The organism is Gemmatimonadaceae bacterium, assembly GCA_036273715.1.
GTDB lineage: Bacteria > Gemmatimonadota > Gemmatimonadetes > Gemmatimonadales > Gemmatimonadaceae > JADGGM01.
This window is the reverse complement of sequence record DASUHB010000050.1, coordinates 1-57671: the sequence shown is the minus strand read 5'-3', so window position 1 is coordinate 57671 and position 57671 is coordinate 1. Positions and strand designations below refer to the sequence as shown.

The window sequence follows — 57671 nt, the reverse complement described above, 5'->3', positions numbered from 1 at the left end:
TCGTGTGTGATGAGCAGGATCGACATGCCGACCCGCGACTGTAACTCGGCGAGCAGCTCGAGAATCTGCGCCTGGATCGTCACGTCGAGCGCCGTCGTCGGTTCATCGGCGATGAGCAGCGCTGGGTGCATCATGAGCGCCATCGCGATCATCGCGCGCTGGCGCAACCCGCCCGACAACTGGTGCGGGTACTCGCGCGCGCGCTCGGCCGGTGCGGGAACTCCTACTTGCTGCAGCATGTCGACGGCGCGGTCCCAGGCCTCGCGTCGCGATACGTTGGCGTGCACGCGCGCGACCTCGGCGATCTGGTCGCCTACCGTGAACACCGGGTTGAGCGACGTCATCGGCTCCTGGAAGATCATCGAAATGCGATTGCCGCGAATGGCGCGAATCGCGCGATCGTCGAGGGACAGCAGGTCGCGTCCCTCGAACTCGATGCGGCTTCCGGGCTCGATGCGGCCGGGGCGCTCGATGAGCCGGAGTATCGAGAGCGACGTCACAGACTTGCCGCAGCCTGATTCGCCGACGAGGCCAACGGTCTCGTGCGGCATCACGTCGAACGACACACCGTCCACGGCGCGGGCCACGATGTGCGCACCGGTGTGAAACCAGGTGGACAGATCGCGCACGGACAGCAGGGGCGCCGGGGCGGGGCTCGTCATCACCCGTCAACCTGACGCGGGTCCAGCGCGTCGCGCAAGCCGTCGCCGAGCAGATTGAATGCCATCACGGTAATCACGATGGCCAATCCCGGAAACGTCGAGATCCACCACAACGATGCGATTTCGTCGGCGCCGTCGAGAATCATGTTGCCCCAGCTCGCCGATGGCGGGCGCACGCCGACACCGAGGTACGAGAGTCCCGCCTCGACGATCAACACGTTGGCGATGCCGAGCGTGATCGAGACGATGACCGGCGACATGACGTTGGGCAGAATGTGGCGCCAGAGGATCTCGCGGTCGCTCGCGCCCAACGCGCGCGCGGCGACGACCATGTCGCGTTCGCGGAGAGAGAGCACCTGCGCGCGCACGACGCGGCTGACCCCGAACCAGCCCGTGAGGCCTAACAGAAGGATGAGCACGGGAAGCGGCACCGGCGCCCACAACGCCAGCACGGCGATGAGCAGCAGAATGCGCGGCACGGAAAGCGCGGCGTCGATGAGCCGCATCATGATGGTGTCGACGCGGCCGCCAAGGTAGCCGGCGATGGCGCCGTAAGCGGTGCCGACCGACGCCGAAACGACAATGGCGAGCAGCGCGACGCTCAACGAAACGCGCGCTCCGTACAATGCCCGACTGAACACATCGCGGCTCGCGAAGTCGGTGCCGAAAGGATGCGCGAGAGAGGGCGGCAGATCCTTGAGGCGCACGATGTCGGGCTGCGCGATCGGCGAATACGGCGCGAGCCACGGCGCCAGCACGGCGACCACGAGCAGCGCGACGATCACGCAGAGCGCGGCGAACGCGGCGCGGTTGTCGCACAACCGTGTGACCGCGATGCGCCAGGGCGAGCCGCTCTCGCCGTCTCCAGCGCGTGCGACGGCGCCGCACACGAGCGTCGTGAGCACCGCGGCCGCGATCCAGACGAGCGTGTGCACGCTACTCGAGACGAACTCGGGGGTCCACGATCGCGTACAGCGCGTCGGCAATGACACTGCCGGCGATCACGAGCACGCTGGCGATGACGACGGCCGCCGTGAGCAGCGGATAGTCGCGCGTCCCGATCGCCTCCACCGTAAGTAGCCCCATCCCGGGCCATGAGAAAATTTTCTCCACGAACACCGATCCGCCGAGCAGGACGGGCAGCGCGAGGCCGAACAGCGTGATCACGGGGAGGAGCGCATTGCGCAGGATGTGGTGCAGGAGCACGCGTCGTTCGCTCACACCTTTGGCGCGCGCCGTTAGGACGAAGTCTTCGCCGGCGACGTCGAGCAGCGCCGCGCGCTGAAAGCGGGCGATCGCGGCGGCGCTCAGGAGCGCGAGCGTCGACGCCGGCAGCACGAGGTGCCAGAGGCGGTCCCCGATACGCTGCCAGAATCCGTAGTACGGATACATGATCGGGTCGAACATGCCGGTCACGGGAAACACGCGCCACACGAAGGCGAAGAGGAAGAGCAGCATGAGGGCGAGCCAGAAATCCGGCATCGAATAGAAGAAGAGCGATCCGATGCCCAGCCCCCAATCCAGCGGTCGCCCGCGGTGGCGCGCCTGGATCAGGCCTAACGCAATGCCGGCCGCGAACGCGAGCACGAGTGCGACGCCCATGAGCAGCAGCGTGTTGGGCAGGGCCGATCCGATCACTGCGCTCACCGGACGCCGGTGCGGGAACGAGAAGCCGAAATCGCCGTGCGCCACCATCACCAGCCAGTGTCCGTACTGCGCCGACAACGGCTGATCGAGGCCGTAGAGATGCCGGTAGTGCGCGCGAACGGCGGGCGGTGTGAGGGGGCTGTCGAGCGATGCCGCGATCGGATCGCCCGGCGCCAGGTGCAGCAGAAAGAAGGTAGCGGTCGCGACGAGCCAGACGATCAGGACGCCGTGGCCGGCGCGTCGCAGCAGCAGCCGAAGCACGTCAGCGTCCGGCGCGCGCGCGCCGCCGGACGCGGCTCACCGCGACCTGCGCAGCGCTAGCGTTGGGCTTCCGCGAGACGGACCTGGTCGCGCGCGATTCGCTCGTCGGATGGGATGTACCATTGCGAGATGTTAGCAAACCACTCGTCGGCGCGCATGTCCACCGGGTGAATGCGTTTCTGCACCGCGGCCACCGTCGCCGGCTCCCAGAGCCAGATCGCCGGCGCGTCCTCGTTGAGCATGCTGTACGCGCGAAAAAAATACGCCTTGGCGCGCGTTTCATCGAATTGGGCAATCGCCGTGTCGACCAGCGCGTCGAACTGCGGATTCTCGTACGATCCGGCGTTGCCGCCATCCTTGGCCTTTGCGGCAGCGACGCTCCAGCCCTGCACGATCGAGCTCGGATTGCCGTCTGACTGCATGGCCTCGATCAACGTTTGGAATTGACGCGACTCGCTGCGCTGGCGGAAGGTGCCGATGTCCACGGTCTCGATGTCGGCGCGCACCCCGACATCGTGAAACATCGCCTGGAGCAGCACCGCCGTCTGCATCCGCACGGCGCTCGACGTCGGGACGAGCATGCTGAACCGGAGCGGCACGCCGTTCCTGGTCCGAATGCCATTCGCCCCGGGTCGCCAGCCGAGCGCGTCGAAAATGCGGCGGGCGCTGTCCGGGCTGTAGGGCAGCTCGGCCACGGTGCTGTCGAAGTAGGGCAGCGCGCGCGTGTAGGGACCATACGCCACCGTGCCTAACGAATCGAACACGCTCCTGGCGATGCTGCGCCGATCGATCGCCATCGTCAGCGCCCGCCGCAGCGACCGATCCGAGAAGAGCGCGTTGGGCCGCGATCGATCGTCCGGGTCGCGCTCGTTGAACAGCAGATAGCCGTACGCCATGGATGGGTACGGCACCAGCTTGACGTTAGGCGTGCGGCCGACCCGCGGGATGTCGGGCGGTTGGACGAACTCCAGGAAGTCCGCGTCGCCCGACATGAGGCGCACGACGGTCGCGCTGTACTCGGGCGCGACACTCCAGATGAGCCGCTCGAGACGCGGCCGACCGCGGTGGTACGAGCTGTCGGCGCGCAGCTCGATCGTCTGGCGCGGCACCCAGTTCACGAACTCGTATGGACCGCTGCCGATCGGATGGCGCGAAAACGACGCGGACTGGAGCTGCGACGGATCCGTTCCGGCCAGCGCGTGCCTGGGCAGGATGCGCATCTGGTAGGCGGCATCGTAGAACTGTCCCGGATAGCGCTTCTTGAACCAGAACACGGCGATCGAGGAATCCGGTGTGCTCACGGAGTCGATGTTGGCGAGCAGCGGCGCGACGAACGAGCCGGTCTTCGGATTCGTATAGAGTTGGAACGTGAACTTCACGTCGCTCGAGCGAACGGGTACGCCGTCGTGCCAACGAGCGGCGGAGTCGATGTGGAATCCGAGCGTGGTCGAATCGCGGCCCCATTGCCACGAGTCGGCGAGCTCGCCCGTCCAGCCTTTGTCGCCGATCGGGTCTAACGTTGGTCCTGGCTTCGCGAGGTTCTCGAAGACCAGACCGTCCACCTCGTAGCTCGTCGCGTTGACCGTGATCGGCGGCATGAGCGCGTCGGCATCGATGCCCACCGCGATCACCATGGTGCCGCCGTATTCGCTGTTCCCGGTCCGCGCCCGATCGCCACGCTGGCACGCGAGGACCGCGATCAGAGGAAGCAGGGACGAGGCAGCGTGGGGCGTTCGCATGAATGGGGATCGGGCGAGAGAGGGAGGATTCCGCATCGGCGCCCAGGGGCGCGCGGCAACGGAAAGACGATCAGTTCAAGGAGATGATTCGCTTTCGCCCTCCTTCTGACGACGTCGAGGCGGCCCGGCGAGCCCAGCCGTACACCCGCCTCATGACACGGTGGCAACAATGGGGACAAGACGCCGGTGGGGCAAGGAAAAGTTGTGCAGCCGGATCGAACGGAGAACGGCCCGGATCGCTCGGCTGCTCCGCGCTGGGTCCATCGAGCCTGGTGAGCATCACTTCGTTGTTTGTTGAAAAACAACAAAGAGCAGCGAGATACGACGAGGCTGCCCGGGTCGCCGAACGGGCGAGATGGAATTTCCCCTGACGGTATGCCAGATTTGGGTGCTGCGACGCGGGCCGACGGTGACCCGCGCCCTATTCACGTGACCGACACGACCGAGCGCCCGCAGGCGCCGAGGCATTCATGACCACGACGATCGCACCGGTATCGCTGACCGATGCCGACAGCTTCATCCCTCGCCACATCGGACCGACGGACGACGACGTCCGCGCCATGCTCGAGGTCCTGGGCTACGAGTCGCTCGATGACTTGATGGACGCGACAGTGCCGGAGGCGATCCGCCTGCGCCGGCCGCTGGCGTTAGGCGAGGGCAAGAGCGAGACGGCGGCGCTCCGAGGATTCCGCTCGGTGGCGTCGCGCAATCACGTCTTTCGATCGTTCATCGGACTGGGCTACTACAGCTGTCTGGTGCCGCCGGTGATCCAGCGCAACATCCTCGAGAACCCGGCCTGGTACACGGCCTACACGCCGTACCAGGCCGAAGTGGCGCAAGGCCGGCTCGAGGCGCTGCTCAACTATCAAACGATGATCATCGACCTTACCGGTCTGCCGATCGCCAATGCGTCGCTGCTCGACGAGGCAACGGCGGCGGCCGAGGCGATGATGATGTCGCATGCGATCAAGGGAGCGGCGGGCAAGAACACGTACGTCGTGTCCGAGGAGTGTTTTCCGCAGACGATCGAAGTGGTGCGCACGCGGGCGCGGGCGCGCGGGATCACCGTCATCGTGGGGAACCACCGCACGGCGACGTTAGGCAGCGACGTGTTCGGCGCGCTGGTGCAGTATCCGACCGCGGACGGCGCGGTGGTCGACTACCACGCGTTCGCCGAGCGCGTCCACGCGGCAGGCGGGCTGCTCACCGCCGCCGCCGATCCGCTCGCGCTCACACTGCTGGCGCCGCCGGGCGACTGGGGCGCAGACGTGGCCGTCGGGTGTACGCAGCGGTTCGGCGTTCCGTTAGGCTTTGGCGGACCGCACGCGGCGTACTTCGCGACGCGCGACGAGTTCAAGCGCCAGATTCCGGGCCGCATCATCGGCGTCTCGCGCGACAGCGAGGGCCGGCCGGCGCTGCGCATGGCGCTGCAGACCCGCGAGCAGCACATCCGCCGCGAGAAGGCGACGAGCAACGTCTGCACCGCGCAGGTGCTGCTCGCGGTGATGGCCAGCATGTACGCGGTGTGGCACGGGCCGGCGGGTCTCGAGCGCATCGCGGCACGCGCCCACCGCTTCGCCGAGACGGTCGCCGAAGGGTTGCGGCGTCTGGGCTACGGCGTCCGGCACGACGTGTTCTTCGACACGGTCTGCGTCGAGTTGCGCGACCACCGCCTCGCCGACGTGCTGCGCGAGGCGCGCGCCAAGCAGCTCAACATGCGCGTGATCGACGAGCACACCGTGGGCGTCGCCATCGGCGAGAGCACCCTCCTCGAGGACGTGAACGATCTCTTCGCCGTATTCAACTGCGGCCTGCGGCCGGAGTTCACCGCATCCGACGTCGCCGAGAGCGTGGATGACCGGTTCGACGAACGCTTCGCGCGCACCACGGCGTACCTCACGCATCCGGTGTTCAACAAGTACCACTCGGAAACCGAGATGCTGCGCTACATGCGCAAGCTCGAGTCGCGCGACCTGTCGCTCACCCATTCGATGATTCCGTTAGGCTCGTGCACCATGAAGCTTAACGCGACCGCCGAGATGCTGCCGATCTCGTGGCGCGAGATCAACCGGCTGCACCCGTTCGCCCCCCGCGAGCAGACCGACGGCTACTCGGTGCTGTTCGAGCGGCTGGAGCACGCGTTGGCGGAGATCACCGGATTCCCGGCCGTGTCGCTGCAGCCTAACGCTGGGTCGCAGGGCGAGTACGCGGGCCTGCTCGTCATCCGCGCCTACCACGAATCGCGCGGCGACGGGCACCGCGACGTGTGCCTCATCCCGCAGTCGGCGCACGGCACCAACCCGGCGAGCGCGGTGATGGCCGGCATGTCGGTCGTGGTCGTGCGGACCGACGAGCGCGGCAACATCGATCTCGCCGACCTCCGGGAGAAAGCGGCCGCCAATGCGCCGCGCCTCGCCGCGCTCATGGTGACGTATCCGTCCACGCACGGCGTGTTCGAGGAAGGCATTCGCGACCTCTGCCAGATCGTGCACACGAACGGCGGGCAGGTCTATATGGACGGCGCGAACATGAACGCCATGGTCGGCCTGTGCCGGCCCGCCGACATCGGCGCTGATGTCTGCCACCTGAACCTGCACAAGACCTTCTGCATCCCGCACGGCGGCGGCGGTCCCGGCATGGGGCCCATCGCGTGCGCCGCGCATCTCGCGCCGTTCCTCCCGGGCCATCCGCTCGTGCGCGTCGGCGGCACCGAAGCGATCGGCCCGGTGTCGGCGGCGCCGTGGGGCAGCGCGAGCATCCTGCCGATCTCGTACATGTACATCGAGCTGATGGGCGGCGAAGGGCTAACGCGGGCGTCGAAGGTCGCGATCCTCAACGCCAACTACATCGCCAAGCGTCTCGACGAATATTATCCGGTGCTCTATCGCGGCAGCCATGGCACCGTCGCACACGAGTGCATCATCGATCCGCGCGCATTCAAGCAGAGCGCTGGGGTGGACGTGGAAGACATCGCCAAGCGGCTTATGGACTACGGCTTCCATGCGCCCACGGTCTCGTTCCCTGTCGCAGGTACGCTCATGATCGAGCCGACCGAGAGCGAATCCAAGGAGGAGTTGGATCGCTTCTGTGATGCGCTCATCTCGATTCGTGAAGAGATTCGCGACATCGAAGAGGGCCGGGCGGATCGCGCGGACAACCCGCTCAAGAACGCGCCCCACACGCTCGAGCGGGTATTGTCGTCGGATTGGTCGCGGCCGTACACGCGCGAGCAGGCGGCGTTCCCGGCGCCGTGGACCCGGGAGTGGAAGTTCTGGCCGTCCGTTGGGCGCGTGGAGAGCGCGTTCGGGGACCGGAATCTCGTGTGTTCGTGCCCGCCGATCGAGGAGTACGCCTCGGAAACGGCGTAGCGATCTAACGCGGAAACACCACGGGCCCGCGGCTCAGCCGTGGGCCCGTGCGCATCGGCTCCCGCTTATTCGCCGATGTGCTTCTTGTATTCTTCGGGACCGAGCAGCTGGTCTTGCTCGCCCGCATCCTTCACGCGCAGCCGAATCATCCAGCCTTCACCGTAGGGATCGGTGTTCACCAGCGCCGGTTCCTTGTCGAGCCGCGCATTCACTGCTTCGACCGTGCCGGCAAGCGGGGAGAACAACTCCGAAACGGCTTTCACCGCTTCGATCGTGCCGAAGACATCCATCCGGCCGAACGATTCGCCGACCTTGGGCAGCTCGACGTACACCACGTCGCCCAACTCACCCTGCGCATAGTCGGTGATCCCGATCTGCACGACATCGGAGTCGGCGAGCTTCTTCACGAATTCGTGTTCTTCGGTATAGAGCAGGTCGTTTGGAATGTTCGACACGAGCGCGCTGCCCAAAGCTGAAGTCGCGCGAAGTCTACCGGCGAGGCCGGAAGGCGTCAAGCACGGTGCTCCATCCGAGACGGGCATGCCGCTCTGTTTCCACTGGCATAGCGCGCCCGGTTCGGCTCGCCTCACTGTTCGTACGCAGGGTTGCTACCATGGTCTGCGATGCAGCGTTATGAGCGTCACACTCGTGGAGACAGTGTGAGGTGACGTCGCGATGTCCTCGCCGATGCTCCGCTGCGGCGCTTCGGTTATCAAACGTCCAGGCATGGCTAACGGGATGGGCGCCGTCAGTCGCCGCGGATATCCGCGGGCTCGAAAGGGACCGATCGATCGGCACGTCTAGCTGGATAACAGGAGTCTTTTTCTTGTTGCTCTGCCCGTCGTGTCCGTGCTTTGTCCGCGTCTTCATGAGCGTAGATGCTTCCGTTGGGCCGTCCACCGACGACCGATGTGGCCGACTGATTCGAGTCCCGTAGAGCGCGCGGTCTGCCGAGCCAAAGCCGGCATCTACGCTCATGAAGACGCGGACAAGGCACGGACACGATGGACACCGCACGGACCGCTTGGCTGCACACGACCAACGCGTTGACAGGCGGTCGGTCGAGCCGCGCGCCTAGTTGGTGAACGAGAGCGCCGTTTTGGGTGTCGCGCAGCATGTGTGTGCGCTGCAGCCGAGCGTTCCGCGCGGCTGACCGATTCCAACGGCTGGTTGGGGAGCGCAACTGGCAGCGGTGCGTCGGCTTGTTGCTTCGTTACGCCTACCTCAGTTAGGCATACGCGTACGATGTCCATTCCCGGGCGCGATCGCCGCTAACGCAATCTGATGAGGTCGCCGCGGCAACGCTGGCTCCAACGCGCCGTTGGCGATCAGGCCAGAGCGGTCTCCTGAGCGCTCGGGTCACGCGCGATCTCCTCCCACACTTCGCCCACACGCTCGGCCAACTGTTCGCGCGTCCCCGCATTCTCGATCACGAAGTCCGCGCGCGCCCGCTTGAGCTCGGCCGGCATCTGCGCAGCAATCATCTGCACCGCTTCTTCGTGCGACAACGCACGATCGCGCATGAGCCGCTCCAGTCGAATGGGACGCGGTGCGTCGACCAGGATGATGCGCGCGAACGATTCCGCGAGGCGGCGCTCGAACAGCAGCGGAATGTCGCACACCACCACGCGATCGCCGCGCGCCGCGGCGGCCGCGATTTCCACGTCGCGCAGTCGCCCAACTTCGGGATGCACGATCGCATTGAGCGCCTCGAGCTCGTCGGGCCGGTCGAATACCACGTGACGCAGCGCCGCGCGATCCAGCGAGCCGTCGGGCGACAACACGCCCGTCCCCCACCGCGCAACGATCGAGCGCAATGCAGACGTGCCCGGTTCGACTGCGCGACGCGCCAGAACATCCGCGTCAATCACCGTCGCACCACGCGCGGCAAACAGTTTCGCGACCGACGACTTGCCGCTCGCGATGTTCCCGGTGAGACCGATGAGCATCATCGATGCACCCTCGGACGCGTCCTCGTCGCCTGAATGTGCGGCGCCGACGTGCGCCGATCAGCTGCCGGCAGCGGAACACACGACGCCGTCGGCACGGAGCACCGAACACCGTTCCCCGGATTGCCGACGAAGTCTACCGGCACCGCGACAACCATCGTGCTGCTGAATGCAGCCGGCCTCTTGCACGCGAAGTGCGCCGTCGTCAAACCCGGCGGTCCGGCACTGCCGCAGGTGAACGCCCATGTCTCCCCGGACGATGTCTCGTTGAGGAAGACGAGCTCGAGACTATCCACCTGTGGATTCACGTTGACCAGAATCGAATCGGCGGTGGTGTCGACACTCAAACTGTCGAGGAACACGTCGCCGTTCGGGCCAAGCGCCGGCACCGAGTCCAGCGCGCTCGAGTTGAACTTCGAGTCGGACAAACTCACTGCGATCTCGTTCGCGCCGGCGAATGTCGTCTGAAACGCATAGAAGATTCCGTCGACCGTCGCCAGCGGCGGGAAGAACGTGTACGGCGACTCCATGTCCGGATTGCCGTTCACGAAATCCGTTGCCTCGAGCGATGTGAGATCGCCATCGCGGTCGCTCCCGATCAGATGGTAGCGAATCAGTCTCGACTCGACGACGCGTGCGGTGTCGAGTGTCGTGATCACCGGTGAATTATTACCCGCGGTGAGCACGACTGGTTGGGCAGCGACGACCTGACCGGGCCGAACCACCATGGTGCCAAGGAACTGCTGGTCCTGCACCGCGCCGTTGTTCAGCAACTCGAGGCTGACTTCGATCTCGCAGAACGGTCCCAGATCATCGGGTGGGAATCGATTGATGCACGATGACAGATCGAACTGAACCGTGAGATTCTGCGTTGCCGACGTGACAGGGAACGTGCCGTTGAACAGCGAGTCGAGCGCTTCCTCCGAGTCCGAGACGAACGATGCGATCGACACACGGATCGCTTCGCCGGGCGTGCCGTTCTGGAATTGGACGCTCAGCGAGACGCTGCCGGCATGCGGCTCCACGGGTGCGTCTTTCATGCATGCGGACGCGAGCAGCGCCACGGCGGCCACCCCGGATCGGGCGATTCGGTTCATGTCGAGCGTGTGTTGGTCATAGGTCGAGACGAGCGGCCAAGGTAGGGCAGGTCGCGTCTCGCTGTCAACCGGCCGCAACCAGAACGTATGAGTGTTCTAACGTTCGCGCAGCTACAGCAGCGGCACCTGTTCTTCGTCGCGACGGGGAACCTGATGACAGTGTCTGCAGCGCGCCTCGTACGACTCGTGTCCGCCGACCATGATGGTGGGCGAATCGTAGCGGGCCGGTTTGCCCCCCAGGAGTCGCTGATTTCGACTCGCTGCTCCGCCGCAGATAACGCAGATCGCGTGCAGTTTGTCGACGACCTCGGCAACCGCCATGAGCTGCGGCATGGCGCCAAATGGTTCGCCGCGGAAATCCGTGTCGGTACCGGCGACTATGACGCGAATGCCGCGCGCGGCGAGCACGGTTGCGAGCTCGACGATACCCGCATCGAGAAACTGCGCTTCATCGATCGCAACGACATCGACGAGCGGACTGATGCGCTGCGCGATCTGCAGGGATGCATCGACGGGCTCCGCGTCGACACTCCGGCCGTCGTGACTGACCACAGTGAGCGCGCCGTTGTATCGATCATCCAGGTGCGACTTGAACACTTGCACTTTCTTCCTGGCGATGATCGCGCGACGCACGCGCCGAATGAGCTCTTCGCTCTTGCCGCTGAACATCACGCCCGCGATGACTTCGATCCATCCCGAGCGCATCTGTCCGGGAAGAGCGCCCAGGTCGCTCACTCGTCGCGGCGTCGCGAGGGTCCGCGATCGCGCGTGCCGGGGCGTCGCGGGAAACTGCCGCGGGGACGCCCAACGGAGCCGCCGGCTGCGCCTCGTGCCGGACGTTCGCGGCGTTCCCCCCGGTCGCGCCGTTCGCCGCGCGCCGCGCCGTCGCGCGGCGGGCGCTCGCGGTCGAGTCGCGCGTTCACGCGGCGACCGCGGATGTTGACGCCGGCCAGCGCTTCGATCGCGCGTGCGGCGTCGGCGGCATCCAGCTCGACGATCGAGTGGTTCTCCCGGATTTCGATGCGGCCGATGCGCGATCCGGCCAGACCCGACTCGTTGGCGATCGCGCCGACGAGATCCCGGGCCGACACGCCGTCGCGTTCGCCGACGTTGATGAAGACGCGCGCCGGGCCGCCGGTCGGGGCGCTCCGCCGCGTCGGCGCCTCGCTGCCCGGCGCTGCGTTAGGAACGGCGTTGGGCACAGCGTTAGGCGCCAGGTTGGGCGCAGCGTTGGGCACGGCCGGCGGACGACGCCGCTCGCGCTCCAGCACCACCAGCGCCGCCGCCGCCACCGACGCGGCATCGAAGTCGCCGAACAATGGCTCGATCGCCAGGAGCTCCCGCACCGGCAGCCCCGCCGCCAGCACCGCCCGCAGCTCGTCCCGCACCCGCTCGTCGCTCGACCGCGCCGCCACAATCGACACATCGAGCGAAAATGGCGACAACTGCGCGCCGCCGGCCAGCGATACCAGCGCCGGCAACTGCCGCGGCTCCACCATCGCCACCACCTGGTTCGGCGCCGATGCAGCAAGCGCCTCCAACTCCGACCGGGACGGCGGCAGATCGTATAAAACTACGAGCGCCGCCGATGACGGCGCCTCCCGCACCACCCGCACCGCGTCGTCCTCGCCGTAGCCCAAGGTGCGCAGCACGTCCCGCACCTCGCGCGCACTCTCCGCAGATCGGATGAAAATCGCCGCGCTCGGTGCATCGAGTGCATCCAGTACGCCGCGCAGCGCAACGCCGCGCACATCGGCGCCCCGACCCGTCACCACGTACCGGACCGCGAGCGATACCGGCGCCTCGGACATCTCCACCGCTGCCACCCGGCGCGGACGACGAGCATAACGCTCGACCAGCGCTTCGACCTCCGGCGTGACCCGCGTCGCCACCACCGTGCGCGCCGAATCCTTCGGCATCTCGCCCATGAGCGCCTCGAGCGCCGGCGTTCCACCCAAGTCCACCAGAAGATCAGCCCACGCAATCACCACCGCCCGCACATCGTCGAGCTTGAGCGCCGCACGCCTCACCAACCCCAACAGCTGATCGCTCGGGCCAACCACAATTGGCGCCTGTCGCGCCGCAAGCAATCGCGCCGCTCGCGCCGCACTCGTCGCGACCACGGCGCGCGGGGCGTCCACATCTGCACCCGATTCCAGGATGGCCCGGCCAATCGCCACCGCACTCTCGCCGTCGGACGTAATCACAACGGCGCGCGGCCCACGTATCACCTGATCCGCTGTCTCGAGAGCACCAATCTGCTCGAGCACCGGGCCCATGAACTCGCCAATGGCCGCCGAATCGCCCGGCAGCACGTACATGACATTCTGATTGCGCGAGACATTCACTCGCTCGCGCGCCGGTTCCGCGTTCCCATGCTCCAAGACGTCGCTCCTCGAATTTTCAATGGCGTCACGAGTGCGACGCAACTAAAGTATAGCAGACGAGCCATCCGCCCTCCAACACAGGAAGTCGCAGTGCCCGAGATGACCGTTCGCCGCGCGTTCGTGCCGTCGCCGAACATCGCCCAGCTCAAAGAATCCGCCACCATCGCCGTCTCCGCTCGCGCGAAAGCGCTGCGCGCGGCAGGACGCCGCGTCATCGACCTGGGCGCCGGCGAACCGGATTTCGACACGCCCGAATTCATTCGTCGAGCAGCGCAGCGAGCCATAGATGCCGGCGCCACCCACTACACAGCCACCGAAGGAATCTTGCCCCTGCGCGAAGCTATCGCCGCGCAAGCCAACGCCGACTATCGCGGTGACGATCGTGTGACGCCTGGTGATATCGTCGTCTCAACCGGCTCCAAGCAATCACTGTTCAACGCGTGCTTCGTACTGTTCGGACCCGGCGACGAAGTGCTCATCCCCACGCCAAGCTGGACGAGCTACTACGAAATGGTCACGCTCGCACGCGCAGACGCAGTGCCGGTCATGGGCGACCCGGACAACGGCCTCAAAGTGAACGCGGAATCCCTCGCCCAAGCGGCAACACCGGCAACCAAGGGAGTCATGCTCAACTCCCCGTGCAATCCGACCGGCGCCGTGTACGATCGCGCTGAGCTCGAATCCATCCTCGCCCTCGCCGATGAACGCGGCTGGTGGGTCATTAGCGACGAAATCTATCGGCGCATCGCGTACGCCGGTGTCGCAACGTCCATCCTCGAAGTGGCGGGCGCGCGAGACCGAGTCGTCCTCGTCGACGGCGTCGCCAAAGCATACGCAATGACCGGATGGCGAATCGGCTGGGCCATCGCTCCCCGACCCGTCGCCCAAGCGATGGGCGCACTACAGTCGCACACCACGTCTAACGCAGCGGCGGTCTCACAGCACGCCGCCCTCGCGGCGCTCTCCGATCGCGCCCGGGCCGACGAAACCATTGCGCACATGGTCGGCGAGTTCGAGCGACGCCGCGATGCAGCGCTCGCCATGCTCGCCGGCGAGCCGGGCATCGGCGTCATTCCGCCCGACGGCGCATTCTACCTGTACCTCGATGTCAGCGCGACGCGCGGTGACTCACGCACAGGCGCAGGCAGCGCCTTCGCACAGCACCTGCTCGAACATCACGACGTCGCAGTCGTCCCCGGCACGGCATTCTACACGCCCGACTGGGTGCGCCTCTCCTACGCCGCGCCACTCGACCAAGTGGTCACAGGCGTGCAACGCACCGTCTCGGCCTTCCGCGAAATGATTTCATAACGACTCGCAATCGAATGATCCTCTAGTCACGGCGCGAGGAGACGATATCTTAGCGCGAGAGACGCGCCCTCCGCAGCAATTCGGTGAAGCATAAGCGGGCCGTCGCTAACGCCTGCGCAGGAGGCCCGAGTGAACGTCACCGTGCAGATCGAACCAGCCACCGACATTCCCTCGGCCGTCGAGTATCGCTGGGATACGGACACCGCGATTCTGACCGCGAGTCTCGCAGATTCAACGTTCGCTCACGGCGCCTCAGGCTCCGTCGAGCTCGCCGGATCCGATGGCTCGTGGGTCATCCTCGATGTGCGCGGCGGTCGAATCCACGGCGTCGAAGTCGCGGTGTGGCCCGACGTGAAGAAGCTATCGTCGCTGCGCGTGCCCGCCGACACATCCCGCGGCCGGTTGCTTGTTCCATCCGCTGGATCCAAAGGCGGCGTCGCAATGATGCAGATGGACACGACACTGATCGCCGAATCCGATCAGTCCGAACAAACCATCCACTTCAGACTCGGCGCCGGCCGCCTCGCACGCACCGTGTGCATCGCGCGCGATATCCTGGTCGATCTCGACGACAACGACACCATCCGCGGCATCTGGCTGCTCAACGTACCACCATTCCCCGGCGACGAATGATCACCACGATCGTGCTCATCAAGTGCGATCCCAAAGAGATCCCACACTGCGCCACACGATTGGCGGGAATCGACGGGGTCTCCGAGGTCTATTCGGTTTCGGGCGAGTGGGACCTCGTCGCCATCGTCCGCGTCCCAGAATACGAACGCATCGCGCAGGTCGTGACCGAGGAATTCGCAAAGGTCCCCGGCATCGATCGCACACAGACGCTCACCGCGTTCCGCGCGTACTCGAAAAGAGATGTGGAAAGCGCGTTCGGAGAGTGACAGCAAAACGGCCGGAAACACTCGGCCGTTAGATCAATCCAGGCACCACTTGGTGCGCGTCCGATACGTCTCGTCCCACTTCCCATCTTTCCACGAAAGCACGGACAGGAACGTATCACCGCCGAACATCCAGCCTTCGAGGAAGATCTCGTCAACACCATCGCCGTTGACATCGAGATGGTCGAAGTAACGGCGGAAACTCGAGGACGCCAACGGACCCTGCACGCGATGCGTGTACGTCGGATGATACTCGGTTGCGTTCGAATCGCGGTCCGCGATCAAGATGAGATGCGTCGTCGTCTCCTGCGTCGACGCAGGATTCTCAGCCGCCGGATCGATGAACGCCGCCACGATCGTCGGCCACGGACCGTTCCCACTCGGGAACGCTACCGCGCGAAAGTCGAGGGAATCGAGCGTCACCTTCGAGATGCCAACCGTTTGGGCAACCTGCTCCCCAATCGCTCGCGCTATACGCTCCACATCCGCACTCGGCATCGCCTTCACGGCCCGAGCGTGGCCAAGCGCGGCACTCGATGCGAGATATTCTACCGTGAACGTCGACTTCGATCCCTGACCGGTCATGCGCACCGCAGCCATCGGCGTCAACAACTGACACCCAGGCAGCGAGTACAGCGCATCGTCCTTCTCCCACATTCCCCGACGTATGTCGACCGTCCCCGTCGCGCGACCATCCTCATACAAGGAGTACGACTTCGAGCTCCGCAGATACTCCGCATCTAATTGATGCCAGCCGACCGAATCGAGCACGATCTGCTGTAACTGGCCGCTTCTGATCGCCGCGATGGGAATGATGCGCGGATCCGTCGCGTCGCCGAACACCTCGAATAAGAGGTCGGGATGCGAACGCACATCCAGCTCGGGACCCGACGGCGTGCTGTGCCGCGCGGCGCCAGAGCGCCGGGATGCATGCGCCTTGGAGCAAGCCGACACGACCAGACCGACAGTCGCGATCCGAGCCAGTTGTCTCACCACACACACGATGGAGTTGTTCACTGGGCGGGAATCCCGCGGTTGGGCGCGCGGGTCTCGGTTGTGCAGACGCAGTAGCTATCTGGAAGTGCCGGCGCACGACCAGCCACCGGCTATGCAGATGGACGCGGAGCCGAGGCGCAATGCAACCGATGGCGCCGCGGCGCTTCGTAGGGCGGCGCCGCGAAGGCACACGGAGCAAACCAGCGTCCAACGGTGTACCTATCGCCTGTCATCAACAGGTCTTTACATGTCCTTTGCGAGGCGCGGCTGGCCGCGTGTTCCATCAGTTGGGCAGGCCACCGCGCGCCTCCGAATCGTTGCGCTCGGGCTCGCGTGCGCCCTCACACCCGGCGTCGCACGCGGCCAAACGTCCAACATCGTGCTCCGCATCAAACCCAAGGTCGGCGACACCCTGTACACCCGATTCGAGCAGGACGTGTCGATGAAAGGCACCGTCCACATCCACGGCGCGGACACCACGATGACCATGCACACGTCGCTGCTCCTCCTGTCACGGGTGTTAGTCCAGGGCAGCGACGAGACCGGCACTACCATCACCACCATCACGGATTCCGTCTCACTCATATCCGACGGGCAACCCGCGGAGCCCGAAGAAATTCGACGCGCAATGGAAGGCCAACGCGTGCGGCTGCACATCGCTCCCGATGGCTCAGCAGCGGTACTCGAAGTGCCACCGCAACTCTCCGCCGACATCCGCGCAGTCGTCTCAGGCATGCCGGCCACGCTGCCCGATCGCCCAGTGAGCGTGAATCAAACCTGGCAGCGCCAGACGTCACTCCCCGTCGTCGGTGACTCCAAGGGCTACGCCGCCGTGCTGCGCGCCACCTACCGCCTCGATTCGCTCTCGAGCGACGGCACACTCGCGTTCGTGTCTATGGAAGGCACCATCACACGCGACCCCGGCGCTCGACCGCGCTCGAATGGTCTCCGCGTCAGCTCTTCGGGTAAAGTGAAGGGCGTGCTGTGCGTCGACCGACGGCGCGGCTGGTGGATCGACGCCCGCGCGACGATTGGTCTCGTGTCCACGCTGGTCCCCGCCGCAGGAGCGAGCGCCACCCCCGTGCGAATGCAGACCGATATCACACAGCACATGCACACCGCGAGCGTGCACTGAGCACGCACCTCGGCTAGTCCCCTCTCTGCTGTAGCGGTAGCTTTCGGCGTGCGCCTCGTACACCTGGCCGACTTGCACCTCGGTTTCCGGCAGTATCACCGGCTCACGCCCGAGGGAATCAACCAGCGCGAGGCCGACGTCGCGTTCGTCTTCTGTCGCGCGATGGACCGCGTGATCGCGCTCAGACCCGATGTAGTGCTCATCGTGGGCGACGTGTTTCACTCCGTGCGCCCGATGAACGCCGCCATCATCGAGGCCTTCTTCCAGCTCCAACGCGTACGACTCGCCTTGCCCGAAACCGAGGTCGTCATCGTGGCCGGCAACCACGATCGGCCGCGCGCCAGCGAAACGGGAAGTATCCTCGAGCTGTTCCGGCGCATCGACGACTACGTCCACGTCGCGACCACGAACCTCGAGCCGATTCCGCTCAGGCTGCACGACCTCTCGGTGCTCCCGGTCCCGGACCTGCCGGCTGGGGCACCGCTGCCGGAGTTCCAGCCGGACTCGAGCAGGCGGTACAACGTCGTCGCGATGCACGGCGAAGTGGAAGGCATGCTTCCGCCTAACTTGGCCTATCCGGACAAACCGTCCCGGCCGGTGCCGATCGAAACGATCGGTCCCGAGCGGTGGAACTACGTGGCCCTGGGGCACTACCACGTACATAAGAAAATGGCCCCGAATATGTACTACTGCGGCTCGCTCGAATATCTCCCGCCTAACATGTGGAGCGAGATGTACGAGGAGCGCGCAGCCGGCGTGCCGGGGAAGGGATTTATCGAGTACGACCTCGACGCCGGCACGCATCGGTTTCACCCCATCGCCGGTGCCCGCCGGTTGGCCGAATTGCCGTCGATCCTGGCGCGTGGGCTGTCGGCGGCGGATGTGGACGCCGCGATTCGCGAGCGCGTGGACGCGTGCGAGGGCGGTATCGACGACCGCGTCGTGCGGCTCGTGCTCCGGGAGGTGCCGCGCCACGTGGTGCGCGAGCTCGACCACCGCGCGCTGCGCGAGTACAAGCGCCGAGCATTGCACTTTCATCTCGACGCACGGAAGCCGGACACCGTCCGGCTGACGCTGAACGCCGCCGGCGGCCGCCGGGCCACGCTGCGCGAGATGGTGGAGACCTACCTGGGCCGCCGGCCGATCGAGTCCGATCTCGACCGCGCCGCGCTGGTTGCGTTAGGCCTGGAGTATCTCGACGCCGCCGACGGGGCGTCCGAGCAGGCGTGGGGCCCGGCGGCCGCCGGCCCGGCGGCGGACGGACCGCGGTAGTGCGCCTCAACCGGATCGCCCTCGCGAACTTCCGCCAGCACGCGGACACCCGGATCGACTTCGACGCCGGCCTGACGGGCATCATCGGGCCTAACGGATCGGGCAAGACGACGATCCTCGAGGCGCTCGCGTGGGCGATCTACGGCAATACCGCGGCGCGCGGTACGCGCGAGTCCATCCGCTTCAACCGCGCCGCGCCCCGCGCCACCGTGCGCGTCGAGCTCGACTTCGAGATGGCCGGCCACCGCTACCGCGTGGTCCGCGGTCTCACCAACGCCGAGCTCTATCTGGACGGCGCGGCGACGCCGATTGCGAACTCGATCAGCGGCGTGACCGAGATCCTCACGCGCAAGTTGGGCATGACGCGCGACGAGTTCTTCAACACGTACTTCACCGGACAGAAGGATCTGAGCGTGATGGCGGCGATGAAGCCGACGGAGCGCGGACAGTTCCTCTCACACGTGCTGGGGTACGAGCGGCTGCGCGATGCCCAGAAATTGGCGCGCCTGCATCTCACCGAGCTCCGCTCCCAGATCACCGGCATCCAGCAGGGCATGCCGGACGCGGAGCAGGTGGCGAAGCAGCTCGACGACGCGCGCCGGCGTTTGGCGTCCACGCTTCGCGCCGCGCAGGCGGCGCGGGAGGTGCGAACGCGGGCGCAGGCGGCGTTCGACCGTGTACGGCCGCGGTGGGAGCTCGTGCAGCGCGAGCGCGACGCGCTCCAGGCCCTGCTCGCCGAGCTGCGAGGTGCGGAGGGCGAGGAAGCGGGTCTCGCCCGTGACGCCGAGCGTCTGGCCCGGGAGTTAGGCGGAATCGCGTCGGCGAAAGCCGAGCGTGAGGCGTTGGCCGCCGAGCTCATTCCGTATGCCGCGCTGCACGCCGAATTCCAGCACCTCGAACTGCTGGCGCGCGAGGATGGCAAGCGGCAGTCGCTCGTCGCATCGCGCGCGCTGCTCGAGGACGAGTTGGCGAAGCTGCACGAGCGTCGGGCGCGCCTCGACACCGCACCGCGTCTCGAGGAGGAGGCAACGGTCGCGCTCGAGGAGAAGCGCGCATCGCTCGAGCAGTTGGATGGCCGCGTGGAGGCGCGCCGCACCGAGTGGGTGCGGGACCGTCAGGAAGCGGAGACCAAGCGCCAGGCGTTGCGCGACCAGTACGCTGAGCTCAAGCAACAGCGCGACCGGCTTGCCGCCGCCGGAGAAGATGGAGCCTGTCCCACGTGCGCACGCCCGCTCAAGGGCACGCTGCGTCTGGTGCTGGAGTTGCTCGACGGTCAGCTCGAAACGGTGATGGTCGACGGCAATTACTACAAGGGCCGGATGGAGCAGTTGCTCGAGATGCCCGCCGATCTTCGGGAGATGGACGAGCAGCGCCGCGCGGCAGCCGATGAGGTGAAGGCGCTCGAGCGGCGGCTGTTCAAGGTGCAGCACGCGGTGCAGGAGTTGGCACAGTTAGGCGGGGAGACCTCGGCCAAGAGCGATCGCATCGCCGCGCTCCGCAGCGAGCTCGAGACCATTCCCGCCGGATACGATGCCGAGCGTCATGGCGTCGTGCGCCGCGAGCTCGATCGGTTGATGCCGCTCGATGCCAAGGCGACGCGGCTCGGCGCGCAGATCGAGCGGGAGCCGGCGTTGCTGCGCGAGCGCGCGCAGCTGCATGACGCCGAAGCGGCCTTGCGCGCGCGCATCTCGGATCTCCGGGCGCGGCAGGCGGCGCTCACGGTGTCCGAGCACCAGTACGCGGCGCTGCGTGACGAGCATGCCAAGGCCGCCGCCGACGTGCACGCGTCCGAGCTCGCCGCCGCGACGGCCGAGAGCGAGCTCGCGTCGGCGGAGGCCGCGGAGGCGCAGGCCAGGCACGCGGCGGCCGAGCTCGAGGAGCGGAAGCGATTGTTAGGCGAGCTCAACGTGCGTCGACGCCTGCACGAGGAGCTCGACCGCGCGTACACCGATCTCCGCAATTCCCTCAACTTCCAACTGCGCCCCGAGTTGTCCGAGTTGGCGAGCGGGTTCCTCGATGACCTCACGGCCGGCCGGTACACGGAGCTCGAGCTGGACGACCAGTACAACATCGTCGTGCTCGAGGATGGCGTTGCCAAGCCGGTGATCTCGGGCGGCGAGGAGGACCTTGCCAACCTGGTGCTGCGGCTGGCGATCTCGCAGATGATCGCCGAGCGTTCGGGGCAGCCGTTCTCGCTGCTCGTGCTCGACGAGATTTTCGGATCGCTCGACGACGCGCACCGCACGAGCGTCCTGGAACTGCTGCGCGGGCTGCACGACCGGTTCGAGCAGGTGATTCTCATCACGCATATCGAGTCGGTGCGCGACATGCTCGACCAGGTGGTGACGGTGCGCTACGACGCGGCGACGGGCGCGTCGGTGGCGAAGCGCGACGACCGGCAGTTGCCTAACGGCGGCGGCCCGGCGGGCGCGCCGGAGCTCGCGGCCGCGGGAGCGGCAGACTGATGGCCGTGGCGCGGTCGTGGCGGACGGGCCACCATCCCGAGGGGCCGCATCGGGCGCGCGTCGAGGACATTCCGGCGCTCAACCAGGTGTTCAGCGACAGCTTCACGGAACGGTATCGCCGGGACGGCATGGTCGGCGTGCGCGTGCCGTACTTGAATCCGCTCATCTGGCGCTACGCGATCGAGGACGCAGGCGCGGGTGCGCTCCTGTGGCGCGACGAGCGCGGCGAGATCGTGGCGTTCAACGTGGTGCACTGTTCGGGCAGCGAGGGGTGGATGGGTCCGCTGGCCGTGCGGCCCGAGAGCCAGGCGGCTGGAGTGGGGAAGGAGATCGTGCGGTCGGGCATCGCGTGGCTCGAGCGGGCGCGCGCGTCCACGGTGGGTCTCGAGACGATGCCGCGGACGATGGACAACATCGGCTTCTATTCCTCGCTGGGCTTCGTGCCGGGCCGGTTGACGATCACGGTAACGCTGGATGGCGCGCACGCGGAGCACGCGCCGCTTCTGTTAGGCAGAATGGCCACGCGCGACCAGCACGAGGCGTTGGACGAATGCCGCGCGCTCGTCGACGGGTTGCTCGCCGGCTACGATTTCACGCGCGAGCTGGTGCTGACGGAAGAGCTGGGGCTGGGCGACACGGTGCTGTTCCGCACCGGCAGCCGCCTGACGGGGTTCGCGCTGTGCCATACCGCTCCGTTAGTCGAGGGCCGGTCGCGTGAGGAGACGCGCGTGCTCAAGCTCGTGCTTGCCCCGGGCGCCGATCTGGGCGGCGCCGTGATCGCGCTCGCCGATTACGCGCGGCGCAGCGGCACGCGCCGCGTGGCCTTCCGGTCGCAGACCGACTATCTGCATGCCTACCGCACGCTGATATCGTTAGGCGGACGGGTGCGCTGGACCGACCTGCGCATGACGCTGGCCGAGCATCCGGAGCCGGTGGCGGCGGAAGGCGTGGTGTGGAGCAACTGGGAGATTTGAGCGGCCGGGACCGTCCGCCCGAGTCGGCCTAACGGACGAGCGATCAGCCTCGGCGCGGCCTGTCCAACGACAGCATGATGCCTGAGATGATCTCCCGACCCGGGACGAGACGCCACGGGCCGTTGCGACATCGTGCCTGCAGGACATCGACCTGGATCGACCCGCGATACCGACCGGCTTGGGCGCGATAAATCACGTGCGTCAGATCGTCGCGCTCCAGTACGCATCCGAACACCCGGTACGGGCCAACGGGCCGTCCAATCGCTTCCAGGAACAGAGCGCAAAACTGCACCGGTGCAAGCGCGACGAGCTCGGCGAGCGTTGGCGAGTCGCGAAATGCCTCCAAGCGCTCATCTGCAAAGCGCTCGATCTTCGCCGGATCGAGGCCGCCCTTCGTGCTCACCCATACGCCATGCCCTGTTCCTGCGCGAGTCGCATGGCATCGCGATGTTCGATCCACGCGACCACGGACGTGAGTTTGCTCGAACGCAGTTCGCCGGCGGCCTCGTCGTCAATGAGTTCGGCGGCCGCCCTCCAATCATATTTGTGGAGCGCATCAAAAAACTGGCGGGCGACGGCTGTAGGGTCGGACGGGTCGTCAGTCACAAGCACAGCGGTTGTTGGACGGCCCACGCGCTCGTGGGAACGGACACCGTAGCGCGGTCATACAGGCCTTCGAGTCCGAAACTGCGAAACAGCCTGTCGCCAGTATGTCCCGGATCGTTTCAGAAGTACATAGCGGGGCGGGACGGCGATGACGTTGGGCGCACGTGCGGCCAATGAATCCGGCCGGTATCGAACCCCGCGGGCACGGGGCCGCGGTCGCCGCGAATGGCCGCACAGGTGCGAGCGCGGTACATTACCGGCGAATGCTCCAGACCGCGGAAGTCGCGTCCGTTAGGCGCGCGCCCATGCGCCCTCACCACAGCGCGTGCCACGCCTCGCTCGCCGTGATGCTCCGCAAGTATGTCAGCTCCTCCGGCGCGAACGGCGTCGGCGCCAAGCCAAACGTGATCCACACACGCATGTCGCCCACCGTATTGTCGATCGCCAGCAGCTCGAGCAGGCTCGTGGTTACCGGCGGGTGCGGCAGCACCCGTTGCGCGGCGGCGATCACCGGGTGAAGCAGCGCCACCGGGACAGGAATCAACACCCGCTGCGCGTGCATCGCGAGCAGCACCCGCTCGATCATCTGCTTGAGCGTCAACGCCGCCGGACCGCCCACCGGATACGTCTGCCTAACGCTGTCCTCTCGCTCCAGCGCCACCCCGATCACCCGCGCCACGTCGTCCACCGCCACCGGTTGAAACCTCGCTGCGCCGCCGCCCGGCACCGGATACACCACCGGCGACAGCCGGACCAGCCGCGCGAGCACCGTCACGAACTCGTCTTCCGGCCCGAAGATCACCGACGGCCGCAGCACCGTCCAATCGAGCCCGCTCGCCACCACCGCGTCCTGCGCCGCGCCCTTGCTGCGCAGGAATCGGTACGGCGATGCGCTCGACGCACCATTCTGCGACATGTGCAGGAATCGCCGTACGCCCGCTCGGCGCGACGCGTCGAGCAGTGCAATCGTCGCGGCGGCATTCACATCTTCGTAAGACTCGCCGCGCTTCTCGATCGCGATCGCCGCCAGATGCACCACCGCATCCACACCATCCACAGCGGCGCGCACCGTGTCCGAGCTGCGCAGATCGCCCAACGCGAGATCGACGGCAATGCCGGCCAATCGCCGGTCGGCCTTGGTGGGGCTGCGCACGAGCGCGCGCACCTTCCATCCGCGGCGCGCGAGCTCGCGACATGTGTGGGAGCCGACGAGACCCGCTGCGCCCGTCACGAGCACGACACCTTTGCGCGGCTCCTCCGCGGTTACCGCCTGAGGCGCGGGTTGCGCTGCTGGACCGCCGGCCGTCGCCATGGGAACGTCCTCCATTGGTCCACCTCCTTCGAATCGTGACCAGCGTTCGACTCGCGATCTTCGTCGTCACGTACGTCCTGATTGCTGCACAGCAAGTCCCGGGCGTGCGCTTGAACCGGCCGGCGGCATCGCTCCTCGGCGCGGTCGCCATGGTGGTCCTGGGCGGCCTGTCGCCGAGTGCCGCCTACGCAGCAATCGACATCGATGTGATCGTGTTCCTGCTCGGCGTCCTCCTGCTGGTCGCTTATCTCGAGCTCGGCGGATTTTTCGAGTGGGCGGCAGTGTGGATTGCGCGGCGCTTTCGATCGCCGCACGCGTTGCTCGCGGGCATCATCGTGGCCAGCGGGCTCCTGTCCGCCGTTTTTCTCAACGACACGGTCTGTCTGGTGTTCGTGCCGCTCGTTCTGGCCGCGCTGGAGCCCCTCGGCACGCGTCCGCTGCCCTACCTGTTGGGCATCGCGTTCGCCGCCAACGTGGGAAGCGCGATGACCATCACGGGCAATCCGCAGAACATGCTGATCGGGATCTCGAGCGGCATCGCCTACCGCGATTTCCTGGCGCTGCTCGTCCTGCCGTCGTTAGGCGGGCTGGCCATCGTCTACGGCGTCCTGGCGGTGCTCTTTCGTCGCGATCTGGCGCGCCCCTTCCCATCCGTTGCCGCGCCGCCGGCCGGCCGGCCGATGGATCGCGGGCTCGTCGCCCGCGCGCTCGTGTTGTTCGCCGGCGCGCTCGCGGCATGGCTCGCGGGACTGTCGCTGCCCGTGGTGGCGATCACGGCGGGCGCGCTCATGATCGCGGTCGGCAACCGCGACCCGGCGGCCGCGTTCGCCAACGTCGAATGGTCGCTGTTGTTGTTCTTCGCGGCGTTGTTCGTGGTGATGCGCGGGGTGGAGTCGGCGCCGGTGTTCGTGGATCTCACGTCGCGCGCCGCGTCGACGCTGCACGGCGCGCCGTGGCACGACGCCGCGGTGACGAGCGCCGCGATGACGGCGCTCTCGAACCTCGTGTCCAACGTGCCGGCGGTGATTCTCTGGCGTCCGGTGGTGCCGCAGCTGCCTAACGCACGGTTCATCTGGCTCGTCATGGCGATGAGCTCGACGTTCGCCGGGAACCTCACGCTGCTGGGATCGATGGCCACGCTGATCGTGGCCGAGCGCGCCGCGGCGCGCGGGGTGGCGCTGCGATTCGGCGACGTGCTCAAGGCCGGCGTGCCGGTGACGCTCCTAACGCTGGCCTGGGGCGTCGTGATGCTGGTCTGGCTCGCGCGCTGATCGCCCGCGGCGCCCGCGCGCGCTACGACTTGCGTTGTCGCTCCTCGGCGTCGCGCTTGGCCACGTAGCGTTCCCACGCATCCCAGGTGCCGCCGGCCACGATGCGCCAGATGAGAATGAACAGACCGAGCGAGAGGAAGAGATGCACCCAGCCCGGTCCGGAAAATGCGAACACCATCACAGCCCAGAACCCGAGCATTGCGATCGCGACGGGATATGCCGCGACGTACAGCAATCGTTTCTTCTCGACGGTCGTCATCTGAATTGACTCGCTTCTGAGTGAACGCTACATTCCGATCGGCAATGGGACGAAGAGCTCACATTTTTGAGCCAACAAGTCTCTCGGGTGGGTTCGATAAGCTTTGTTTGACGTCATGCCCCAGTGCGGGGAAGGCGAAAGGCAGGGTGAGGACCTCATACATTCGACGGGGCTTCAAAAAACCTCTTCGTTCCAACTTCTCGAGCCCCACTCCGGTGGGGCTCTTTTTTGTGCTCGACGCACCCGCTGTGTCGCAGCGTTTCTCGTGTTACGACGCGACGCCTTCCACCCGCCGCCTCCCGCGAATGAGCTCCCAGAAGATGCGCGGCGCCGTCGGACGCTTCCAGATCCAGGAGCCGAGCATCGCGAGCGCCCACAGGGCATACACCAGAGCCACCTCTTCGCGCCATTCGGCAACCAGGAACTGGACCAGCCACAGCACGAAGAGTCCCGTCGCGTCCCACCAGTGCAGACGCATGCGCGACAACAGGAGCGCTGCCACCACGCTCTGAACCACGGTGAGCAGAATTTCCATCCGCTGCGTCGGATCGAGCGGCAGTGCGTGCGGCCCGCCGCGCGCGAACGAGAACACGATGGGAATCGTCGCCGCGAGCACGGTCCACTGATTGACGTTGCTCGACACCATGTTCATGAGCGCCATGGGCGCCGTGCGCACGCGCTTCGCCCAGTGGAATGCCGACACCTTCTCGGGGAACTCGCTGAGGAATGGCGCCACCCACTGCACGAAGACGAACTCGCTCACGCCGAACGTCGTCGCCACCGCCAGCATCGAATTGAGGAACGGATGCGCGGTAAAATAGATGAGGGCGCCGCCTAACAGAAACAGCGCGCCGATGGTGATCGGCTGCCACACGCCCGGCCGCGAGTATGCCCAACGCGATACGGCCGAAGCCTGATCGAGCGACTCTTCACTCTTGGGAGGAAACCGCCACAGGATCGCCAGGTACGCCACGTACATCGCGAGGAGCACGACCGCGTCGACGATGCCGATCGACGCTTTGTGCCAGATCCAGAGGAAGTACACGAGCGGCGGACCCGTCGCGATGACTTCCACCGAGTGCTCGTCGTGCAGATGGATCGGCTGGAACGCGCGCCCGTGTTTCCGCCGGCCCAACGCGGCCACGAAATAGATGAGCGGCCACCCGACCCCGATGAGCAGGCGCACGGCGCCGGTGAAATTCGCGATCGCCAGATGCGACTTGCAACCGGCCGGCGGCGCGGCGACGAAGCAGCTCACGGGATCGTGGCCCGCTTGCCATGCGATCACGGCTTCGACCGCGAGCTCGGGCAGCGTTTGGATCCACGCGAGGATGGCGAGGGCGAGTCCCTGCGCGATGAGGAACTGCGCCGCCTCGGCCGCCCACGCGACGAGGAATGCGCTGAGCAGCATGCTCGGGAACGTCCATGCCGCCGACCACGCTGCGCTGCTCACGGTCGCCGCCGTCGTCAGAGCGACCTTGACTTTCAACCGCCGCCGTCCGTATTAACAGAATTGCCTCGCTCGCGGGGCGGTTTCATGAGCGGAACATAGACGCGCGGCGCAGTCGGCTCAAGCGGTTCCATGGGAACCCAGGGCCGGCACGCCGCGTTCGTTCGACGCGTCTCATCATCCTTCTCCATGCCACGAGTCACCGTTACCCGCCGCCTCACGTTCAACGCGGCCCATCGTCTGCACAATCCGGACTTGAGCGACTCGGAAAACCGGTCACTCTTCGGGCCATGCAACAACGCCAACTGGCACGGTCACAACTACCGTCTCGATGTCTCGGTCGTCGGCGACATCGAGCCGACGTCCGGGTACGTGATGGATCTGAAGAAATTGCGCGACGTGGTAGAAGAACATCTCGTCGACAAAATGGATCATCGAAATCTGAACATCGACGTCGATTTCATGCAGGGCATCAACCCGACGGCGGAAAACCTCGTGGTCGCGTGCTGGAACGTGCTGGCTCCGGTGATGGGTCCGGCAACGCTCACGCGCCTGCGCCTCTGGGAGACCGACAACAATTATGTCGAATACGAAGGGCAATAAGGCGCCGCGCCTGGACGGCCGCGTGAGCCGCGCGTTGCTCGAGGCGGATGACGATCACACACCGGAACATGCCCCGGAGCTCGAGTCGATCGTGCACCGCCTGCTCCAGCTGATCGGCGAGGATCCCGACCGCGAAGGACTGCTCAAGACGCCGCTCCGCGTCGCGAAGTCGCTCACGTGGCTCACGCGCGGCTACGAGATGGATGTGCACGAAGTGGTGAACAACGCGGTGTTCGAGGAGCCGCATTCGAGCATGGTGATGGTGCGCGACATCGAGCTGTACTCGCTGTGCGAGCACCACATGCTGCCGTTCTTCGGGAAGGCGCACATCGCGTACATCCCGGACAACAAGATCGTCGGCTTGTCGAAACTGCCGCGCATCGTCGAGGTGTTCGCACGCCGGCTGCAGGTGCAGGAGCGCCTAACTGAAGAAATCGCCCAGGCCATTCAGGATGTGCTGAACCCGAAAGGCGTGGGTGTGGTGATCGAGGCGTATCACCTGTGCATGATGATGCGCGGCGTGCAGAAGCAGAACTCGCAGACGGTGACGTCGGCGGTGCGGGGCATTTTCCGCAACGACGCGCGCACGCGCGAGGAGTTCTTGTATCTGGCGCACGGCCGCACGCCGCCGGTGCGGTGACGGGACACACGTCGCCGGCGGCGCCGGATGCGGCCGGCGCCGTGCTGGCGGGGCGGGGCGCCGTGGTCACCGGAGCATCGCGCGGCATCGGCTTGGCGATTGCGCGCGCGCTCGCCGCGGCCGGCGCGCGCGTCGCGATGCTCGCCCGCAGCGCCGACACCCTCGCCCAACGGGCGGCGGAGTTAGGCGGAGCGGCGCTGCCGGTGCCGTGCGACGTGTCCGACGCCGCGGCCGTTGGGCGCGCGATCCAGGTGATCACCCTCGCCTTCGGCGGCGCACCGGACATCCTCGTGAGCAACGCCGGGATCTTCCATCCCCAGCCGCTGGCCGACATCACGCCCGATGCGTTCGCGGCCGCGATCGCCGTCAATCTCAATGCGGGATTCTATCTCGCGCACGCGGTGCTCGACGGCATGCGCGCGCGGGGGCGCGGTCACATCGTGACGATCGGTTCGGTGGCCGACCGCGTGGCGTATCCCGGCAACGGGTCGTATTCGCCGGGCAAGTTCGGCGCGCGCGCGCTGCACGACGTGCTGCGCGAGGAGCTGCGCGGCAGCGGCGTGCGGGCGACGCTCGTCTCGCCCGGCCCGACCGACACCGACATCTGGGGCGACCTTCCGGGCACCGGCCGGTTCCCCTCGCGCGACGCGATGCTCGATGCCGATGCCGTCGCCGACGCCGTGCTCTACGCCCTCACACGCGCCGAGCGCGTGAACGTGGACGAGCTGCGGCTCTCGGCGAGCTGACGGACGATGTTCATCGAGATCGTCGAGGCGTTCCGGTGTCCGCGCCCGCACGAGCTCATGTGGCTGGTGGCGTCGGCGGACCGTCTGGAGGACCGCGACATTCTGGCCGGGGAACTGGGATGCCCCGTGTGCGGCGCGCGGTATCCGATCGTGGATGGGATCGCCGACTTTCGCGGCGCCGGGGCGCCGCCGCCGCCCGCCCCGCAGATCGTGCCGACCGACCACGGCGCGCGCGGCCTCCGCGCGGCGGCGCTCCTCGGTCTAACGGAAGGGGGCGGCCTGGTCGTGCTGGCCGGCGAGTGGGCCGACGCCGCGCACGACGTGGCCGCGCTCGCCGAGCGCGTCCATGTGCTGGCGGTGGATCCGTTAGGCGTTGTCTCGAGCGGCGCCGGCGTCTCGATCGCGCGCGCGCCCGACGCGCTGCCGCTCCGTCCCGAATCAGTGCGCGCGATGGCGGTCGATGCGGCGCATGCGACCGAACACTTTCTCGCGTCCACCGTCGCCGCGCTCAGGCCCTCCGGGCGCCTGCTGCTGCCCACCGCGAGCCCGCTCCCCCACGGCATCGTCGAGCGCGCGCACGATGCCCACGATCGGTTGGGCGAGAAGCACGACCTCACCACCCTCGCGCGGGCGCCCCGGCCACTGCGTTAGCCTCGGCGCGCCGCCTCGCCGCCGGCATAGAGCTGGTCGATCACCGCTTTGTACTTCGTGTCGATCACCCGGCGGCGCACCTTGAGCGTCGGCGTCAGCTCGCCGGAATCGACGGTGAAGTCGCGGTCCAACAACGCCATCTTCTTCGGCGTCTCGAAGTGCGCCAGCCCCGCGAGCTTGCCCAACACTTCTTTTTCCATCTTCGCCTTGACCATCGGTTGGGCGAGGAGCTGCCTGCGGTCCGCGTAGAGCAGATTCTTGAGCTTCGCCCAGCGCTCGAGCTGCTCGAAGTTGGGCACCACGAGCACGATCGGAAATTTGCGTTGGTCGCCGATCATCACCGCCTGCGACACGTACTTGTTCATCCGGATGTGGTTTTCGATCGGCTGCGGCGCGATGTTCTTTCCCCCCGCGGTCACGATGATGTCCTTCTTGCGATCCGTGATGCGCAGGAACCCGTCTTCCAGCACCCCGATGTCGCCGGTGTGGAACCAGCCATCGGCATCGATCGCATCACGCGTCGCCTCCGGCTTGTGGAAGTAGCCTTTCATCACGTTCGGTCCGCGCACGATGATCTCGCCGTCCGGCGCGATCGTCACCTCGACGCCGGCGATCGGCGGCCCCACCGTGCCGATGCGATAGCGGTCCGGCGTGTTCACCGCGATCACCGGCGACGTTTCCGTTAGGCCGTAGCCTTCCAGAATCACCAGCCCGGCGGCATAGAAGAACTTGTTGATCGCCGGCGCCAGCGGCGCGCCGCCCGACACGAAATAGCGCAACCGCCCGCCCACGCGATCGCGCAGTTTCGAGAACACGAGCCGCCGCGCGACCGCATACTGGGCCGCGAGCAGCGGGTTGGGCGCACGACCGGACAGGCGAGCGTCCGCCCATCGTTCGCCGACGGCGCGCGCCCAGAAAAAGATGCGCTTCTTGATCGCGCCGCTCGCCAGCGCGTTCTCCAGCACCCGCGCATAGATCTTCTCGTACACGCGCGGGACCGCCACCACCAGCGTTGGGCGGATTTCCGTCATGTTCACGGTCACGGTGTCCATCGACTCCACGTACGCGATCGACACGCCGGTCGCGAACATGAGATAGTCGAAGTGCCGCTGCAGCACGTGCGAGAGCGGTAGGAAGCTCAGCGATACATCGTCTCCGGTTATCGGGATGACTTTGGCCACCGCGGCCACGTTGGACGCGAGATTCCCGTGCGTGAGCATCGCTCCTTTCGGCTCACCGGTCGTGCCCGACGTATAAATGATCGTCGCCACCTGGTCCGGCGGGACGGCCAATGCTTCTGTCCGATAGCGCGCGCCGGCGTCCGGCGTCTCGCTGGCCGCGCCGCGCGCTTCGAGCGCGGTGAGCGCGAAATCCACGCCGCCGCCATCCAGGTCGTCGAACGCAATCACCCACTTGAGCTTGGGCAGCGATGCGCGAATGGCCGCGATCTTCTGCGCCTGCTCGCGTGTCGAGACGAAAATCGCGACGGTCTCGGAGTCCTCGAGGATGTACTCGACCTGCTCGGCCGGGAGGGTCGGGTAGATCGGCACGTCGATGTAGCGCGCGGTGAGACAGCCGTAGTCGGCGATCGCCCACTCCGGGCGATTCTCGGACAGGATGGCAATGGCCGAGCCGTCCGGAATGCCGAGCGCGCGGAGCCCGAACGCGGCGTGACGAACCCGCGTTGCCAGCGTGCGGTGCGAGATCGGCTGGTACGCGCCACCCGACTTCACCTGCAGTGCGTTCGGCCGATCGTACCCTTCGACGGCGTCGAAGAAGAGGCGCGTGAGCGTCGTCGGCGACAGTCGCGGATCGCGTTCCGTCGACGTGTTCGACTCGGCAGTCAGCGTCATGGAGGCCTCGCTCGGCGCGGCGCGTTCCTGCCGCGCTGCGCGCTCAGTGGATGTTGATGCGCCTAACGTACGTGATCGGACTGCCCGTCGGGAGGCCGCCCGGCGCCGATGCGCTCACCTGTACGACGATCGAGTCGTTGAACGCGTGCGTGAACGGCGTGATGCGCAAGCCGAGGTTGGTGCTGCCGTTCACGTCCGTCGTGTCCACCAGCTGTCCGACCGCTCCGCCGAGTTTCACGAGCTGCGCATTGGTCGAATCCGTGTTGTCGTAGGGCGACGGGTGTACGATCGTGTAGTGGACCGCGTACGTGGGCACGGGCACCGAGTCCGGCAGGTGCAGCAGGCGCACGCGGAGGGTGATGGTCGTATCGCGCAGTCCGTTGGCAAAACTGTAGTCGACGCTGTCCCGCGATGAATCTTCGGCCAGCATCACGGATGGCGTGTCGACCACGGCGATCGTGTCGGCAATCGACTGCAGGCCGGCCGCCGTCGCGACCACGAGCACGCGCGGAATGAGCGCGTGTCCGACCACGATGCCTAACGCTGGGTCGACGGTCACCGCGTGCGTCGAGTCGACGGCCAGGAACGACACCGGGATGCCGGGGATGCTGTCGTTCTTGAAGTTGAAGACCACGACGTGCAGCGGCGCGACCTGCCCCAGACTGTCGCGCAGCGTATCGCCGAGCAGGACGGACGGCGACGCGGGCGCATCGAGCTGGATCGCGACCGGCGCGTTGGCGTTGGTCCCGACCTCGTTGCACGCCGCGGCCACCGCGGCGACCGACAGCGCGAGCGACGCCGCCCGGAGGGAGGGCCGCATCACTCGAACCGTGATGCAAGCTCGGTGGCGAGGTTCACGTACGCCTGCGCCGCCGCGTCGGCCGGCGACCGCAATACCACCGGCTGGCCCGCCGCGAATGCATCGGCCGCCGCCGTGCTCCGCGGTATCACCAGGTCGAACACCATGTTGCGCGGCAGGTGGCGCCGCACGTATTCCGACACGCGCACGCTGGTTTCACTCGTTTCGTCGTACATCGTGAGGACGAGTCCGTCGAGCGTCAGCTCGTCGTTAGTCATCACGATGTCCTGGATGCCGCGCAGAATCTGCGGCGTCGTCTGGAGCGCCAGCGGCTCGGCCTGCAGCGGCACGATCACGTGCTGCGAGGCCGAGAGCACCCGCTCGACCGTCGGGCCCAGTCCCGGCGGCGTGTCGACCACGACGATGTCCGTGCGCTGCCGCGCCATGGCCAACAAGTCGGGAAGCAACGTGGACTCCTCCATCCGGTGCTGGTACGCGACGTGATTCGTGGCCGCGCTGACGGTCCCGGCCAGAATCACGCGAAGCCATGGTAACGCCGTCGGCAAAATGATGTCGCGCAGCGTCTTCTCTCCCGATAGATAATCGGAAATTCCAACGGTGACATGGTCCGCGCGCAGCCCCACGCCGTAGCGCACTGCGCCCTGAGGGTCCACGTCGACGAGGAGCGTTTTCATACCGCGCCGAGCGAACGCGGCGGCGAGATTCACTGCGGTGGTCGTCTTACCGACACCGCCTTTCTGGCTCACGACGGCGAGGACGGTTCCCACTCGCTATTCCGTGCCGGGGACGGAGTCCGCCCCGCCGCCTGCCTTGATCTGCTCGATGGTCTGCCGCGCATGCTGGACCCACCGTTCCGCCTCGACCGTGGACGGCGGATGCTCCAGAAAGGCCGTCAGGTGGCGTTGGGCGCCTTGGCCGTCGCCGCGCTTGAGCAGCAGATACGCCAGGCCATAGTGCGCGCCGCTCAACTGCGGGTCGATTTCGAGTGCCCGGCGATAGCAGCGGATGGCGTCGTCCAGTCGTCCGGTTCGCGAATACGCGATCGCCATGTTCTGGAGGATGCGCTGATCGTTGGGCTGATCGCGCAGTGCGAGCCGGTACGACGTGAGCGCGGCGTCGTAGTCACCCTGGCGCTCCAGCGCCAGCGCTTCGCTCAAGTAGTCGAGACGTTGTGGGCGCGGCGTGTGCGCCGTTCCACCACCCGTCAAGCGGCTCCACCAGGACATGCGATGCGTCTAGAGTCGAGAACTTGGGTGGGAAGGCGCACCACGGTGGCGCGGTGCAGGAATGCGCACTCGGCGTACCTGTCGAGGGCAAACTTATGCAGGCCCACGCGGGGCGGCAACCGCGCTGTCGGCCGCGAGCGTGCGACGGTAGCTTTCGCGCTGAGTCGAAGTCGGCCGCCAACCTGGAGGACACGTGGCGCCACGACGTAAGCCCGCGGACCGAACGCGCGGCGTCTTCGAGGTGGACTGGCCGCTCTTCGGCGAGCTGTCTCGCGCACTCGCGCTCAAGGTGGCCCGGACGTACGATCCCGAGATCGTCGTCGGCATCGCCACTGCCGGCGTCATTCCGGGCGCGGTGATCGCGGCGATCCTCGGTCGCGAGTTCCACTCGATTGTGGTGAGCCGCCGCTATCACGCCCAATCGGTGCGCGAGACGCCGGCCATTCTGGGCGTTGCGCCGCCCGAGGTTCGCAACCGTCGCGTGCTGCTCGTGGACGAGACCTGCGACACGGGCGAGACGATGCGTATGGCCGTGGCCGCGCTGGTGAATGCGGGGGCCGCCGATGTGCGCACGGCGGTGGGATTCCGCACCGGGCCGTACGAGCCCGACTTCTCGGCGCTGGAAACGGAGAGCACGATCGTGCTCCCATGGGACGAAGACCTGCTGTCGTCCGTCTCCTGATCGTTGGTTAGGCGCGCCTAACGAAGGCGCGGCTACTCGACCGCGGAGACAACGGCGTCGTACGTGTCGCCCTGCTCCATCCGGTCATACAGGAACCGCATGACGTCGCCGTTCCCGAGAAGAAAGCGACACCGCTCGTGGCCGGCGGAGCGGCATTCTACCTCGAGCACTGCGAGCGGCACATCGGAGAAGCGCCCGAAGAAATCGGCGAGCATTCCGGTCGTGAAGTGGCAGCCGGGTTGATCCAGGTGCTCGTCGGGATTCGCTTCGCCCCAGTCATCGGTGTCGACGGTCGCCACCGCGTCCCGCAGCGAGCCGATCTCCAACGTGCCCCAACCGGCGAGCCGGAAATACTCGGACGCGCGCCGTTGGAAGGTTTCGAAGTCGAGATCTTCCGGAGCGCCGTCACCCCGCTCGTGCAGCCAGGCGCGAAACGCTTCGAACACTGTGGCGCCGCCGGCGTATCCCGCTTCCTGCAGCGCCGCCGCCGACGCCGGCCCGACGTCGCGCAGGAGGGCGGCGCGCAGCGCGTGTATGGCGGGACGGCTCACAGCCACCAGTGCGTGATCGGCGAGGTTGATCGTGTCGGCCATGACTGCCTCGTGTGTTGGACGAGTCGGCGCCTGTCGCGCCGCGCTACTGGTTTTTAGGCTCGGCTCCTGCTCGGCGCAAGAGCTCCGTTTCATCAATGATCTCGACGCCGAGCTCGCGCGCGCGATCCAGCTTGCTCCCCGCATCCGTGCCGACTACGACGAAGCTGGTGCTCTTGGACACGGACGACGTGACGTGTCCGCCGGCGTTCTGGACCAACTCGGTAGCCGCCTTACGGGAGAGCGTGGGCAGCGTACCGGTGATGACGACTGTCTTGCCCGTGAGGCTACCGGCGCCATTGCCTGCGTGCTTGCCGGCCGGTTCCTCGAAATTCACTCCTCGTTCGCGCAGCTTCTCGATCAACGCTCTGGTGGTGTCGTTGGCGAAGTACGCCGCCACGGATCGCCCGATGATGTCGCCCACACCGCGCACGGATGTGATCTGTTCTTCGGTGGCACGCGCGAGAGCATCGAGCGTGCGAAAGTGCCGCGCGAGGACCTGGGCAGCCATCTCGCCCACGTGCAGGATCCCGAGTCCGTTGAGGAGCCGCGAGAGCGGCTGTCGCTTCGACGCGTCGATTGCCGCCACGAGATTCTCGGCGCTCTTCTCGGCGAAGCGCTCGAGCCGCACCAACGGCTCGACGGTGAGCGAGAAGATGTCGGCGAAGTCGTGCACCAGGCCCGCATCGATGAGCTGGCGAATTCGTGCGTACGACAGCCCGCGAATGTCCATTGCGCCGCCAGACACGAAGTGCACGAGGCCCTCGAGCTGCCGTCCGGGACAGGCAACGTTAGGACAGTACACCGCGGCTTGATCCGCGTCGCGCTCGACGGGTGTGTTGCACACGGGGCAGCGATCCGGCATGTGCCATTCGCGCTCGGTTCCGTCGCGGCGCTCGGGAATGGGTCCGATCACCTGCGGTATCACCTCGCCGGCGCGCTTGACCTGCACCCAATCGCCGATGCGCAGGTCCTTCTGCCGCACGAGCGCCTCGTTGTGCAGCGTGGCGAGCTTCACGATGACGCCGCTGATCTCCACCGGCTCGAGCATGGCGTAGGGATTGAGCGCGCCGGTGCGGCCGACGTTCACCCGGATGTCCTCGAGACGCGTGACTTCGATGTCGGGCGCGAACTTGCGCGCGATAGCCCAACGCGGCTCCCGTCCCACGTCGCCTAACTCGTCCTGGACGTTCAGCGCATCGACTTTCACCACGACGCCGTCGATGCCGAACGCCAGCTTGGCGCGCAGCGTGTGCTCGACTTCCTGGACGAACGTCACGACCTCTTCGAGCGTCTGGCAATGCCGCCGGTGCGGCTCGACGGGGAAGCCCCAGCTCTCGAGCGTGTCGAGCAGCGCCCACTGCGTGGTGAAGGGCAGGCGCACGCCGGGCCCGGGCGCCACGGCGTAGCCGAAGAACCGCAGGCGGCGCTTCGCGGTGATCGCGGGGTCCAACTGCCTCAGCGATCCCGCGGCCGAGTTGCGCGGATTGGCGAAGACTTTCTCCCCGTCTTGCCGCCGGCGGTCGTTGAGCTTCTCGAATCCGTCGAACGTCATGTAGCACTCGCCGCGGACTTCGATGAGGTCCGGTGCGTTAGGCGTGTGCAGCCGGAGCGGAATGTCGTGGATGGTGCGCAAGTTGATGGTGACGTCTTCGCCTTCGGTCCCGTCGCCCCGCGTCGCGCCGCGCACGAGCACGCCGCGTTCGTACGTGAGATTGACGGCGTTGCCGTCGATCTTGAGCTCCGCCGTGTAGCCGGAGTCGCGGACCTCGGCGCCGGCGATGCGCACCGCGCGAACTTCCCAGTCGCGGAGCTCGTCGTCGTCGAATGCATTGGCGAGCGAGAGCATCGGCACCAGGTGATCGACCTTGGCGAGACCGCTCTGCACCGCCGCGCCGACACGCTGCGTCGGCGAGTCCGGCGTGCGGAGGTCGGGACACTGGTCTTCGATGTCGCGCAGCTCCCGCATCATCAGATCGTATTCGCGATCCGAAATCTCGGGTGCGTCGAGCACGTAGTAGCAGTGGTTGGCGCGTTCGAGCCGCGCGCGAAGATCTCGCGCCCTCGTCTCGAGCTGCCGGCAGTCTGGGGAACGATCGTTCGGGGACGTCACGAACGAAAAATATGATGTTCGGGCGGCGCGCGCAGCGCGCCCGGCGGATCAGCTCTTCGCTTCTTCTCCGACTACCTCGAGCGTCACCGACACCAGCCTCTCCAGCTCCTCATCCGCCGACGTTGCCAGGAGCGTTTCGGCCCACATGTGGTCTTCGGTGTTCGTGTAGCGGTCGAGCAGGCGGCGTACGAATGCGATGAGCGCGATGCGCTGGAGCTCGCCCTGGCGGCCATTGCGTTGGGCTTCTTTCTGCCCGCGCTGGAGAGCTTCGTAGCGGTGCGCGTTGCGCAGCGCATTGGCGGTCAGGGCGGCGACCACCTGGCAGAAGCGGATGTCGCGGTCGGAGAACGGCGCGCCCTCGCGCTCGGTGCGCAGGAAAATCGCGCCGATCACGGTGCCGCGCCACCGGATCGGCACCACCACGATCGAGCGGACGTTTCGCAGCGCGAGCACCGGCTGCATCTGCTGGAGCATCGGGTCGGCGGCGGCGTCGGGAATGAAGACCGTCTCGCCGCTCTCGAAGGCGCGCTTGAGCTCGGGATACCGGTCGAGGTCGACGATGAGGTTGTTCATTGCCGGCGCTTCGTACGTCGCCATGAGGCGGACATCGCGCTGCTCGCCCAACAGATAGATCGAGCAGCGGTCGAGGCCGAACGTGTCGCCTAACTTCTTGGCGATGGTCTGCAGGATGTCGACGAAATGCAGCGAAGACGAGATTTCGGTGAGGATGTCGACGACGGCCACGAGGTGATCGCGTTCGCGCTCGAGCTCGGAGATGCGCGCGCGAAGCGTGGCGATCGTGTCACCGTTACCCGACGGTTGCTCCTCCCGCGGGCGCTCCACTGCCATGCTGATCATGAGATTTCCTGACGTTCGCGGTGAACTCGGCGCTGGCGTATCGGACGACGCGGTCGCGTCCCGTTCGCTTGGCCACATACAGTGCGTCGTCGGCGGCTTGCAGCAATTCGTCGCGATTCACCAGCCGCTGGTCCGGCCAGGCCGCAACGCCGCAGCTGATCGTGGCTTGGAACGGCCGTCCCTCGAAGGAGAACCGATGCGCCGCTACCCTGAGACGCGCCCGCTCGGCGAAGGTCACCGCGGCGTCGAGCGCGGTGCCGGGGAGGAGGACCAGAAACTCTTCGCCGCCATAGCGCCCAACGTGGTCGATCTCACGCATCGACGCGCGCAGCACCGAGCCGATCTGGCGCAGCATCTCGTCGCCGGCGCGGTGGCCGAAGTCGTCGTTCACCTGCTTGAAATGATCGAGGTCGAACATCGCGACCGCCAACGGTTCTTTTAGGCGAACAGCGTGCTCGAACATTTCGTGGAACCGCTCGTCCAACCGGCGGCGATTGTCGAGTCCCGTCAGCGGATCCGACACCGCGAGCTCGAGGAGCTTCGCGTTTGCGCGCTCGAGCTCGGACTCGCGGCGCTGCAGCGCATCCTGCAGCGCCTTGATGCGGAGCATCGATCGCACGCGCGCCTCGAGCTCTGCAAACTCGACGGGCTTGGTGACGTAGTCATCGGCGCCCGCGCTCAAGCCGCGAACCTTTTGCTCGACCTCGTCGAGCGCCGTTTGCATGATGATCGGAATGAACGGCAGCGACGGATCGGCCTTGATGCGGCGCGCGACTTCGTTGCCATCCACCCGTGGCATCATCACGTCGAGCACGATGACGTCGGGCGGAGAATCGGCGACGATCTTCAGCGCCTCCGCGCCATCACACGCGCACTCCGTGACGTACCCGGTCGCATCGAACCGGACACGCAACACCTCGCGGCTGTCCTCGCTGTCATCGACAATCAGGACCCGCGGTGCGCGCCGAACTTCACCGTCCATCGCCTCGGCCAATGAATCGCTCCACCTCGCTCACGACCGTCTTGGGTTCGCACGGCTTCGCGAGATAACTGTCGCATCCGACTTCCATGGCTTTCTCGCGATCCGACGCCAGCGCGTGCGCGGTGAGCGCGATGATCGGAATGCGACGCGTTTTCGGATCACGCTTGAGCACCTGCGTGGCTTCCCAGCCGTCGATCACCGGAATCGAAATGTCCATCAAGATCAGATCGGGCTGCTCCGTGCGCGCCTTGGCGATGCCTTCCTCGCCGTTCAACGCCTCGGTGACTCGATAGCCGAAGTGCTGCAGAATCGTGGAGTACACGATCCTGTTGTCTTCGTTGTCTTCCACGAGCAGCACAGTCTTCAATCTGATGCTGGTCATTCGTGTCCTCGAGCGGAGTGCCCTGCTGCATTCGGAAGACAGGCGGATCGCAGGCTGCTCTCGTTCTGATCGCCGAAACGCTCGAACGCACGGCCAGTGTCCGTCTCGTCGGGCACATGCCTCGTGTGGCGTGAGACCTCGACAGATACCGCAGCGTTAAGCAAGCTTCTTGCCATGCTCGCTCCCATCGGCATCAGAGTAACGCACGTTAACGATGTCTCGCCCAACAGATTCCATTACTTCCCGAACCCGAAACAACGACCCCAACGCAGCGGAGGCGAACGTGTCTGACGCGACCGATGATGCAGATGATGTCGAGGACCAGGACAATGAGACGGAAGACGAAACCTCGGGCGTCGCAATGTTTGCCGGCGGCCTCATGCTTGGTCTGGTGCTGGGCGCGGGCTGCGCGCTCTTGATGGCGCCGCGCGCCGGCGACGAAACACGCCGATTTCTTCGCCGTCGCGCGCGGCGGCTCGGCGAGCACGTGTCCGACCGTGTAGAAGACCTGCGGGATGACATTCGGAGGAGCGCGCGGAAGGGCGAAAAGAAACTGCGGCAGAGTCTGAACCTCTCGTGAGACGGCCGGCGCCGCAAGTCTGCGGCGCCGGATTCTGCGCGTCTTCGAGACCGGTCAGTGGAGCTTGGCGAGTTCCTCTGCTGCCTGTTTCTTGTAGAACTTGTCGTTGTATTCAGTGATCGGGCCGTCGATCACTGCCTGAAACTGCTCGCGTGCCTTCTCCCGATCGCCGGGCTTGTCCCGATCGCGGTAGATCTCGGCCAGGTCCAGTCGGTGGACGATGCGCTTGGGATCGACGGCGACTGACTTCTCCATGTAGTAGACCGCCGAGTCCCAGCTCGCCTGATCGAACACGCCGCCGCCGAGGAAGGTCTTGGCGAAGAAGCGCGAGAAGCCGCTCAAACGCATGATTTCCGCGTTCCAGCGGCCGAGCACGTGCAGGGCGCCGGCGTGGAGCGAGTCGTACTTGAGCGCATCGAGCGCTTGATTGCGAACTTCCTTTCCGTACTTCACGCGGTCGTGCGCGCCCAACGTGAGCGCGACGCGTCCCAGCGCTCGCGCGAGCGCGAAGTGACCCTCGGCGTTGGTCGAATCCGCCGCTACGGCGCGGCGCGCGAAGCGTTCGCCTTCTGCGAAATAGTCCTTTCGTTTGTTCTTGTCGGGCTCGAATTCGCCGAGGTCAACGGCTTCGCGTGACGCCTTCCAGAGCGCCTCGTAGTTGGTCGAGTCGGCGGACAGCGCCGCTTCGTAGTGCTCGAGCGCGGTCGACGGCTGCAGCGCGGCGTCGGCGCTGTCGCCTTCGGCAATGTGGACAGCCGCGGACTGCGCGTGAGCGGAGCCGGCAACGAGTGTGAACGCCGCCGCGGCGATGAGGTAGCGGATGTACATGAAAGCTCCGACATTTGGACGGTGAAAGCGCATCAGGTCGCAGCGCTTCGCGCCGGCGACAACGTAGAAATACCCCCAACCCCGGTCAATGCTCGTCACACGGCTCATCGAGCGGAAACGAGACGGCGGCCGTCTCGAGCCGTCGGAATGGAGTGCGTTGATCCGGTCATATGTGGCGGGCGACGTCCCCGACTATCAGATGGCGGCGATGCTGATGGCCGTGTACGTGCACGGTCTCGACCGCACTGAAACGGCTGCACTGACCGATGCCATGCGGCGAAGCGGCGCCCAACTCTCGCTGGCACATCTTGCCGCCGCGCGCGTGGACAAGCACTCGACGGGCGGCGTGGGCGACAAAACCTCGCTCATCCTTGCGCCGCTGGTATCGTCGTTGGGCGTGGCGGTGCCGATGATGACGGGTCGCGGGCTCGGGCATACTGGAGGAACCCTCGATAAGCTGGAATCGATCCCGGGCATGCGGACGGACATCGCGCTTGCGGACGCGCGCGCGCAGCTGGAGCGAATCGGGTGCGTGATGATGGGCCAGTCGGCGGAGGTGGTGCCGGCGGACCGCGGGATGTACGCGCTGCGCAACGCAACGGCGACGTCCGAGTCGGTACCGCTCATCGCGTCGAGCATCATGAGCAAGAAGCTGGCGGAGGATCTGACGGGGCTGGTGCTCGACATCACGCGCGGGTCGGGGTCGCTGGTGCCGGATCTGGACGCGGCGCTCGAGCTGGCCGGGACGATGGTTTCGTTAGGCGAGAGCCGCGGCTGCACGGTGGTGGCGCTGCTCACGGCCATGGACCGTCCGTTGGGGCGCGCGGTGGGCAACGCCCTGGAGATGGAGGAAGCAATCCACGCGCTGCAGGGCGACGGTCCGTCGGACCTGATGGCCGTGACCTTTGCGTTAGGCGCCGAGATGCTGCAGCTGGGCGGCGTGGCCGCCGATGGCGACGACGCACGCCGGCGCATGGAGCGCGCGATCTCGTCGGGTGAGGCGGCGCGCCGGCTGCAGGAGGTCATCGAGGCGCAGGGCGGCAACCCGGGCGTGGTGGACGACCCGGCCGTGCTGCCGCAGGCCGGCGCCTGCGAGCTGTTCGAGGCGTCGCGCCGCGGCTTCGTCGCGCGCGTGGACCCGCGGCCCATCGGCCGCGCGCTGATTGCGTTAGGCGGCGGCCGCGAGCGCCCGGACGATCCGCTCGACCCGGGTGTCGGCTTCGTGATCACCGCCAAACCGGGCGACTGGGTGGAGCGCGGGGAGCCGATCGCGACGATTTTCGCCCGCGACGACGCGGGCATCGAGGTCGGCCGCGCCGCGCTGCGCACGGCCATCGGGATCGCGGACGAGGCCGATCACCCGCTGCCGCTGGTCTCGCACCGCGTCACGATCGATGGCGTGACGCGGACCGCCTGAACGCAGCGGGCGCGCTCACTCGGCTTTCATCGCGATCGCCGGATCGATGCGCGACGCGCGCCGCGCCGGAATCCACGACGCCGCGGCGGCGACCGCGCCGAGGACCACGGCGACGGCGGCGAACGTCGGGACGTCGAGCGGCGTGACGTCGTAGAGCAGCGACCGGATGCCGCGCGTCGCGCCGATGGCGCCCAGCAGTCCGAACGCGATGCCGCCGAGCGTGAGCAGCAGGCCGCGCGAGACCACGAGCCGCTCGATCGCCGCCGACGTCGCGCCTAACGCGATCCGGATGCCCAGCTCGCGCGTGCGCTCCGTGACGAGGAACGCGATCACGCCGTAGATGCCGAGCGTCGCCAGCAGCAGGGCCAAAAGCGCGAAGGCGCCGAGGAGCACGGTGTAGAACAATGGTTGCGACGTCGAGGCCGCCATCGCGTCGCTCATGCTGCCCAGCTCGTACATCGCCACGTTGGGATCCACCGCGCGCACCTGGGCCGCGATCGCGGCTTCGACGGCGGCCTTCGGCGCGTGGCTCCGCACCAGAAACGTCACGCCTAACGGAAACGTGTTGTACGGCACGTACGTCGCCGGCGCCGGCGTTTCGGCGAGCGATTCCTGCTTCGCGTCGTGCACGATGCCCACAATCTCGCCGCGCACCGTGACCGTCGTCGTGTCGTTCGACCGCGGGGTGTACGAGACCCCGAACGTGATGTGCTTGCCGATCGGATCCTGCCCCGGGAAGTACCGCTTGGCCAGCGCCTCGTTCACCACCACCACCGGCGGCGCGTCCAATCGGTTCTCCGGTTCGGTGAACACGCGCCCGCGCACGAGACCCAGGCCGACCGTGCGAAAATAGCTCGGCGAAACGGGGATGACCGCGGACTCCGGTTCGCGGCCCGGCTCGGGTTTCGGTTCGCCATCGAGCGTGAACGACGTCGACACGCTGTAGGTGGGATCCGGGTCTAACGGACGGCCCGCGGCGACCGCAACCTGCTCGGTGCCCGGCAGCGCGGCGAGACGTTGCAGCACGTCCCTCGTGTACGCGATGGTCGGCGGCGAATCATCGTACCGTTTGCCGGTAAGCGCGATGTCGAAGACGTACAGCTGGTCCGCCCGGAATCCGGGATCGACGTGCGTGAGCCGCTCGAAGCTGCGGATGAGCAGGCCCGCGCCGACGAGCAGCACCATGGCGAGCGCCATTTCGATGACGATGACCAGCGAGCGCGTGCGCGCCGTCCCGCCGTGGCTCGAGCCGCGCTGGCCGTCACGCAGCGCCGGCGTGACGTCGCCGCGTGTCGCGTGCAGCGCCGGCACCAGGCCGAACAGCACGCCGGTCGCGATGGCGAGCAGCGCCGCGAACAGCAGGATCCGCCCGTTGACGGCGATTTCGGTTAGGCGGGGCAGTCCGTGCGGGCCGAACGATACCACGAGATCCACGGCCCACGCCGCCAGCAGCGTCCCGATCACCGCGCCGCCAACGGAAATGAGCAAGCTCTCGGTCAGGAGCTGCCGGATCAGCCGCCAGCGCGACGCGCCGAGCGCCGTCCGCACGGCAATTTCGGTCGAGCGCGATGCCCCGCGGACGAGCGACAGATTGGCGATGTTCGCGCAGGCGATGAGCAGGACCAATGCGACCGCTCCGAACAGCGACCACAACGCGGGCCGCACATCGCCGACGAGCTCGTCGCGCAGCGGCGATACGTAGGCGCCGATCTTGGCGTCCTGGCCCGGGAAATCGTGGGCGATGCGCTCGGCGATGGCCTGAAGGTCGCGTTGGGCGGCGGCCACCGTGACGCCGGGGCGCAACCGTCCGATCGCCGACATCTCGTGCAACCCGTGCGCCTGGTCGCCGCGCTCGAAGTCGCGCCACACGGCCGGAACCCAGACGTCCGGATCGGCGGGATAGGAGAAGCGCGGCGGTGCGATGCCAACGACGCGATACGGCGTGTCGTTGAGCCGGATGCTCGTGCCAATGATCGATGGGTTGGAGCCGAACCACCGCCGCCACGCGAGATCCGAAAGGACGGCGACTTTGGTCGCCTGCGCCGAATCCTCACCGGCCACGAAGCCCCGGCCGCGCTCGAACCCCACGCCTAACAAAGAAAAGAAGTTGGCGCCCACACGCGCCCGATTGAGCCGAAGCGCCGGCAGGCCCGGGCGGCCCAGCGTCGCGCTGCCGCCGCCCACCACCGGACTCATCGCGATGAAGCTGTGGCTCTGCGCACGGTAGTCGTCGAGGTCCGGCGGCGACATATTCATCGGCTTTCCGTCGGGCGACGTCGACTCGATGAACATCAGTCGCGACGGATCCACGAACGGCAGCGGCCTGAGCAGCACGTTGTCGACGATGCTGAAAATCGCCGTGGTTGCGCCGATCGCGATGCCGATGGTGGCGATGGCGATGGCCGTGTAGCCGGGCATGCGCATCAGCTTGCGCAGTCCGAAGCGGAGGTCGTGTGTGAGTGACATGCGCGTGGCGCAGAGGAACTATCGTGCCGCCATCGCCCGATGCGAAACTCGTTGCGGCCGCAGCGCTTGGGCGCGAGCCGGCGAGCGCGGCGCCCGCTCGGATTGTTCGTGAGTGGGACATGCTGTCCGATTCCGGACAGCACATCCCACACACTTCGTTTGCGTCAGATGTCGAGGTTGCTCACGAACTTCGCGTTCGCTTCGATGAACACCCGCCGCGGCTCGACGTCGTCGCCCATGAGCGTCTGGAAAATCAGGTCGGCAGCGACGGCGTCTTCCATGTCGACCTTGAGGAGTGTGCGCCGCTCGGGATTCATCGTGGTCTCCCAGAGCTGGTCTTTGTTCATTTCGCCTAACCCTTTGTACCGCTGGATCACCACGTTGACCTTGGCGCCGTCCCCGTTGCCAAAGCGCTGAATGTACGAGTCCCGCTCGGTTTCGGTATAGGCGTAGTACTCTTCCTTCCCCTTGGCCACGCGATACAACGGCGGCTGCGCGATGTACACGAAGCCGGCATCGATCAGCTCGCGCATCTGACGGAAGAAGAACGTGAGCAGCAGCGTGCGGATGTGCGCGCCGTCCACGTCCGCGTCGGTCATGATGATGATTTTGTGGTAGCGCGCCTGGTCGATCTGGAAATCATCTCGGATGCCGGCGCCGATGGCAGTGATGATCGAGCGGATTTCTTCGTTAGACAGCACCTTGTCGATGCGCGCTTTCTCCACGTTGAGAATCTTGCCGCGCAGCGGGAGGATGGCCTGGAACTCGCGCGCGCGTCCGCCCTTGGCCGAGCCGCCGGCGGAATCGCCCTCGACGAGGTACAGCTCGCAGAGCGGCGGGTCGTTGAGCGAACAGTCGGCGAGCTTGCCGGGCAGCACGCCGGAGTCGAGCGCCGACTTCTTGCGGGTGAGATCGCGCGCTTTGCGAGCCGCTTCTCGAGCCCGCGCCGCAGACACGGCCTTTTCGACGATGATGTTGGCCGAGCGCGGATGCTCTTCCAGGTACGCGGCCAGAGACTCGTTGATCACGCTGCGCACGGCGCCCTCGGCTTCGGAATTGCCGAGCTTCGTTTTCGTCTGGCCCTCGAACTGGGGCTCGCGCACTTTGACGGACAGCACGGCCGTTAGGCCTTCGCGCACGTCCTCGCCGCTCAACGCGAAGTCCGCTTTCTTGAGGAAATTGCCCTTCTGCGCGTACTGGTTCACGACGCGCGTGAGCGCGCTCTTGAATCCGGTGAGATGGGTGCCGCCCTCGATCGTGTTGATGTTGTTCACGAACGAGAACACGGTTTCGTTGTAGCCATCGTTGTATTGAATGGCGACTTCGATGCCCATGTCATCCCGATCGGCTTCGACATAAATGACGTCCGGATGCAGCGCCTTCTTGTTCGCGTTCAGGTGGGCGACGAATTCCTTGAGCCCACCCTTGGCATGAAACGTTTCCTGCTTTTTCTGGTCGGCCCGCTCATCAGTGAGCGTGATCGTCACGCCCTTGTTCAGGAACGAGAGCTCGCGCAGGCGCGTCGCGATCGTGGCGTAGTCGAACGCGAGCTCGGTGAAAATCGTGTCGTCCGGTTTGAACCAAACCGTGGTGCCGCGTTCGCCCTTCGGCACTTTGCGCAACATCTTGAGCTTGGTGGTCGTGATGCCGCGCGCGAAGTCCATGTAATACTCCTGGCCCTCGCGCTTCACCCACACCTTGAGCTGCGCCGACAGTGCATTCACGACCGACACGCCCACGCCGTGCAGTCCGCCCGAAACCTTGTAGGTGTTCTTGTCGAACTTGCCGCCGGCGTGCAGCACGGTCATCGCGAGTTCGACGCCGGGAATTTTTTCCGTAGGATGAATGTCGACCGGAATACCGCGCCCGTTGTCGACGACAGTGATCGCATTGTCCGCGTGAATCGTGACGTCGATCGTGTCGGCGTAGCCAGCCAGCGTTTCATCGATGGAGTTGTCGACGACTTCATAAACCAAATGGTGCAACCCACGGGACGACGTGGAGCCGATGTACATGCCCGGGCGTTTGCGCACCGCCTCGAGGCCCTTGAGAACTTGAATTTGACCAGCGTCGTATTGCGTCATCGATGCTCGAGCTCCTTCGCGGGTTGACTCTTTGCCAGGCCTGCGCACCCCACCAAACAGACACCGAAATGCGCTTCGTGCCCAACCATTAAAAGATAGTTCTAAATATTTGTTAAATCAAGTAGTTAGGTGACTGCGTGAGACCCGTTGCCGCCCGTCTTCCAACCCTCGCCACAGAACTATTGCCGGGGCCGGCTTTCGTCGTTAGGCTGGGCCTTGACCCGCGACGCCGCGCGGTGCTTCACGTCTTCGTCGGCAGCTTCCGGAGGGGGTGTATGAGGTGCCGGTCAGGTGCAGTGAACGCCTTCCTCAACGGCACGGTGGCCGCCCTTTGCCTTCTCGTCATTCCGGTCCACCGGCCCAGCGCACAACAGGCGGGCGCATCGACCACCGCAACAGTCGAGGGCGTCGTGTACGACAGCGTGCGCTCGGCGCCGCTCACCGGCGCCGTCGTGCAACTCGTCTCGCGCGATGAGCCGTCGCAGGTATTCTCCGCCGAAACCGATTCGTCCGGTGCGTTCCGCATCGCCGGCGTGCCGCACGGAACATTCATTATCGGTTTCCTGCACGCCGAGCTGAGTGAGCTCGATCTCCAGGCCATCTCGCGCAATGTGCGCGTGGGCTCCAAACCGGTCGTGCACGTGGAGCTGTCCATTCCGGGAGCGGTGGCGATCCGTACGGCGCTCTGCGGCGCGCCGGCTGCCGGTGATTCCAGCGGGACGGTCGTTGGCTTCGTGCGCGACGCCGACAGCGACATGCCGGTCGCGGGCGCACGCATCACGGTTGCGTGGCGCAATTTCGACATCGACAAAAAGGGATTCCACAGCGAACCGCGCCAGGTCGACGCCAGGGCCGACGCCAGCGGCTGGTTTGCCATCTGCGGCGTGCCGGGCGATGGCGTGTTCGACATTCGCGCGCAGTTAGGCGCGCGCGCCACGCCGTTCGTCCAAGTGGACGCGACCTCGCGCGGCTTGGCCATCCGCGACCTGCGCTTGGGCGGCGACAGCGCCGCGGGCGCCCCATCGCGGGCCGCGGGTACGTCGTTAGGCAGACCAGCGGCCCAGGCGGCGGCCGTGCTCGACGGCGTGATTCGGGATCCATCCGGCGCCCCGCTTGCCGGCGCGGAAGTCACGCTGCCCGCGGCCGGCGCCGCTGCCACCACGGGCGCCGATGGGCGGTTCCAGATCGCATCGCTGCCGTCGGGCACGCAGCCGCTCGTGATCGCACACGTGGGGCTCATGCCGGTGCGCACCACGGTCGACCTCGCGAGCCATCACCCCGCCTCCATCGACATCAAGATGACTCAACCAGTGGCGGTGTTGGCGACGGTCAAGGTGCAAGGCAAGAACGTGCTCTCGAAGCTCGCTGGGTTCGACCAGCGCCGGACGGAAGGCGCCGGTCAGTTTTTCACGGCCGACGACATTGCGAAGATGGAGGCAACGAAGCTGACCGACGTCTTCCGGCGCGCAGCCACACTCCGCGTGATTCGCATCGATCCCAAGGACTCGACCTTCATGCTCGGTATCGTGAGCGCGCGGGGCCAGGTGAGCATCGCGATGTCGAACACCGGATTCTGCTACCCCGCCGTGTACATCGACGGGGCATTCATGCACGATGCCGCGCACAACATCAACACGTTCCTCGATCCGAGCTCGGTTGCCGGCATCGAGATCTACGCGGACGCGTCGACTACGCCGCCCCAGTACAAGTCCGGGGACTGCGGTACGGTGCTGATCTGGACGCACTGACCCGGCGCATTTCCGTTAGGCGTAGGGCATGCGCAAAAGAGGTTCTTTGGGAATTTCCGGGAAACGAGGCCGAAAAAATCGAACGAGAGAAGATGGATCGTGCGGCAGGCCGGACGGGCAGAGTGCTACGCTCATGAAGACGCGGACAAAGCAGGACACAACAGACAAAGCACCGACAAAAAAATCAAAGCCCTGGTTTTGCTCGTGTCGTGTCCGCTGTGTCGGTGCTGTGTTCGCGTCTTCATGAACGTAGATGCAAGACATATGGGGCCGGCAAGAAGCGGGCGCTCCGGCCGGCTCATTGCCGGGGGGCGCCCGTTCGTGCTTCGTCCGGAGTCGACGGCTACTGGCGGCAGGTCCCGTTCGGATCGGGCTTCGGGTGGTCCACCACGACGCGATGATCCAGGTTCGCCACGTGCAGCGCCACGTCGGCGACGAAGTTCGCCACCTTTGCCATGTGATTGTAGTCGATGTACTCCGGCTCGTCCGTCACTTGGTGATAATCGGAGTGCAAGCCGGTGGTGAAGAACGTGATCGGAATGCCGTAGCGCGCGTACTCGTAGTGGTCGCTGCGGCAATAGATGTTCGCCGGATGGCCGTCGGCGTCGATCGAGTAGTCGAGGGTCAGATTGTGATGATCCTCCTTGTTCACCTTCTCGATCAAGTCGCCTAACTCAGTGGACAGGCGGCGCGAGCCCACCAGCTGCAGATAGCCGGCGCTGCCGTGAATCGGCGCGCCTGCCTTGGTGCGTCCGGTCTCGTCGTACGCGTCGCCGCGGCCCACCATGTCCATGTTGAGCTGCGTCACGATGCTGTCGCGCGGGACCGTCGGATGATCGGTGAACCAGCGCGAGCCGAGCAGCCCTTTCTCTTCGCCGACGTGCCAGACGAAGAGCAGCGAGCGCTTGGGCTTGGTCTTCATCGCCGCGAAGTACTGCGCCATCTCGAGCGCCGAGACGCTGCCCGAGCCGTCATCGTCGGCGCCGTTGTCGATCGAGTCGGGCCGCTCGCTGTGCGGATGCGCGGCGCGATAGGCGGCGAGCTGCTGGTCCACCTCGGACTGTTCTTCCGGCGTCGCTTGCTTGCCGCCGTCGTCCGCGCCTTCCGGTCGCACGGTGTGATTCCAGATGCGCAGCGAGTCGTGATCCACCGGGTGCTGGATCATGCCGATGTGATCATTGTGCGCGCCGATCGCGACGTATTCGCCGCGCAGCTTGGGATCGCTGCCCTCGATGATGCCGACCACGTTGCGCGCCGGAAACTCCGACGGTTTGGTCGAGTACTTCACGTCGAACGACGCGGTCCCGTGCGCGCTGCCTACCGTTAGGCCGTTCGGCTCGGCGCCTAACAACTTGCTCGCCGCGGCCTCGGTCACGAAGAACACCGTGGGACCGGTGGGCGTACGCGTGGTGTTGTCCTCGAGGAACGTTTGCGGCCGCGTCAGGAATCCACGGATCTGTGGCGGAACGCTGTCCAGCGTCGCGACCGCGATGCCGGCTGCGCTGTCCAGGCCCATCCCGCGGCGCGCCGCGCGCAGGAACCGCGTCCACCCGCCGTGCGCCGTGAACACGACGAACTTGCCCTTGGCCGCGTCGTCGCTGATGCGCGAGCTGTCGCCAAGGTCGCCGCCAAACACGACCGGCACATCCGACGCGGCCGCCGGCTGCCGCGACAACACGACGAAGTCAGTGTTCGCGACGAGCTTCGTGTCGCCCGCCGAGATCGACGACGACGAGTCCACCGATCGCGTTTCGAGCGGAATGGTTTGGAAGTAGGTGCCGTTGTCGCCGGCGGGTTTGAGACCCATCTGCTTGATCTGGCCCGCGATGTAGTCGGTGCCTTTCACGTTGCCGGCGGTACCGGCTTCGCGGCCTTGCATCGAATCGTCGGAGAAGATGTAGAGCCGCGTCATGAGATCGGCCGGCGTGATGGCGGCCGTCGTCGGCTGAGGCGCGTGCTTGAGCGGCAGCGTGACAGGCGGCAGCGGAACGACGCCGCCGGCCGACGCGTCCGGCGCCGCGGCTTGTTGGGCAGACAGCGACACCGGAACAGCCAGAGCGAGTGCGATTCGAGCGAGAGACGATCTCATGTCGCGAATGGGAAGCGGGAGGTGGCAGCCGCCGTGGGCGCCGAATTAGTAGGGACAGGTTGCAAATATGACGGCGGGTGCAGAGGCAAGCCAGAGCGCCCGATTCGCCTCAGACGCGCGCCAGGCGCCATCGAATCTGTTGAACGCTCGCGCCGGCGGGGTGTTGCGCGAGGACCTTGAGCAGTTGAGGCTCCATGAGGGAGAGCTCCTGCATCCACGCGTTGGTGGCTACATCCACGAACAGCGTGCCGTCTCGTGTGATCATGCGTGCCATGGTCACCGAGGCAATCTGTTCACCGACCAGCAGCGCCCACGCGTCGACGATGGAGGCCTGCTCGATGCGCTGCGTGAGGCCTGCGCGCGCGAGAAATCCGGCCAGGGCCTTGCCCAACGGCTCAGGCGGACCTTTGCGCTGCGTCATTCGGGAGCGCGCTGCACGACGCCGGCGGCAATGAGATACCGCGGGAGCCGAGTGAGGCGTGGAGGAATGTCGTCGGCGCGCGGCACGGCGAGGATGGCTTGCCCGTTGCCCTGCGCGACGAGCAGCTCGAGGATGCGCGCGGCGCGGCGCGCATCGAGCTCGGCGAACGGATCGTCGAGCAGGACGATCGGCTCGCAGCCCGACGCGGCGCGGCGCGTGTCCGCTTCGAGGAGGCGCAGCGCGATCGCGGCGGTGCGTTGCTGGCCTGCCGAGCCGTAGGTTCGAAGGTCGCGTCCGCCGAGGGTGAGCGACAGGTCGTCGCGGTGCGGGCCGGCATGTGTGAGTCCACGCCGGATGTCGGCGGACCGGTTCCGGGCGAGCGCGTCGCGCAGCGCGGCTTCGACGTCGCCGGAGTCCTCGATGGTGCTGGCGTAGGAGAGGTCGGCAGTCGCGCGCTCGCCGATCGCGGCGCAGAGCTCGGCGTAGCGGGTGCGGTAGGCGAGCGCCCAGTCGCTCCGGGCGCGCCACAGAATGGCGCCGTGCTCGGCGAGGGGCGCATCCCACACGGCCACGCTCTGGTCCCTGAGCGCGCCGGGCCGGCGCATCGCGGCGCTCCGTTGGGCGAGTGCGGCGCGATAGCGCTGCAGCGCGGCGAGGTACGGGCGCGAGCTGAGCGCGAGCATCACATCCAGGAGGCGGCGTCGCGCGCTGGGCGCCCCGGCGACGATGTCGGCGTCGCGCGGCGACAGGAGCACGGCGGGGAACGCGCCTAACGCATCGGCGAGGCGGGCGCGCTCGTCGCCGTCGACCAGCACGCGTTTGCGTTTGCCGGCGCGCTCGAAGCCCACGGACACCGACCGGTGGGGCGCGTCTGCCATCTCGGCCGACAGGTGAAAGCCCGCGGTGTCGAAGCGAACGAGCTCGGCATCCCGCGCGCCGCGGAAGGAGCGGAGGAGCTGGAGATAGTGGATGGCCTCGAGCAGGTTGGTCTTGCCCTGGCCGTTCTCTCCGATGAGCGCGAAGCCCTCGGGCGGCGGCGCGAAGTCGAGGCGGGCGAGATTCCGGAAATCGCGGATCGCGAGACGCGTGAGCACGGCGCGCGCCGGGCTCGCGGGCGCGACGCCCGCTGCCCCGGGCGGCTCTCGGCGCGCGTCCGCCACGACCATCTGCCTAACGGCCGCTGAACCGCGCCGCGCGCTTCTCGAGGAACGCCTGCATCCCCTCGCGCATGTCGTCGGTGGCGGACAGGAGGCCGAAGTAGGAGGCTTCGACCTCGAGGCCGGCGTCGAGCGGGAGGTCATCGCCGCGGTTCACGGCTTCGATGCAGAGCGCAATCGCGACGGGTCCGAACGCGATGATCTGCCGCAGCATCCGCTCGGCTTCGGCGAGAAGGTCGGACGCGGGCACGACTTTGTTGACCAGCCCGATGCGGTACGCGTCGGCGGCGTCGATCATCTCCGCCGTGAGCAGCAGCTCGAGCGCGCGGCCTTTGCCGACCAGCCGCACCAGGCGCTGAGTGGCGCCGTAGCCGGGCGTAATGCCTAACTTGAGCTCCGGCTGGCCGAGCCTGGCCGTGTCGGCGGCGATGCGGATGTGGCACGCCATCGCCAGCTCGCAGCCGCCGCCTAACGCAAAGCCGTTGAGCGCCGCGATCACCGGCTTGGGACAGCGCTCGATGCGCGTGAACACGCGCTGGCCCGTGCGCGCGCGCACCCGCCCCTCGGCCGGTCCTTGGCGCGACAGCTCGGCGATGTCGGCGCCGGCGACGAACGCCTTCGTCCCCGCGCCGGTCACGAGGACGCCTGCCACGTCCTCGCGCCGTTCCACCAACTCCATTGCCTCATCCAGCTCGGCGATGGTCTCGTCGTTGAGCGCATTGAGTTTGTCCGGCCGGTTGACGCGAATGGTCGCAACGCGGTCATGGACGTCGAAGGCGAGGTTCTGGAAGGGCATGGTCGACGAGCGCTGAGGGAACGCGGCCGAGCGTCGGGGCACGAGGCGCGCGAGCCGAAATGTAACGCGCGAGTCGAGTCCGGCGACGCGCCGCCGCCATCTCGAACCGTGGCGCCCGAGTCCGGCTCGAGCCGACCTGTACTCGACTGTTCCGCGTCTGGCCCTCCGCTGGTACGTTTCCGTCGGTGCAACCCATCCAGGCCGTCCGTTGGTCGCCGGACTGCAATGCCGTTCGCATCATCGATCAGACGGCATTGCCGGAGCGGTACATCGAGCGCGATCTCAGGTCGCTCGACGATGTGTGCGCGGCCATATCGTCGCTGGCCGTTCGGGGCGCTCCGGCCATCGGGATCGCCGGCGCCATGGGCCTGGTGATCTCGCTGGCCTCGTTCGAGGACCCGACGACCGAGCGCCTGCGGGCGCGCATCGCGGTCCACGCGCAACGGATCATCACCACCCGGCCAACGGCAGCGAACCTGGCGTGGGCCGTGAACACCGTCGCAGCGGCAGCGAAGGAGCCGCACGCCTCGGGGCGCGCGGCGCTGCAGGCGATGCGCGCCGTAGCCGACGCGCTCCTGGCCGACGACGCGGCAATGTGCCGTCGCATCGGCGCGTTAGGCGAGCAGCTGCTCGGCGATGGCGCGCGCGTCCTCACGCACTGCAACGCCGGTGCGCTCGCCACCACCGGCATCGGAACCGCGCTCGCGCCGGTGTACGTGGCCGCGGAGCACGGCCGCCAGGTTTCGGTGCTCGCCTGCGAGACGCGCCCGTTGCTCCAGGGGGCGCGCTTGACGGCGTGGGAACTGTCGCGCGCCGGTGTGCCGGTGCGCGTGATCACGGATGGCGCGGCCGCGTCGGCCATGCGCGCGCGTCGCGTGGACCTCGTCATCGTTGGCGCCGATCGCATCGCCGCCAACGGCGACGTGGCGAACAAGATCGGTACCTACGCGCTGGCGCTCCAGGCGCGATACCACGGGATCCCGTTCTACGTCGCCGCGCCGACATCGACGTTCGATCCGGCCATCCCCGACGGGAGCGCGATTCCCATCGAGCAGCGGGACCGTGCGGAAGTGGCGCGCATCAACGGCCGATCCATCGTGCCTAACGAGGTGCCGGTGGACAACCCCGCCTTCGACGTGACGCCGGCCGATCTGGTCACCGCGATCATCAGCGATCGCGCCATTCACTATCCGCCGTATCGGTTCGTGCCGTGACGCACGTCCTCGCGATCGATCAGGGGACTACGGGATCGACGTGTCTCGTCATCGATGCGACCGGACGCATCGTTGGGCGCGGCTACCGGGAAATTCCGCAGCATTTCCCACAGCCGGGCTGGGTGGAGCACGACGCCCGCGACCTCGTTGCGTGCACGCTTGCGGCCGGCCGCGACGCGATCGCGCAGGCGAAGGCGATGCCCGACGCCATCGGCATCACCAATCAGCGCGAAACGGTCGTGATGTGGGATCGGACGACGGGCGAGCCGGTGGGCCGCGCGATCGTGTGGCAAGATCGGCGTACGGCGGCGCGCTGCGCCGAGCTCGCCGACGAGTCCGACGCGATCGCGGCGCGCACCGGTCTGGTGCTCGATCCGTATTTCTCGGCCACCAAAATCGAATGGCTGTTGTCGCACGAGGCGATCGCGAAACGCGCCGACCGCGGCGAGCTGATCGCCGGAACCGTGGACACGTGGCTCATCTGGAATCTCACGGGCGGCTCGGTGCACGCGACGGATCCGACCAATGCGTCGCGCACCATGCTCTACGATATCGGCAGCCTCGACTGGAGCGACGACCTCTGCCGCTTGTTTGGCGTGCCGCGGAGCATCCTGCCCGAGGTGAGAGCGTCGAGCGCGTTGTTCGGCGTTGCAGCGCGCGAGCATTTCGGCGCCGAGATGCCGATTCACGGAGTGGCAGGGGATCAGCAAGCCGCGCTCTACGGGCAGGGATGCTGGCGCGCCGGGGAAGGGAAGAACACGTATGGCACCGGAGCATTCTTGCTCCTCAACACGGGCCGGCAGCGCGCGGCGGCCGGGGGCGGACTGCTGGCGACGGTGGCGTGCGATGAGGCGGGCGGCGCAGCGTACGCGCTCGAGGGCGCGATCTTCATTGCCGGCGCCGCCATTCAATGGCTGCGCGATGGGTTAGGCATCGTGGAGCGAGCGGCCGACACGGAGCGCCTCGCCGCGCAGGTCGAGTCCACCGGCGGCGTCTACTTCGTGCCGGCGCTGGTTGGACTCGGCGCACCGCACTGGGAGCCGGGTGCGCGGGGAACCATCGTCGGGCTCACCCGCGGGACCACGCGTGCGCACCTGGCGCGCGCCGCCCTCGAGGCGATGGCGTACTCGACGGCCGATGTGCTCGCCCTCATGCGCCGGCGAAGCGGGGTGCCCTTCGACCGCTTGCGTGTTGACGGCGGCGCCACCGAAAATGCGTGGCTCATGCAGTTCCAGGCGGATGTGCTCGGCGTCCCGGTCGAGCGGCCCGATGTGATCGAGACCACGGCGTTAGGCGCGGCGGGACTGGCGGGTGTCGCGACGGGAGTCTGGTCCAGCGCGTCGTCGTTCCTCGCGACGCGAACCTACCAGCGGTTCGAGCCTGGAGCGGATGCGCCGGCAGCCCGAGACGGCGCTCGCGACTGGGCCCGCGCCGTGCGAACGGCCCTCGCCTGGGCGCGGGATCGCGGCTGATGCGCGCGCTCGTTCTCGCATTCTCGCTCTCGCTCGGCGGCCATCAGGGCGGCGACAAATGGCTCGCGCCTGACAAGCTCAAGCACTTTTTCATGTCGGCGTTCGTCGAGACCGCGAGCTATGGCGCGCTGCGCGCGATGCGGGTCGATCACCACGATGCGCTCGTGAGCGCCGCCGGGATCGCGGTGAGCGTCGGGGTCGCCAAGGAAGTGCACGACCAGTGGACCGGCGAAGGATTCTCGATGCGCGACCTCAGCTGGGACCTCGCCGGCACCGCCGCCGGAGCAGCTTTTCTCTCGCACGCACAGTGAGGTCTCGCGCTGTCCGCTTGCGGCGGTTTCATTCGATATATTCATGGGGTCGCGTCCAGCGACGGACCGACGTTTGCCACAGCTTGGAGCTGTTCCGATGACCGATGCCGCGAGCAAGTCGACCGATGCAGTGGAGTCGCAGACGGCCGAGCGTCGCACGAATGAGGTGCTCCGGTCGCTGGTGAACGAGATGCTCCAGGGCGTTCGCGATCTGAGCCGGCGGACCGCGATCTGGAGCGCCGAGGAACGGGCGCAAGCGGAACGGGAGCTCGAGGTCATCATGGCGCGCGTGCGGGATGAGGCGGCACGCTCGCGGGTCGCCCGGCCGTGAGCGGGCGTTTGCACAGGAAGCGCAGCGTATGGCGTTGAAACCGCGGACGAAGTTTCTGTTAGGCGGCGCGTTGATTCTCGGAACCGCCGGCTACTTGATGGCGAGCGCGATCGCGCAGACCGGAACCTACTACCTCACGCCAACCGAGCTGGCCACCAAAGTCGCACAGGATCCATCCTTCTACGGAACCGGCGTGAAGGTGGGTGCACGCGTGGTGCCGGGCTCGGTCAATCGCGCGCCCGGCGGCCGCGACATGACGTTCCGCGTCACCGACGGCGACAAGACCTATCCGGTCAGCTTCCACGGCATCGCGCCGGACACGTTCACCGACAGCGTAGACGTCGTCATGGATGGGCGTCTGGCGCAGGACGGGACGTTCCGCGCGACGACCGTGCTCGCCAAGTGCGCGTCGCGATATGAGAACGCGCCTGCGAAATACCGCGCGACGCCGGGCTATCGCTCGGGCGGTGCGGCGCCGGCCCGCACGTGATTCTCATCGGTGAACTGTCGCTGTGGGTCGCGCTCCTCATGGCGGCCTGGGGGACGACGGCGGGATTTGCTGGCGCGTACACGCGTCGCGCCGAGCTGATTGCGAGCGCGCGCCGCGCGCTGTTTGCGATGTGCGGATTCGTCGTGCTCGCGTCCATCGGGCTGTGGACCGCGCTGCTCACCTCGGACTTCTCGTTCAAGTTCGTCGCCGCGTACACCAGCGCGAATCTGCCGAGCGTCTACAAGTTCACGGCGTTCTGGGCGGGGCAGGAAGGATCGCTGCTGTTCTGGGCGCTCATCCTGTCGATCTACGCCACCATCGCTGTCTACACGGGGCGAAAGAGTAATCGCGAGCTGATGCCGTGGGTGGTGCCCACGCTGTCGGCGATCGCGCTGTTCTTCATTCTCGTGTTGTGCTTCGGCGCCAATCCGTACGCGCGACTCGACTGGATCCCGCCTGACGGCCGCGGTCTCAACCCGCAGTTGCAGAATCCAGGCATGGCGGCGCATCCGCCTAACTTGTATCTCGGCTACATCGCGACGGCGATTCCGTTCGCGTTCGCAGTGGGGGCGCTGATCACGCGTCGTCTCGACGCGGAATGGCTGAGCTCCGTGAGGCGGTGGGTACTCCTCTCGTGGTTCTTCAATACCGTCGGGATCGTGCTCGGCATGTGGTGGGCGTACGTCGAGCTCGGGTGGGGCGGCTACTGGGCCTGGGATCCGGTCGAGAACGCGTCGTTTCTTCCGTGGCTCATCAACACGGCCTTCCTCCACTCGATCATGGTGCAGGAAAAACGCGGCATGCTTCGCAAATGGAACGTGACGCTCGTCGTGACGGCATTCCTGCTCTCCATTCTCGGCACGTTCATTACACGCAGCGGCGTGATCTCGAGCGTGCATGCCTTCTCGCAGTCGGAAGTGGGCTACTGGTTCCTCGGCTTCCTCATCCTCGCGATCGCGGTGACGGCGTATCTCGTGACGACGCGGTTGTCCGATCTGCGCGCGCGCGCCGAGCTCGAGAGCATGGTGAGCCGCGAGGCGACGTTCCTGTTCAACAACCTGTTG

At 66.7% G+C, this 57671-nt stretch carries 54 protein-coding genes (1 of these 54 running past the window's edge); 23 read left to right on the top strand and 31 right to left on the bottom strand.

Translation table 11 applies throughout. The features are described from left to right. The 4 genes in view from VFW04_11125 to VFW04_11110 are tightly spaced (at most 56 nt apart) and all read right to left on the bottom strand, a layout consistent with a single transcriptional unit that may run on beyond the window. Positions 1 to 662: the 5' portion of an ABC transporter ATP-binding protein gene (locus VFW04_11125; protein HEX5179876.1), read on the bottom strand. The gene continues 379 nt to the left of window position 1, outside the view; the window shows 662 of its 1041 coding nt (coding positions 1-662); its start codon is at positions 660 to 662; its stop codon lies beyond the left edge, outside the window. After that, on the bottom strand, positions 662 to 1597 hold the full coding sequence (locus tag VFW04_11120; GenBank protein HEX5179875.1) for an ABC transporter permease: 936 nt from the start codon (positions 1595 to 1597) through the stop codon (positions 662 to 664). Before VFW04_11120 ends, VFW04_11125 begins: the two co-directional genes overlap by 1 nt. Position 1598: 1 nt before the next feature. Then, positions 1599 to 2570 (bottom strand): ABC transporter permease, encoded by a 972-nt coding sequence (locus VFW04_11115; protein ID HEX5179874.1) that lies wholly within the window; start codon positions 2568 to 2570, stop codon positions 1599 to 1601. Positions 2571 to 2626: 56 nt separating this feature from the next. After that, on the bottom strand, positions 2627 to 4309 hold the full coding sequence (locus VFW04_11110) for a peptide ABC transporter substrate-binding protein (protein HEX5179873.1): 1683 nt from the start codon (positions 4307 to 4309) through the stop codon (positions 2627 to 2629). 470 nt (positions 4310 to 4779) lie between these two features. Here VFW04_11110 and gcvP point away from each other — a divergent pair, with 470 nt between their 5' ends. Further along, positions 4780 to 7677: an aminomethyl-transferring glycine dehydrogenase gene (gcvP, locus tag VFW04_11105; protein HEX5179872.1), complete on the top strand. Its 2898-nt coding sequence runs from the start codon at positions 4780 to 4782 to the stop codon at positions 7675 to 7677. Between the two features lie 65 nt (positions 7678 to 7742). Here gcvP and gcvH read toward each other — a convergent pair whose 3' ends face one another. The 5 genes from gcvH to VFW04_11080 all read right to left on the bottom strand — a co-directional run bounded on the left by gcvH (position 7743) and on the right by VFW04_11080 (position 13071). Further along, positions 7743 to 8132 (bottom strand): glycine cleavage system protein GcvH, encoded by a 390-nt coding sequence (gcvH, locus tag VFW04_11100; GenBank protein ID HEX5179871.1) that lies wholly within the window; start codon positions 8130 to 8132, stop codon positions 7743 to 7745. An 873-nt stretch (positions 8133 to 9005) separates the two neighbouring features. Beyond that, complete coding sequence (gene coaE, locus VFW04_11095; GenBank protein ID HEX5179870.1) at positions 9006 to 9629, bottom strand: dephospho-CoA kinase; 624 nt, start codon at positions 9627 to 9629, stop codon at positions 9006 to 9008. Continuing rightward, positions 9626 to 10723: a hypothetical protein gene (locus VFW04_11090; protein HEX5179869.1), complete on the bottom strand. Its 1098-nt coding sequence runs from the start codon at positions 10721 to 10723 to the stop codon at positions 9626 to 9628. The genes coaE and VFW04_11090 overlap by 4 nt, the downstream gene beginning before the upstream one ends. A gap of 111 nt (positions 10724 to 10834) precedes the next feature. Further along, entirely contained in the window at positions 10835 to 11458 is a 624-nt protein-coding gene (locus VFW04_11085) for a thymidine kinase (protein ID HEX5179868.1), read from the bottom strand. Then, positions 11455 to 13071, bottom strand: a complete 1617-nt coding sequence (locus VFW04_11080; GenBank protein ID HEX5179867.1) for a DEAD/DEAH box helicase — start codon at positions 13069 to 13071, stop codon at positions 11455 to 11457. Before VFW04_11080 ends, VFW04_11085 begins: the two co-directional genes overlap by 4 nt. A gap of 138 nt (positions 13072 to 13209) precedes the next feature. Here VFW04_11080 and VFW04_11075 point away from each other — a divergent pair, with 138 nt between their 5' ends. The 3 genes from VFW04_11075 (at position 13210) to VFW04_11065 (ending at position 15320) form a co-directional block, all read left to right on the top strand. After that, entirely contained in the window at positions 13210 to 14421 is a 1212-nt protein-coding gene (locus VFW04_11075; protein HEX5179866.1) for a pyridoxal phosphate-dependent aminotransferase, read from the top strand. A gap of 129 nt (positions 14422 to 14550) precedes the next feature. Beyond that, positions 14551 to 15054 (top strand): hypothetical protein, encoded by a 504-nt coding sequence (locus tag VFW04_11070; protein ID HEX5179865.1) that lies wholly within the window; start codon positions 14551 to 14553, stop codon positions 15052 to 15054. Next, a complete protein-coding gene (locus tag VFW04_11065; GenBank protein HEX5179864.1) occupies positions 15051 to 15320 on the top strand; it encodes an Lrp/AsnC ligand binding domain-containing protein in 270 nt (89 codons plus the stop codon). The genes VFW04_11070 and VFW04_11065 overlap by 4 nt, the downstream gene beginning before the upstream one ends. A gap of 33 nt (positions 15321 to 15353) precedes the next feature. Here the strand turns inward: VFW04_11065 and VFW04_11060 are convergent, their stop codons facing one another. Further along, positions 15354 to 16190 (bottom strand): hypothetical protein, encoded by an 837-nt coding sequence (locus tag VFW04_11060; GenBank protein HEX5179863.1) that lies wholly within the window; start codon positions 16188 to 16190, stop codon positions 15354 to 15356. 370 nt (positions 16191 to 16560) lie between these two features. Here VFW04_11060 and VFW04_11055 point away from each other — a divergent pair, with 370 nt between their 5' ends. Genes VFW04_11055 through VFW04_11040 form a run of 4 tightly spaced genes read left to right on the top strand, consistent with a single transcriptional unit; the run spans position 16561 to position 22159 of the window. After that, positions 16561 to 17448: a hypothetical protein gene (locus VFW04_11055; protein ID HEX5179862.1), complete on the top strand. Its 888-nt coding sequence runs from the start codon at positions 16561 to 16563 to the stop codon at positions 17446 to 17448. A gap of 48 nt (positions 17449 to 17496) precedes the next feature. Continuing rightward, positions 17497 to 18720, top strand: a complete 1224-nt coding sequence (locus VFW04_11050; protein ID HEX5179861.1) for a metallophosphoesterase — start codon at positions 17497 to 17499, stop codon at positions 18718 to 18720. After that, on the top strand, positions 18720 to 21185 hold the full coding sequence (locus VFW04_11045) for an SMC family ATPase (GenBank protein HEX5179860.1): 2466 nt from the start codon (positions 18720 to 18722) through the stop codon (positions 21183 to 21185). Before VFW04_11050 ends, VFW04_11045 begins: the two co-directional genes overlap by 1 nt. Then, entirely contained in the window at positions 21185 to 22159 is a 975-nt protein-coding gene (locus VFW04_11040) for a GNAT family N-acetyltransferase (protein HEX5179859.1), read from the top strand. The genes VFW04_11045 and VFW04_11040 overlap by 1 nt, the downstream gene beginning before the upstream one ends. Before the next feature lie 43 nt (positions 22160 to 22202). On the opposite strand, the gene VFW04_11035 is transcribed toward VFW04_11040, so the two are convergent. The 3 genes from VFW04_11035 to VFW04_11025 all read right to left on the bottom strand — a co-directional run bounded on the left by VFW04_11035 (position 22203) and on the right by VFW04_11025 (position 24092). Further along, a complete protein-coding gene (locus VFW04_11035) occupies positions 22203 to 22562 on the bottom strand; it encodes a hypothetical protein (protein HEX5179858.1) in 360 nt (119 codons plus the stop codon). Next, positions 22559 to 22765, bottom strand: coding sequence for a hypothetical protein (locus tag VFW04_11030; protein ID HEX5179857.1), 207 nt, complete (start codon positions 22763 to 22765; stop codon positions 22559 to 22561). Before VFW04_11030 ends, VFW04_11035 begins: the two co-directional genes overlap by 4 nt. A 313-nt stretch (positions 22766 to 23078) precedes the next feature. Continuing rightward, positions 23079 to 24092 (bottom strand): complex I NDUFA9 subunit family protein, encoded by a 1014-nt coding sequence (locus tag VFW04_11025; GenBank protein ID HEX5179856.1) that lies wholly within the window; start codon positions 24090 to 24092, stop codon positions 23079 to 23081. Between the two features lie 20 nt (positions 24093 to 24112). On the opposite strand from VFW04_11025, the gene VFW04_11020 reads away from it, so the two are divergent. Continuing rightward, complete coding sequence (locus VFW04_11020; protein HEX5179855.1) at positions 24113 to 25348, top strand: SLC13 family permease; 1236 nt, start codon at positions 24113 to 24115, stop codon at positions 25346 to 25348. 22 nt (positions 25349 to 25370) lie between these two features. Here the strand turns inward: VFW04_11020 and VFW04_11015 are convergent, their stop codons facing one another. Together VFW04_11015 and VFW04_11010 are read right to left on the bottom strand one after the other, a co-directional pair. Then, the gene (locus tag VFW04_11015) at positions 25371 to 25607 is read right to left on the bottom strand and encodes a hypothetical protein (GenBank protein HEX5179854.1); all 237 of its coding nucleotides are present in this window, start codon (positions 25605 to 25607) and stop codon (positions 25371 to 25373) included. A 268-nt stretch (positions 25608 to 25875) separates the two neighbouring features. Further along, positions 25876 to 27060: a hypothetical protein gene (locus tag VFW04_11010; GenBank protein HEX5179853.1), complete on the bottom strand. Its 1185-nt coding sequence runs from the start codon at positions 27058 to 27060 to the stop codon at positions 25876 to 25878. Between the two features lie 186 nt (positions 27061 to 27246). Here VFW04_11010 and VFW04_11005 point away from each other — a divergent pair, with 186 nt between their 5' ends. Genes VFW04_11005 through VFW04_10990 form a run of 4 tightly spaced genes read left to right on the top strand, consistent with a single transcriptional unit; the run spans position 27247 to position 29697 of the window. Next, positions 27247 to 27660: a 6-carboxytetrahydropterin synthase gene (locus VFW04_11005; GenBank protein HEX5179852.1), complete on the top strand. Its 414-nt coding sequence runs from the start codon at positions 27247 to 27249 to the stop codon at positions 27658 to 27660. A 22-nt stretch (positions 27661 to 27682) separates the two neighbouring features. Then, entirely contained in the window at positions 27683 to 28300 is a 618-nt protein-coding gene (folE, locus tag VFW04_11000; GenBank protein HEX5179851.1) for a GTP cyclohydrolase I FolE, read from the top strand. Then, complete coding sequence (locus tag VFW04_10995) at positions 28297 to 29046, top strand: SDR family NAD(P)-dependent oxidoreductase (protein ID HEX5179850.1); 750 nt, start codon at positions 28297 to 28299, stop codon at positions 29044 to 29046. Before folE ends, VFW04_10995 begins: the two co-directional genes overlap by 4 nt. A gap of 6 nt (positions 29047 to 29052) precedes the next feature. Then, positions 29053 to 29697, top strand: coding sequence for a Trm112 family protein (locus VFW04_10990; GenBank protein ID HEX5179849.1), 645 nt, complete (start codon positions 29053 to 29055; stop codon positions 29695 to 29697). On the opposite strand, the gene VFW04_10985 is transcribed toward VFW04_10990, so the two are convergent. The 4 genes from VFW04_10985 to VFW04_10970 are packed head-to-tail and all read right to left on the bottom strand — an operon-like array spanning position 29694 to position 33596. Next, positions 29694 to 31550, bottom strand: coding sequence for a long-chain fatty acid--CoA ligase (locus VFW04_10985; GenBank protein HEX5179848.1), 1857 nt, complete (start codon positions 31548 to 31550; stop codon positions 29694 to 29696). The genes VFW04_10990 and VFW04_10985 overlap by 4 nt on opposite strands. 43 nt (positions 31551 to 31593) lie before the next feature. Further along, on the bottom strand, positions 31594 to 32370 hold the full coding sequence (locus tag VFW04_10980; GenBank protein ID HEX5179847.1) for a hypothetical protein: 777 nt from the start codon (positions 32368 to 32370) through the stop codon (positions 31594 to 31596). Continuing rightward, entirely contained in the window at positions 32370 to 33137 is a 768-nt protein-coding gene (locus tag VFW04_10975; protein HEX5179846.1) for a ParA family protein, read from the bottom strand. Before VFW04_10975 ends, VFW04_10980 begins: the two co-directional genes overlap by 1 nt. Before the next feature lie 3 nt (positions 33138 to 33140). Then, entirely contained in the window at positions 33141 to 33596 is a 456-nt protein-coding gene (locus VFW04_10970; protein ID HEX5179845.1) for a tetratricopeptide repeat protein, read from the bottom strand. A gap of 193 nt (positions 33597 to 33789) precedes the next feature. Here VFW04_10970 and VFW04_10965 point away from each other — a divergent pair, with 193 nt between their 5' ends. After that, positions 33790 to 34278, top strand: a complete 489-nt coding sequence (locus VFW04_10965; protein ID HEX5179844.1) for a phosphoribosyltransferase — start codon at positions 33790 to 33792, stop codon at positions 34276 to 34278. Between the two features lie 32 nt (positions 34279 to 34310). On the opposite strand, the gene VFW04_10960 is transcribed toward VFW04_10965, so the two are convergent. The 5 genes from VFW04_10960 to VFW04_10940 are packed head-to-tail and all read right to left on the bottom strand — an operon-like array spanning position 34311 to position 39203. Further along, positions 34311 to 34871 (bottom strand): 4-vinyl reductase, encoded by a 561-nt coding sequence (locus VFW04_10960; protein ID HEX5179843.1) that lies wholly within the window; start codon positions 34869 to 34871, stop codon positions 34311 to 34313. 43 nt (positions 34872 to 34914) lie between these two features. Next, on the bottom strand, positions 34915 to 36981 hold the full coding sequence (ligA, locus tag VFW04_10955; GenBank protein HEX5179842.1) for an NAD-dependent DNA ligase LigA: 2067 nt from the start codon (positions 36979 to 36981) through the stop codon (positions 34915 to 34917). 48 nt (positions 36982 to 37029) lie between these two features. Then, positions 37030 to 37839 (bottom strand): GAF domain-containing protein, encoded by an 810-nt coding sequence (locus VFW04_10950; GenBank protein ID HEX5179841.1) that lies wholly within the window; start codon positions 37837 to 37839, stop codon positions 37030 to 37032. Then, positions 37790 to 38821, bottom strand: coding sequence for a diguanylate cyclase (locus VFW04_10945; GenBank protein HEX5179840.1), 1032 nt, complete (start codon positions 38819 to 38821; stop codon positions 37790 to 37792). Before VFW04_10945 ends, VFW04_10950 begins: the two co-directional genes overlap by 50 nt. Continuing rightward, a complete protein-coding gene (locus VFW04_10940) occupies positions 38811 to 39203 on the bottom strand; it encodes a response regulator (protein ID HEX5179839.1) in 393 nt (130 codons plus the stop codon). Before VFW04_10940 ends, VFW04_10945 begins: the two co-directional genes overlap by 11 nt. A gap of 283 nt (positions 39204 to 39486) precedes the next feature. Between VFW04_10940 and VFW04_10935 the strand changes: the two genes are divergently transcribed. Next, the gene (locus VFW04_10935) at positions 39487 to 39783 is read left to right on the top strand and encodes a YtxH domain-containing protein (GenBank protein ID HEX5179838.1); all 297 of its coding nucleotides are present in this window, start codon (positions 39487 to 39489) and stop codon (positions 39781 to 39783) included. Positions 39784 to 39837: 54 nt separating this feature from the next. Here VFW04_10935 and VFW04_10930 read toward each other — a convergent pair whose 3' ends face one another. After that, positions 39838 to 40611, bottom strand: a complete 774-nt coding sequence (locus VFW04_10930) for a hypothetical protein (protein HEX5179837.1) — start codon at positions 40609 to 40611, stop codon at positions 39838 to 39840. Between the two features lie 88 nt (positions 40612 to 40699). Between VFW04_10930 and VFW04_10925 the strand changes: the two genes are divergently transcribed. Next, positions 40700 to 42028, top strand: coding sequence for a thymidine phosphorylase (locus VFW04_10925; protein ID HEX5179836.1), 1329 nt, complete (start codon positions 40700 to 40702; stop codon positions 42026 to 42028). 15 nt (positions 42029 to 42043) lie between these two features. On the opposite strand, the gene VFW04_10920 is transcribed toward VFW04_10925, so the two are convergent. Together VFW04_10920 and gyrB are read right to left on the bottom strand one after the other, a co-directional pair. Continuing rightward, positions 42044 to 44494, bottom strand: coding sequence for an ABC transporter permease (locus tag VFW04_10920; GenBank protein ID HEX5179835.1), 2451 nt, complete (start codon positions 44492 to 44494; stop codon positions 42044 to 42046). 164 nt (positions 44495 to 44658) lie between these two features. Next, on the bottom strand, positions 44659 to 46578 hold the full coding sequence (gene gyrB, locus VFW04_10915; protein ID HEX5179834.1) for a DNA topoisomerase (ATP-hydrolyzing) subunit B: 1920 nt from the start codon (positions 46576 to 46578) through the stop codon (positions 44659 to 44661). A gap of 275 nt (positions 46579 to 46853) precedes the next feature. Between gyrB and VFW04_10910 the strand changes: the two genes are divergently transcribed. Next, positions 46854 to 48326 (top strand): carboxypeptidase regulatory-like domain-containing protein, encoded by a 1473-nt coding sequence (locus VFW04_10910; protein HEX5179833.1) that lies wholly within the window; start codon positions 46854 to 46856, stop codon positions 48324 to 48326. Positions 48327 to 48669: 343 nt separating this feature from the next. On the opposite strand, the gene VFW04_10905 is transcribed toward VFW04_10910, so the two are convergent. From VFW04_10905 to VFW04_10890, 4 genes are all read right to left on the bottom strand, one after another. Then, complete coding sequence (locus VFW04_10905; protein HEX5179832.1) at positions 48670 to 50415, bottom strand: M28 family peptidase; 1746 nt, start codon at positions 50413 to 50415, stop codon at positions 48670 to 48672. A 109-nt stretch (positions 50416 to 50524) separates the two neighbouring features. Then, positions 50525 to 50836, bottom strand: a complete 312-nt coding sequence (locus VFW04_10900; protein HEX5179831.1) for a DUF721 domain-containing protein — start codon at positions 50834 to 50836, stop codon at positions 50525 to 50527. Then, positions 50833 to 51996, bottom strand: a complete 1164-nt coding sequence (gene recF / locus VFW04_10895; protein HEX5179830.1) for a DNA replication and repair protein RecF — start codon at positions 51994 to 51996, stop codon at positions 50833 to 50835. The genes VFW04_10900 and recF overlap by 4 nt, the downstream gene beginning before the upstream one ends. A 10-nt stretch (positions 51997 to 52006) precedes the next feature. Next, entirely contained in the window at positions 52007 to 52789 is a 783-nt protein-coding gene (locus VFW04_10890) for an enoyl-CoA hydratase-related protein (protein ID HEX5179829.1), read from the bottom strand. Between the two features lie 185 nt (positions 52790 to 52974). Here VFW04_10890 and mtnA point away from each other — a divergent pair, with 185 nt between their 5' ends. The 6 genes from mtnA to ccsA form a co-directional block, all read left to right on the top strand. After that, the gene (gene mtnA, locus VFW04_10885; GenBank protein ID HEX5179828.1) at positions 52975 to 54003 is read left to right on the top strand and encodes an S-methyl-5-thioribose-1-phosphate isomerase; all 1029 of its coding nucleotides are present in this window, start codon (positions 52975 to 52977) and stop codon (positions 54001 to 54003) included. Continuing rightward, positions 54000 to 55475, top strand: coding sequence for a glycerol kinase GlpK (glpK, locus tag VFW04_10880; protein ID HEX5179827.1), 1476 nt, complete (start codon positions 54000 to 54002; stop codon positions 55473 to 55475). Before mtnA ends, glpK begins: the two co-directional genes overlap by 4 nt. Continuing rightward, positions 55475 to 55786: a DUF2279 domain-containing protein gene (locus VFW04_10875; GenBank protein HEX5179826.1), complete on the top strand. Its 312-nt coding sequence runs from the start codon at positions 55475 to 55477 to the stop codon at positions 55784 to 55786. Before glpK ends, VFW04_10875 begins: the two co-directional genes overlap by 1 nt. 97 nt (positions 55787 to 55883) lie before the next feature. Next, entirely contained in the window at positions 55884 to 56117 is a 234-nt protein-coding gene (locus VFW04_10870) for a hypothetical protein (GenBank protein ID HEX5179825.1), read from the top strand. 28 nt (positions 56118 to 56145) lie between these two features. Further along, positions 56146 to 56607: a cytochrome c maturation protein CcmE gene (locus VFW04_10865; GenBank protein HEX5179824.1), complete on the top strand. Its 462-nt coding sequence runs from the start codon at positions 56146 to 56148 to the stop codon at positions 56605 to 56607. Next, the coding region (gene ccsA / locus VFW04_10860; protein ID HEX5179823.1) for a cytochrome c biogenesis protein CcsA at positions 56604 to 57671 on the top strand (1068 nt) is incomplete at its 3' end. The genes VFW04_10865 and ccsA, both read left to right, overlap by 4 nt.

What these genes read in the sequence shown, in the direction of transcription:
- VFW04_11110 (HEX5179873.1), bottom strand. Translation starts at nt 4,309, where the DNA reads ATGCGAACGCCCCACGCTGCCTCGTCCCTGCTTCCTCTGATCGCGGTC.
- gcvP (HEX5179872.1), top strand. Translation starts at nt 4,780, where the DNA reads ATGACCACGACGATCGCACCGGTATCGCTGACCGATGCCGACAGCTTC.
- coaE (HEX5179870.1), bottom strand. Translation starts at nt 9,629, where the DNA reads ATGATGCTCATCGGTCTCACCGGGAACATCGCGAGCGGCAAGTCGTCG.
- VFW04_11090 (HEX5179869.1), bottom strand. Translation starts at nt 10,723, where the DNA reads ATGAACCGAATCGCCCGATCCGGGGTGGCCGCCGTGGCGCTGCTCGCG.
- VFW04_11075 (HEX5179866.1), top strand. Translation starts at nt 13,210, where the DNA reads ATGACCGTTCGCCGCGCGTTCGTGCCGTCGCCGAACATCGCCCAGCTC.
- VFW04_11065 (HEX5179864.1), top strand. Translation starts at nt 15,051, where the DNA reads ATGATCACCACGATCGTGCTCATCAAGTGCGATCCCAAAGAGATCCCA.
- VFW04_11055 (HEX5179862.1), top strand. Translation starts at nt 16,561, where the DNA reads ATGTCCTTTGCGAGGCGCGGCTGGCCGCGTGTTCCATCAGTTGGGCAG.
- VFW04_11040 (HEX5179859.1), top strand. Translation starts at nt 21,185, where the DNA reads ATGGCCGTGGCGCGGTCGTGGCGGACGGGCCACCATCCCGAGGGGCCG.
- VFW04_11025 (HEX5179856.1), bottom strand. Translation starts at nt 24,092, where the DNA reads ATGGAGGACGTTCCCATGGCGACGGCCGGCGGTCCAGCAGCGCAACCC.
- VFW04_11015 (HEX5179854.1), bottom strand. Translation starts at nt 25,607, where the DNA reads ATGACGACCGTCGAGAAGAAACGATTGCTGTACGTCGCGGCATATCCC.
- VFW04_11005 (HEX5179852.1), top strand. Translation starts at nt 27,247, where the DNA reads ATGCCACGAGTCACCGTTACCCGCCGCCTCACGTTCAACGCGGCCCAT.
- VFW04_10990 (HEX5179849.1), top strand. Translation starts at nt 29,053, where the DNA reads ATGTTCATCGAGATCGTCGAGGCGTTCCGGTGTCCGCGCCCGCACGAG.
- VFW04_10985 (HEX5179848.1), bottom strand. Translation starts at nt 31,550, where the DNA reads ATGACGCTGACTGCCGAGTCGAACACGTCGACGGAACGCGATCCGCGA.
- VFW04_10980 (HEX5179847.1), bottom strand. Translation starts at nt 32,370, where the DNA reads ATGCGGCCCTCCCTCCGGGCGGCGTCGCTCGCGCTGTCGGTCGCCGCG.
- VFW04_10970 (HEX5179845.1), bottom strand. Translation starts at nt 33,596, where the DNA reads ATGTCCTGGTGGAGCCGCTTGACGGGTGGTGGAACGGCGCACACGCCG.
- VFW04_10960 (HEX5179843.1), bottom strand. Translation starts at nt 34,871, where the DNA reads ATGGCCGACACGATCAACCTCGCCGATCACGCACTGGTGGCTGTGAGC.
- VFW04_10950 (HEX5179841.1), bottom strand. Translation starts at nt 37,839, where the DNA reads ATGATCAGCATGGCAGTGGAGCGCCCGCGGGAGGAGCAACCGTCGGGT.
- VFW04_10945 (HEX5179840.1), bottom strand. Translation starts at nt 38,821, where the DNA reads ATGGACGGTGAAGTTCGGCGCGCACCGCGGGTCCTGATTGTCGATGAC.
- VFW04_10940 (HEX5179839.1), bottom strand. Translation starts at nt 39,203, where the DNA reads ATGACCAGCATCAGATTGAAGACTGTGCTGCTCGTGGAAGACAACGAA.
- VFW04_10930 (HEX5179837.1), bottom strand. Translation starts at nt 40,611, where the DNA reads ATGTACATCCGCTACCTCATCGCCGCGGCGGCGTTCACACTCGTTGCC.
- VFW04_10925 (HEX5179836.1), top strand. Translation starts at nt 40,700, where the DNA reads ATGCTCGTCACACGGCTCATCGAGCGGAAACGAGACGGCGGCCGTCTC.
- VFW04_10920 (HEX5179835.1), bottom strand. Translation starts at nt 44,494, where the DNA reads ATGTCACTCACACACGACCTCCGCTTCGGACTGCGCAAGCTGATGCGC.
- gyrB (HEX5179834.1), bottom strand. Translation starts at nt 46,578, where the DNA reads ATGACGCAATACGACGCTGGTCAAATTCAAGTTCTCAAGGGCCTCGAG.
- VFW04_10910 (HEX5179833.1), top strand. Translation starts at nt 46,854, where the DNA reads ATGAGGTGCCGGTCAGGTGCAGTGAACGCCTTCCTCAACGGCACGGTG.
- VFW04_10905 (HEX5179832.1), bottom strand. Translation starts at nt 50,415, where the DNA reads ATGAGATCGTCTCTCGCTCGAATCGCACTCGCTCTGGCTGTTCCGGTG.
- VFW04_10900 (HEX5179831.1), bottom strand. Translation starts at nt 50,836, where the DNA reads ATGACGCAGCGCAAAGGTCCGCCTGAGCCGTTGGGCAAGGCCCTGGCC.
- VFW04_10890 (HEX5179829.1), bottom strand. Translation starts at nt 52,789, where the DNA reads ATGCCCTTCCAGAACCTCGCCTTCGACGTCCATGACCGCGTTGCGACC.
- VFW04_10875 (HEX5179826.1), top strand. Translation starts at nt 55,475, where the DNA reads ATGCGCGCGCTCGTTCTCGCATTCTCGCTCTCGCTCGGCGGCCATCAG.
- VFW04_10870 (HEX5179825.1), top strand. Translation starts at nt 55,884, where the DNA reads ATGACCGATGCCGCGAGCAAGTCGACCGATGCAGTGGAGTCGCAGACG.
- VFW04_10865 (HEX5179824.1), top strand. Translation starts at nt 56,146, where the DNA reads ATGGCGTTGAAACCGCGGACGAAGTTTCTGTTAGGCGGCGCGTTGATT.